The sequence below is a fragment of the Mycoplasmopsis hyopharyngis genome, from assembly GCF_045276885.1.
GTDB lineage: Bacteria > Bacillota_I > Bacilli_A > Mycoplasmatales > Metamycoplasmataceae > Mycoplasmopsis > Mycoplasmopsis hyopharyngis.
Window position 1 is genome coordinate 576,715 of record NZ_CP174164.1, and the last position, 57,671, is coordinate 634,385.

The 57,671-nt window shown below is 26.2% G+C and carries 32 protein-coding genes (2 of these 32 only partly in view); 4 read left to right on the forward strand and 28 right to left on the reverse strand.

Annotated elements, in window-relative coordinates; genetic code table 4:
• Together ACJA25_RS02370 and ACJA25_RS02375 are read right to left on the reverse strand one after the other, a co-directional pair.
• Positions 1-410, reverse strand: partial view of a HinT-interacting membrane complex lipoprotein P60 gene (locus tag ACJA25_RS02370; RefSeq protein WP_406615002.1) — the 5' end (the start) only. It extends 901 nt beyond the left edge of the window; the window shows 410 of its 1,311 coding nt (coding positions 1-410); the start codon lies at positions 408-410; its stop codon lies off the left edge, out of view.
• An 8-nt stretch (positions 411-418) separates the two neighbouring features.
• A complete protein-coding gene (locus ACJA25_RS02375) occupies positions 419-2,644 on the reverse strand; it encodes a HinT-interacting membrane complex protein P80 (protein WP_406615004.1) in 2,226 nt (741 codons plus the stop codon).
• Positions 2,645-2,819: 175 nt separating this feature from the next.
• Between ACJA25_RS02375 and ACJA25_RS02380 the strand changes: the two genes are divergently transcribed.
• Complete coding sequence (locus ACJA25_RS02380; RefSeq protein ID WP_406615006.1) at positions 2,820-4,973, forward strand: Tex-like N-terminal domain-containing protein; 2,154 nt, start codon at positions 2,820-2,822, stop codon at positions 4,971-4,973.
• A 43-nt stretch (positions 4,974-5,016) separates the two neighbouring features.
• Here the strand turns inward: ACJA25_RS02380 and ACJA25_RS02385 are convergent, their stop codons facing one another.
• Complete coding sequence (locus tag ACJA25_RS02385; RefSeq protein ID WP_406615008.1) at positions 5,017-8,817, reverse strand: discoidin domain-containing protein; 3,801 nt, start codon at positions 8,815-8,817, stop codon at positions 5,017-5,019.
• Positions 8,818-9,061: 244 nt separating this feature from the next.
• On the opposite strand from ACJA25_RS02385, the gene ACJA25_RS02390 reads away from it, so the two are divergent.
• Genes ACJA25_RS02390 through ACJA25_RS02400 form a run of 3 tightly spaced genes read left to right on the forward strand, consistent with a single transcriptional unit; the run spans position 9,062 to position 13,233 of the window.
• Complete coding sequence (locus ACJA25_RS02390) at positions 9,062-9,448, forward strand: type III restriction endonuclease subunit M (RefSeq protein ID WP_406615010.1); 387 nt, start codon at positions 9,062-9,064, stop codon at positions 9,446-9,448.
• Positions 9,449-9,464: 16 nt separating this feature from the next.
• Positions 9,465-10,784: a site-specific DNA-methyltransferase gene (locus ACJA25_RS02395; RefSeq protein ID WP_406616189.1), complete on the forward strand. Its 1,320-nt coding sequence runs from the start codon at positions 9,465-9,467 to the stop codon at positions 10,782-10,784.
• Position 10,785: 1 nt separating this feature from the next.
• Entirely contained in the window at positions 10,786-13,233 is a 2,448-nt protein-coding gene (locus tag ACJA25_RS02400; protein WP_406615011.1) for a DEAD/DEAH box helicase family protein, read from the forward strand.
• Positions 13,234-13,277: 44 nt separating this feature from the next.
• Here the strand turns inward: ACJA25_RS02400 and ACJA25_RS02405 are convergent, their stop codons facing one another.
• The 25 genes from ACJA25_RS02405 to ACJA25_RS02525 all read right to left on the reverse strand — a co-directional run.
• Positions 13,278-14,654, reverse strand: coding sequence for an MSC_0618 family F1-like ATPase beta subunit (locus tag ACJA25_RS02405; protein WP_406615013.1), 1,377 nt, complete (start codon positions 14,652-14,654; stop codon positions 13,278-13,280).
• Positions 14,654-16,216, reverse strand: a complete 1,563-nt coding sequence (locus ACJA25_RS02410) for an MSC_0619 family F1-like ATPase alpha subunit (RefSeq protein ID WP_406615015.1) — start codon at positions 16,214-16,216, stop codon at positions 14,654-14,656. The genes ACJA25_RS02405 and ACJA25_RS02410 overlap by 1 nt, the downstream gene beginning before the upstream one ends.
• Before the next feature lies 1 nt (position 16,217).
• Positions 16,218-18,377, reverse strand: a complete 2,160-nt coding sequence (locus ACJA25_RS02415; RefSeq protein WP_406615017.1) for an MSC_0620 family F1-like ATPase-associated subunit — start codon at positions 18,375-18,377, stop codon at positions 16,218-16,220.
• Positions 18,378-18,379: 2 nt separating this feature from the next.
• Complete coding sequence (locus tag ACJA25_RS02420; protein WP_406615019.1) at positions 18,380-18,832, reverse strand: MSC_0621 family F1-like ATPase epsilon subunit; 453 nt, start codon at positions 18,830-18,832, stop codon at positions 18,380-18,382.
• Positions 18,832-19,740: an MSC_0622 family F1-like ATPase gamma subunit gene (locus ACJA25_RS02425; protein ID WP_406615021.1), complete on the reverse strand. Its 909-nt coding sequence runs from the start codon at positions 19,738-19,740 to the stop codon at positions 18,832-18,834. Before ACJA25_RS02425 ends, ACJA25_RS02420 begins: the two co-directional genes overlap by 1 nt.
• A complete protein-coding gene (locus tag ACJA25_RS02430; protein WP_406615023.1) occupies positions 19,740-20,240 on the reverse strand; it encodes a DUF2714 domain-containing protein in 501 nt (166 codons plus the stop codon). The genes ACJA25_RS02425 and ACJA25_RS02430 overlap by 1 nt, the downstream gene beginning before the upstream one ends.
• Entirely contained in the window at positions 20,209-21,696 is a 1,488-nt protein-coding gene (locus tag ACJA25_RS02435; RefSeq protein WP_406615025.1) for an MSC_0624 family F1-like ATPase-associated membrane protein, read from the reverse strand. Before ACJA25_RS02435 ends, ACJA25_RS02430 begins: the two co-directional genes overlap by 32 nt.
• An 82-nt stretch (positions 21,697-21,778) precedes the next feature.
• On the reverse strand, positions 21,779-24,364 hold the full coding sequence (gene mip / locus ACJA25_RS02440) for an Ig-specific serine endopeptidase MIP (protein ID WP_406615027.1): 2,586 nt from the start codon (positions 24,362-24,364) through the stop codon (positions 21,779-21,781).
• Between the two features lie 27 nt (positions 24,365-24,391).
• Complete coding sequence (locus ACJA25_RS02445; RefSeq protein WP_406615029.1) at positions 24,392-26,680, reverse strand: putative immunoglobulin-blocking virulence protein; 2,289 nt, start codon at positions 26,678-26,680, stop codon at positions 24,392-24,394.
• A gap of 375 nt (positions 26,681-27,055) precedes the next feature.
• The gene (mip, locus tag ACJA25_RS02450) at positions 27,056-29,644 is read right to left on the reverse strand and encodes an Ig-specific serine endopeptidase MIP (protein WP_406615031.1); all 2,589 of its coding nucleotides are present in this window, start codon (positions 29,642-29,644) and stop codon (positions 27,056-27,058) included.
• A 20-nt stretch (positions 29,645-29,664) separates the two neighbouring features.
• Entirely contained in the window at positions 29,665-31,989 is a 2,325-nt protein-coding gene (locus tag ACJA25_RS02455) for a putative immunoglobulin-blocking virulence protein (protein ID WP_406615033.1), read from the reverse strand.
• Between the two features lie 301 nt (positions 31,990-32,290).
• Positions 32,291-33,058: a PQ-loop domain-containing transporter gene (locus ACJA25_RS02460; RefSeq protein WP_406615035.1), complete on the reverse strand. Its 768-nt coding sequence runs from the start codon at positions 33,056-33,058 to the stop codon at positions 32,291-32,293.
• Between the two features lie 88 nt (positions 33,059-33,146).
• Positions 33,147-34,475, reverse strand: a complete 1,329-nt coding sequence (locus ACJA25_RS02465; RefSeq protein WP_406615037.1) for an ABC transporter ATP-binding protein — start codon at positions 34,473-34,475, stop codon at positions 33,147-33,149.
• The gene (locus ACJA25_RS02470) at positions 34,468-36,321 is read right to left on the reverse strand and encodes an ABC transporter ATP-binding protein (RefSeq protein ID WP_406615039.1); all 1,854 of its coding nucleotides are present in this window, start codon (positions 36,319-36,321) and stop codon (positions 34,468-34,470) included. The genes ACJA25_RS02465 and ACJA25_RS02470 overlap by 8 nt, the downstream gene beginning before the upstream one ends.
• Positions 36,322-36,330: 9 nt before the next feature.
• A complete protein-coding gene (locus ACJA25_RS02475; RefSeq protein ID WP_406615041.1) occupies positions 36,331-37,308 on the reverse strand; it encodes an ABC transporter permease in 978 nt (325 codons plus the stop codon).
• A gap of 13 nt (positions 37,309-37,321) precedes the next feature.
• On the reverse strand, positions 37,322-38,407 hold the full coding sequence (locus ACJA25_RS02480) for an ABC transporter permease (RefSeq protein WP_406615043.1): 1,086 nt from the start codon (positions 38,405-38,407) through the stop codon (positions 37,322-37,324).
• A gap of 1 nt (position 38,408) precedes the next feature.
• On the reverse strand, positions 38,409-41,207 hold the full coding sequence (locus ACJA25_RS02485; RefSeq protein ID WP_406615045.1) for an ABC transporter substrate-binding protein: 2,799 nt from the start codon (positions 41,205-41,207) through the stop codon (positions 38,409-38,411).
• 14 nt (positions 41,208-41,221) lie between these two features.
• Entirely contained in the window at positions 41,222-50,674 is a 9,453-nt protein-coding gene (locus tag ACJA25_RS02490; protein ID WP_406615047.1) for a PDxFFG protein, read from the reverse strand.
• Positions 50,675-51,037: 363 nt separating this feature from the next.
• Positions 51,038-51,505: a hypothetical protein gene (locus ACJA25_RS02495; protein WP_406615049.1), complete on the reverse strand. Its 468-nt coding sequence runs from the start codon at positions 51,503-51,505 to the stop codon at positions 51,038-51,040.
• A 16-nt stretch (positions 51,506-51,521) separates the two neighbouring features.
• Positions 51,522-51,650, reverse strand: a complete 129-nt coding sequence (locus tag ACJA25_RS02500; protein WP_406615051.1) for a hypothetical protein — start codon at positions 51,648-51,650, stop codon at positions 51,522-51,524.
• A 2-nt stretch (positions 51,651-51,652) separates the two neighbouring features.
• Entirely contained in the window at positions 51,653-53,029 is a 1,377-nt protein-coding gene (locus tag ACJA25_RS02505; protein ID WP_406615053.1) for a putative cysteine peptidase, read from the reverse strand.
• 270 nt (positions 53,030-53,299) lie between these two features.
• Positions 53,300-53,515, reverse strand: coding sequence for an MAG6790 family protein (locus ACJA25_RS02510; RefSeq protein ID WP_406615055.1), 216 nt, complete (start codon positions 53,513-53,515; stop codon positions 53,300-53,302).
• A 43-nt stretch (positions 53,516-53,558) separates the two neighbouring features.
• Positions 53,559-55,616: a nucleotide exchange factor GrpE gene (locus tag ACJA25_RS02515; RefSeq protein WP_406615057.1), complete on the reverse strand. Its 2,058-nt coding sequence runs from the start codon at positions 55,614-55,616 to the stop codon at positions 53,559-53,561.
• A 19-nt stretch (positions 55,617-55,635) separates the two neighbouring features.
• The gene (gene hrcA / locus ACJA25_RS02520) at positions 55,636-56,640 is read right to left on the reverse strand and encodes a heat-inducible transcriptional repressor HrcA (protein WP_406615059.1); all 1,005 of its coding nucleotides are present in this window, start codon (positions 56,638-56,640) and stop codon (positions 55,636-55,638) included.
• Between the two features lie 134 nt (positions 56,641-56,774).
• Positions 56,775-57,671: the 3' portion of an MSC_0882 family membrane protein gene (locus tag ACJA25_RS02525; RefSeq protein ID WP_406615061.1), read on the reverse strand. Its footprint extends 15 nt past the window's final position; only the last 897 of its 912 coding nucleotides appear in the window; the start codon falls outside the window, past its right edge; it ends in the stop codon at positions 56,775-56,777.

The following is a 57,671-nucleotide window of genomic DNA, read 5'->3' on the forward strand; positions in this document are numbered from 1 at the left end:
CTTTTTGTTGGTGTTAATTTATTTTCTTTGTATTCATAGAAAATAATACCTTCAGTTTTTCAATCTACTTCTTTTTTAAGAAAGTATTGTTTATCTGTATTGATTTTTGATTTTCAATATAGTTTGAAAATTTTAAAAGCATCTTTAAAAAGATTTGATTGCTTATCATTGATGGTTTTTTGGTACAAAGTTTGATCTTTTGATAAATCAATTTTGTAAAGTGAAGAAATAGTGTTTTCTGTTCAAAAGTTTTCTAATTCTTCTTTTCTTGCTTTATCTTTTAAAAATACAATTTGTTGTTTTTTTTCAGGACTATCAACAGTTGTTCCACATGAAGCTGAAATTGCAATAGGAGATAATAATGCAAAAGAAATCGCTGAACCTAAAATTATTTTTCTAAATTTTTTCATTTTTCCTCCTATAAATCTTCAATGTTAAATAAATCTTTAAGAATGTAATTTAAAAGAACTTCGTCCGCTGGCTTAGAATCATTAGGAATTTCTCCACCATTTTTACAAATGAATATTTTTTTAGATTTTTCATCTTCTTTAAAATTTGCGTTCATTTTGTTTTCTAACTGTTTTTTAATTCATTTTTCAACTGTGTCATTAGATTCTAAAACAGCTTTTTTAGCAATACCTGTTTTCATATTTTTAGAAACTAAACTAATGTTTGTAATTGTAACATCATCATATTTTTTCATATTTCCAACAACACTATCTGGATGGAAAATATTGTCTTTAGTCTTGATAAAAGTTTTGAATTCACCATTATCAATTAAAGTATCAACAATATTCAAGTCAGTTGATAAATTAGTGTTTAATGCTTTGATTACATTGTATGAAGGAATAGGCAATTTTGAATTTTCATTTTCTAATTTGGTTTGAAAATCAGCTTTTATATATTCTTTTAATTTGTCAACCGATTCAACTTTTGTGTATTTAATTAACTTAATACCTTTTGCTGTTAAAACAAGTTTTACATCATTCATATCTTTAACTTTGTAAATGCTTAAAAACTTATCATTAGTTGATTTGAAAAGTTCATTTATCTTATCAGCAACCATTGTTTTGTATTTATCATCATCATATTTAGGTTTTGTATCATTTTTAATCGGATTAATTGCTTCTTCAAATTTAGTAGAAAATTCAAGTGCTTTTTTCTTATTTTCTTCTGCTTGTTTTAAATCTGAATAGTTAAAAGAAGGAAAATTTGGATCTAATCCTGAATCAGTTGCTATGTTTTTTGATATTTCTTTTAGTTTTCCAAACAAATCAACTTCTTTAACATTTGCTTGATCAACATTAGTAAAAACTTTTTCTAACAAACCGATACCTAAATCTAAATTATTTTCTTTAAATAATGAAAGTCCACTAATAATTCCGGTTGAACCGTAATTAGCAGAATCGCCTAAAGAAAATGTATCAGTATCAGTTAATAGTGAGTTATAAACTTGTTTTTTTCAAGCATCACTACTATTTTCTTTAATTTTCATAAATTCATCTAATGAATTAAAGGTTTCTTTTAATCATTCATAACCTTGCTTATATTCGTAGTCAAATTTGTCATTTTTCTTATTCATCAATCAATATGAAAATAGGAATTTCGCTGCTTTTCTATCAACTTTTCATTCTTCTTTTTCTTTGGTAGGAACTATACCAGGTAAGGTAAATGAACTAACAATATAAGGTTTTTGAGTATTAAAAAATTCAGTTAGGAAAATACTTGCATCTTTTCATTCAGGAACAAAACTTTTGGTAATGAAGGTATGACTTTTTCCAAATTCTTTACCATCTGTTCCAACTTGTCTAAAGTAGTTTTTATCTCTTTGATAAAACTTGAATACTTTTTCACCTTTTGAAACAATTTTAGTTGTATTTACTTTACCAGTTTTTGGATCAATTTGGTAAATATCAGAGTTAGCAATTCTATCAATTTCAGCACTTTTATCTTCGCTTACTAATTCAAATCTTCTTAAAGCATCTTTTTTTATTTCTTTAAAAGTTTCTTTTTCAACAGCATCTTCAATGGTTTCTGCATTATCATAGTTTTTAGTTAAAAACTCTTTAAATGATGATTCTCAGGCTTTTGCACCTAATCTAGTTTTAAAACCTTTTTCCGCATCTTTTAATAAGTTTTCATGTTTTTTCTTGATTTCATCAATTGTTTTTAAAGCAATGTTTTCATTAATTGTTTCACCAGTTTTTAAAGAAAGGTTTCATAATCTTTGAAATTCTACAGAAGCTTTTTGTTCTTTTTCATACAAGAAATAAATAGCTTGTTTTGCTAATTCAGATACTTTAGTTGAGTTTAAAATTGCACCATTTTCTTTGGCTAATTTTTGTATTTGGTCTAGTGTATATGTATATGTTTTTCCGTTTGCTACATAAGTAAATACTTGTGAGTTTCCCGGTAATGCTTTATTAACTTTTACATAAGTAGAATTGACTACAAGTGGAACAGTAATAGCAGTAGCGATAGCACCAGTAAGTATAGAACCTGCAACTATAAATTTTCAACTTTGATTTTTTTTCTTTTTGTTATTGCTATTTTCTTCTTGGTTAAATTGTTGTTTTTTCATTTCTTGTTGAATGGCATTTTTTTCCATTAATCTTTCAAAAAATGACTGTTGTCTTTTTCCCATTTTTGCCTTCCTAGTACAATAAGATCATTGTTTCAAAAATAAAATTAAATAAACATAATAAACTAATTTTACTTTATTATTAATAATAAATTATAAATATATACCAAAAATAGAAAAGCAAAATCCCTTGTGGATTTGTTTTATAAAACTAAAAATTTTTGAGAAAAGAGAAATTATGGAATTAAAATCAGTTCAATTTGTTGCTAAAAAATTAAACTTACAAGAGCAACAAGTACAAGTAACATTGGATCTTTTAGCAGAAGGTGCTACTATTCCCTTTATTGCTAGATATAGAAAGAATGCGACTAATGGTTTAAATGAAGAACAAATTGCCCAAATTAATGACTTTTATGTTTATGATGTGGAATTAAACAAAAGAAAAGAAGCAATCATTAATATTTTGAAAGAAAGAGGTTTATTAACAGAAGAAATTGAAAACAAAATCAAAAGTGTTGAAACCAAATCTGAACTAGAAAACATTTATGAACCATTTAAAATTGGCAAAAAAACCAAAGCAACTGAAGCTATTGCTTTAGGATTAGAACCTTTGGCAAAAACAATTATGGAAGCAAATGATGATAAATTTAATCCTTACAAAGAAGCACAAAGATATTTAAACGATAAAGTAACCACAGTTGATTTTGCAATTGAACAAAGTAAGTTCATTATTTCTCAAATTATGTCACAAGACATTGAAACTAGAAATTATGTTAAAGAGCAATTTTTAAACTTTGGAACTATCATCACTAGTTTAAAAAAGAATGCGATTGATGAAAAAGAAAACTTTAAGCAGTATTATGAATTCAAAGAAAGAGTTAATCATATTCCAAACTATCGTATTTTAGCAATAGCACGGGGAGAAAATTTAAAAATTTTGAATTATGATATTGAAACTAATTTAAAAAAGATTACTTATGATCTTAATGCTAAATATTTCAAAATTAAAACTACAGGAACAATTATTTTAGATAGTTTAAAAGATGCTTTAGATAGATTAATCATTCCTTCAATTATTAGAGAAATTAAAACTGATTTATTTGAAAGAGCAGAAAAAGAAGCAATTAAGCTTTTTGCTGAAAATTTAGAAGCAATGCTTTTATTCCCAGCGGTTAAAAATAAAAGAATTTTAGCAATTGATCCAGCATATGTAAATGGATGTAAAATTGTTGCATTAGATGCAAGTGGAAACTTATTAGATAAGAACATAATTTTTCCAAATCCCCCTAAAAATCAGACAGAAAAAGCAAAAATCATTGTTAATAATTTATTAGATAAATACCATAGTGATATTATAGTAATTGGTAATGGAACTGCTTCAAGAGAAACTGAAAAATTTATAGCTTCTATTATTGAAGAAAGAAAACAAACCAAAAATGAAAACATTAGCTATGCAGTTGTATCTGAAATTGGTGCGTCAGTATATTCTGCTTCTGATATAGCGATTAAAGAATTTCCTGATTTAGATGTTCAAGAAAGAAGTGCGATCAACATTGGTAGAAAATATCAAGATCCACTGAATGAATTAATTAAAATTGATCCTAAATCAATTGGAGTAGGTCAATATCAACACGATGTTAATCAAAAGGAATTAAGCAAACAATTACAATATAAAGTTGATAAAGTAGTTAACTTGGTTGGAGTAGATTTAAATACTGCTACTGAAGAAATATTAAAGTATATTTCTGGTTTATCAACAACTATGGCTAAAAATATCTTACAATATCGTTTGGAAAATAAATTTTTTAAAACTCGTGAAGAATTAAAAAAGGTTAAAGGTTTAGGACAAAAAGCATATGAACAAGCTGTTGGTTTTTTAAGAATTCATAACTCAAAAAACTTTTTTGATAAAACCCAAATTCACCCTGAATCATATGAATTAGCTAAAAAAATCATTGAACACATTGAATTAGATTTAACTGACATCGATCAAAAACTTTTAGAAAAACAAAATATTCAAGAACTAGCAAAGCAATTTAACTCAAATGAATATGATGTTAAATTAATTATTGATTCTTTGAAAAATCCAGGAAAAGACATAAGAGATAGTAAAGATGGTTATATTTTAAGAAAAGATGTTTTAACAATTGAAGATTTAAAAGTAGATGAAATTTATGAAGGAAGTGTTTTAAATATCACTGATTTTGGAATTTTTGTTTATATCGGAATTAAAGAATCAGTGCTTATCCATATTTCTAATTTAAAAAGAGATAAAAATCACTATATAAAACACCCATCTGAAATTGTAAAGACTGGTCAAAACATTAAACTAAAAATTATTTCAATTGATCCTGAACACAAAAAAATTCAAGGTAAATTATTCTATGAATAATAAAAATCATATTCTTTGATAATGAGGAATATGATTTTTATTATTATTTTGAAACATTTTTTAAATGTTTGTTTTTTCTTACTAATATTATTGTTATCGAAACACCAATTACTAATAATACTGTTGTTGCTAGAATTGAACAAACAATAACAACAGTATTCTTTTTATTACTTTTTTGGTTTTGATTTTGTTGAACTTGATTTTGTTCTTTAATTTGTTCTACGTGTTCAAAAATTTCAAATTTCTTTGCTGCAATATGTTCGTTATAACTTTCAATATTATCAAGTTTAATAAACTTTGCTTCTAAAGGTTTATCGAAAACTATTTCTTTAATTTGTTTATCATTTGTTCATTGAATTTGAACATCTATTGGAATAAAATTGATACTATCTTTTGAAACTAAAACTTTTAAACTTTTAATAAAACCTGAATTGACATCTTGTCTTGGGAAATATTTGATTTTGGTAATTTTTTTGACATTTTTAAATTCAAAAAGTACATATGGATTCTTAATTGATTTATCTCATTTAGAATGTCAAATACCATTTGAATCATTTAAAGCATTTTCAATAGCATCATTTGATTTTTGCAATTCTTGTGAATTAGTACTAATTTTTAAATCATTATTTAATATTCTACTTAACTTATGATTTCTTGTTCAAATATTAAAACCCTTAGCAGAAGCATGAATATTGTCTTTATTTGAAGTTTGTGTAATTCTAATTTTTAAATGTTTAATTTGTTTGTTATTTGCAAAATAAATAAATTTATTATCCAAATTTTTTTCTCATGTAAAATCAGTGATTTCTTGTCATTTGTTAAATTGATCATCATAAGCAACAAAAACTTTACCTTTTAAAATAGTGTGTTGAATCATATAAGGAATGTATTCTAATTTACTAATATAAATTGGTTGATTAAAATGTCATTCTATAAACTTATCTTCATTTTTATCTGAATATTTTGTATGTCAAAATGTTTTTTGATCACCATCAAATAAATGCTTCATTGTTAAATTCTCTTTTTGAGTTTCTTCACTTGAAGCTAAACCAGAATATTGATTGGATTCTAAATAAATATCATCTTCAAAATTGTTTTTTTTATCTAAAATCATTTCAATAATATTTGATTCTGTCTTATTTGAAAAAGCTTTCTTTTTAAGAAAAATTTTGCTTTGTTTTGAAACTCTTAAATCTTTTTGTTCAAAATCAAATCATTCTTTTTGATCAAAAGATCATTGCAAATTATTTTTATTGCCAGATAATGTTCCTTCATATAAATTAATTTCATAATTTTCCTTTGTAATTTGTTGTTGTTCAATACTAATATTATGATTTTCTTGACTCCCCATAATTCCAACAATAATCATCAAGTTTTTAGATGCTTGTAAAATTTGATCTTTAGTTAAAGATATTTCATTTTCACTAGTTCGAATAAATGTTTTACCGCCATCAACACTAAATCTATACGTATTAGAACTATTCTTGTAAATTGGGTTGATGACTATTTTATTTGCTAAAACTCCATCAAATTCAAAGGTTGCTAAATTGTTATTGGCAATTTTTAAAAGTCCACTTGCTTGTTCTCTTGTAATATTTTGATGTTTAAAAAATTCATCATTTTCTGCTTTTAGATCTTGTATTAAATTTTCTTGTAACTTTTTATTGACTTCAAATTTTAAAATTGAATCTTGTTCATTTTTTAACAATTCCTTAATTAGTTCAAAATAAACTACTGGGAACTTCTTTAAATCATTCAAGATCTTATTTGCTAAAAGAAACTTAAGATTTGTTTGAACATTAAAATTAGGTTTCTTATACAAATTAATTAAAGAAATTCAAGCATCATAATTAAATGGATTTGCCTGTAAACTAGTTCAACAATACAATTCTAATTTTGCTAAATCATTTTGATTTGTAATTTTAGATAGTTGCATTCAAAAATGTGAAGCAAAGTATTTTTCTGGTTCTTGAATTGCTCTGTCTGACAAAATTACATAATTAACATTAATTAAAGATTTATTTTTAGGAACAAAATTTAAAGGAAGTCTTTCCTTTTTTTCCGCAACTAATCAACCGCCAACATTGTTATCGATATTTCAAACTCTATTTTTTTGTTTATCAAAAGCATAATTTAAATAAGCACCATGACCTGGTTGTCCAATAACTGATGCTGGATGACCAGTACTAGTTAGCATTGAAGTTCCATGTTTTGAAATTCCACCACAAACTTGTCCAACTTCAACTGCTATTCAAAATTTGTATTTACCATCATTTTTAATACCAAATTTAGAAAGCTTATATTTTTTATCCATTTGTGCAAATTTTTCTTTCGCTATTGGATCATCAGGATTATTTAAATTAAATTTCTTAAAAAACTTTTGATGAGCATCAGCTTGTGTATAAGCAACAAAATCATAACCACCTTTTGAATAATTTCCTGAAAAACCATTTTTTTGTCTAGCAAAATAATTAAATCAAAGTATTTCATTGTCAGAATAAAGACCATGAAATACTCATCTCATATATTCGATTGGTAAATTATCAAATATTTCTTTATTTAATTTACAATGATAAACATTGTTTTGAAGTTGTTCTTTAATTCTTTTTAAATGTTCTTTTTGTATATTTGTTCTTTCGTTTTCAGGAATTGATTGTAATTCTGCTAAATATTCTTCTTGATCTTGCTTATCATTTTCTAGTCTTAATTTTTTAAAAACTTCATAACGATAATATTTATCAGAAGAATAATTAGGTGTACCTCAATAATCACCATATCCGTAATTACTTGAGTTGTTAGTATTAACTAATGCTATAGAAATTAACATCTTTTTGAAAATTAAACTCATTTTGACATTAGTTTGTGGATCAATACTATTATCATTAAAATCATTTTTATATTTTTTATATAAATTTGCTAAATTATCTAAAACTCTTTTTCAACCTATTTGACTATCATGACTTTCTAGATTACCACCGGTCATTAAAAGTTTTATTGCTTCAGAATCTTGAAATAGTCATTTAACTACTTGTAAATATGCGTCGTTATATTCTAACAAGGTTAATAGTTCATTATAACCAATGTTTTTGATAAACATATATTTGTACAATAAATTAGCATTATTTTCATTGTATTGATCAATTGAAGTTAATTTTGTAAGTTCGCTAGCATAATATGTTAAGTCTTTTATAAAAGCAAATTTATTAGCTAAATCATAATTAAAATTTTGTTTATGAAAAATTGCTCTAGCAAAATTAATGTGATTATTAGAATTAGCTAAACCTTTGATAGAATCAATTTTTATTTTAATAAACTTTTTACCCTTTATATTTAAAGAAATAAATTTTGCTTGTTTTTCATAAGTATATATTTCAGAATCAATTTGTAAATCTTGTCATATAGCATTTTCTAACTGATTTGATTCTGAAAAATAAAATGATATTTTTGCACCTGTCGATTTATTTTGTGTACTATCCATTCCGTAATAAGAACTAAATTTATCATAGTCATATTTTCTTAAATCAAAAACTAGCTCACAACCTGCATGAACACCAATTCCTTTATTAAAAGTTGTAATTTGTCCATTTATATTTAAAGACATTAAATTACCTTTATATTGCTTATCTCTAAACATAGCACCAGGATGATTTGCTTTATATGTGATTTCATTTGTTTCAAAATCGCTAATATGTTTAAACAAATTTTCATCCGGTTTTTGATTAGTTGCATCCTCAATATTGTTAAGATTATTTGCGCTTTTTAAAATTGCAGAAACCCCTATTATAGGAAAAGTAATTAATGGAGTTAATGCTAATAAATTAAGATTTTTATTGAATTTTTTCATAGATATATTCTATCTATTTTACAATTTCAATTATTAAAATTTATTTTTGTGTTTTAGCCTATAAAAAAGCAAAATACAAAAAATTAACATATCAATTTTACTCATTTTAAACTATTTTATATATGAAATTTATTCGTAATATATTTTAAAAAAGTCTAGCATCTTTAGTTATTAAGACAACTACCACTAGCAATAACTTATGAATAATAAATAAATTAGTTTTATTTTACTAATATAATTAAGTATGAAAAATATAAGGAGAAAAATGAAAGACTTAAATAACTATTTAAAAGATATTGATGAAATGTCAAAAAGTTTATTGAACCAAGATCAAAAAAAATTAATAAAAGACATATTAATCAATACACATAATACTAACAAAGAAAATCTTGATGCAATATTCCAACTATTAATTCAAAGAGTAAAAGTAGGCTTTACTTTTGATGCAGCACCAAGCTTAGATACAACATCAGTTGCCTTACTTAAAAAAGATGAAAAATTATCTTTTATGAATAACCCGTTGAATAAACAAGATCAAAATGTTTTAATCATTGGAGAAAATTATGATGCTCTTAAGAATTTAATAGTAATAGAGAGAGAGAGAGAGAGAGAGAGACGAGTTTGAATCTAATTACGATCTAATTTATATTGATCCTCCTTATAATACTGAATCAGCAGGTTCAGATGGAAATAATTTTTCCGAAAAAGATAAAGTGTCAGCTTCTAAATTTATTTACCGTGATAAATTTAGTCGTAATGGCTGGCTAAATATGATGAATGAAAGATTAAAGTTAGCACACCAACTTTTAAAAGATGATGGTGTAATTTTTGTATCAATCGATGACACCGAACAAGCATATTTAAAAATATTAATGGATGAAATTTTTGGTGAAGAGAATTTTATTACTACATTTATTATAGATAAGACTGCTCAAGGAGCAAATCAAAGTAAAACATTTAAACTTCAACACGAATATTTATTATGTTATTGTAAAAACAATCAGAAAGTAGCATTAAATTATGAAATAAAAGTTGAATGAGATGAAAAGAAATATAAATATACAGATAATCAAGGATATTATGCTATTACAAATGCTTTTGATTCCATTAATTCACCATTAGCTAAAAATAAAAATAGAGGATATACAATTTATTTTAATGAATTAACTAAAGATGTAATCATTAGAGATGAGTATGATAAAAACAAAGAAGCATTTTGTAATTATGACAAAATTTTAATTCAAAATGGTTATACACCAATAAGACCAGAAATTAGAAACAATATACAATACCCATGAAATTGAGAAAAAGAACGATTTTTGATGGAATATAAAACAGAATTAGAATTTGTAAAAAATCAAAAAGGAAAACTTCATGTTTATCATAAAAATAGATTTAATGGATTTGTTAAAGATACTTCATTAAAAACCTTTGATACTAGAAAATACGGTAACAAAATATTAAACGATATTCTTGAAAAGAAAACCTTTAATTATCCTAAGTCAATACAATTGATTAAATGATTATTAACAAAACATAAAAATAAAAATGCAAGAGTTCTTGATTTTTTTGCTGGTTCTGGTACAACAGGACATGCTGTTTTAGATTTAAACAAAGAAGATGGTGGTAATAGAACCTATACTATTGTAACTAATAATGAAAATAATATAGGTATAGATGCTTGCTATGAAAGACTATATAGAATAAATAATGGCGAGGGGACCAAAAAAGAAAAAGATTTTAAATGAATAGAAGAAAATGAATCTTATAAACAAAACTTGGATGTTTTTAAAATAGAATATTTCAATACTGAAATTTTTACTGGTGAAAATAATAAAATAAAAAATACTTTTATTCAAGAATTAAAAGATTTCAATATTTCAAAACCCGATGATTATTACACAAAAAATAATAAAGAGCTGCTTTTAAATTTAACCTCTTTAAAACCACAAGAAGAGGATAACTAATATGGAATTAACACAAACACAAAAAAGAGCGGTTGAAGAATTAGTTAATGAATATGTACAATCTGATCATCAAAATAAAAAAACAATTATTGATTTTCAAGCCCCTACTGGAAGTGGTAAAACATTTATAATTGCAAATACAATAAATAGAATTATTCAAGAAAATAATTCATCTAAAAATGATAAATTAGTTTTTATAATAGCAACATTATCATCTGCTGATTTACCTATACAAATGGAACAAAATTTAATTGAATATAAAACGCAAATAAACGGTTTATTTTCAATCGAAAGAAAAGAATCTCCTTCTGTAAAACAAATAAAAAATAAAGATACGACTTATAATTTAGATCCTAAAGAAAATAAAGTAATTATATTAGGTCAATCATCTTTTGGTAAGGGAAGAATTTTCACAGAACAAGGACTATTTGAAGGGTTTTTAGATCAAGTCAAAAATCAAAATTATAAACTGATATATATTCGAGATGAAGCACATCATGGTGGTAATGTTGAAAAAAGTATTAAGTTTCAAGATTATCAAGAAAATAATCAAAAAATTAATTCATTAAAAAATGAAAGTAGATTTGAATACCAAATACAAAAAGCTGCACATTTTATTATAAAAATGACAGCAACTCCAAAGGGAAAAAATAAATTAATCTTTATAAGTGAAGAAGAATTAGCAAATGATTCAACTAAATTATTAAAAAATAAGCACATTTATAATAAAGGTATTGCAAATTCTAAAGAAGAAGAAGAAATAGATGATCTTATTCTTTTGGAAAAGGCTTGTCAAACATTTAAAGAAATACAAAAAGAATACAAAAATAATGATGAAGAATTAAAAAATATTAGACCTGCAATGCTTATCCAAGTTGATAATGCTCCGGATAAAAATAAAAATCCAATAGAATATGAAAATTTTGAAAATCATATAGAACAAATAATACAAACACTAAACAAACATAGTTTTAATTGAGTCAAATATTTTTCAAATGAAAAAATAGATTCTTCTTCTTTAATAAATAATGAAGGTAATAACAAAATATCTTTAAAAGAAATATCTAAAAATGATGCTAATTGTGATGTTATTCTTTTTAAAATAGGACCAGCTACTGGTTGAAATATTCCTAGAGCTTGTATGTTAGTACAACTAAGAAATGTTTCATCAAAAAGCTTAACAATTCAAACATTAGGTAGAATTAAAAGATTTCCAAATCCTTCATATCCAAAAAACTTAATATCTTGAGACTCTATAAGCGACAATTATTATGTTTATTCTAATATTATTTCTGAGGACACATTTAGACAAACTTTGGTATTAAAAGATGAATTTAAAAATGAACAATTTCCTAGTGGAACAATAAATGAAATAGCAGTTAAAAAATTATTAAACAAAGAAAAATATATCGACAGAATTTTAGAAAGCTTAGATAAAAATCAAATAATAAATATATTCAAAGAATATAAAGAAAAAAATAAACAAAAATTAATTGGTGAAGAAGCAGATAAAAAAATAGAAAATAAAATAAGAGTGTATACATGAATTTCTAACTCATTAGAATTAGAGCTATTCATAGAAAAAATAAAACAAGCAAATAAATTGCTATTAATTAATGGTGTTGAAGAAGCAATAAATTCTTTTTATGAGCAAACTTTTGCTAATGATATTAATAATGAGATAAGCATTAATATGTATTGATACATTTTAATTAAAAACTACTTTGATCAATTCAAACAAATTTATGCTGATTGTATGCAAAAAAGTATTGAAAATGAAGAAGTGTATGAAATACATAAAAATGTTAAATTACCTGAATTAAATGAAATCTTACTTCATAAAAAGACAAATAATGTTTTAGAACTAGATGAATGTAGAAATTATGCTTACAAAAATCCTAAAAATGAAGTTCATTGATTTGATTCAAAAGCAGAATTTAATTTCATTTGTTCTATCAAACAATTCCTTAGCGATAACAAAAACATAAAAGTGTATTCTAAAAATCCTGTATTTCATGGATTAAAATTACAGTATTTTAATGCTGATTTTGAAATTAAAAATTCTTTTCCTGATTTTATTTTCAAAATTGAAACTGATAAAAATATTCATATAGTTTATATAGAAGTAAAAAGTCTTAGAAATGATTATGACCCTAAAAAAACTAAAAAACTATTAGAAAGTTATAAAAAGTATATTGAAAGTAATAAGAATAATAAAAAGAAACAAATTGAAGGTCTAGTCAAAAATTTAGAATATTCATTTTTAATATGTTATGAAGACAATTGGGATTTTTATTTTTTAGGTGCAAGTGAAATAAAAGAACTTAATGATAAAACTAATCAAAGTGAGCATAATAGTTTTGAAGAATTAATAGCGCATAAAAATAAATATATAACCAAAATTAAAACACTTTTTGATTACTTTAATGATGGACTTATTGACCTATAAAATAGTTGAATAATAAAAAAACCAAGGGCGCTTCCTTGATTTTTTTATAAACCTAATTCTTCATCAGTTGGAATTTGTAATGCTGAACCTACATATGAAAAGATTTCAGGACTTTGTTTAATATATTTTCCTTCAATAATTCTAACAACACTTTCAACAGTTTCATTTAAAGGAACATACTGACCAGGGTTTTTAGTAAAGTGTTCAGTCATAAAGAAGTTTTGGGTAAAGAAGTTTTCAAGTTGTAATGCTTTTTTAACAATGATTTTGCTTTCTTCATCAAGTTCATCAAAACCAAGAATAAGAATAACATCTTCTAAATCTTTATATGCTTTCAAGATTTTTCTAGCATCAATAATTGCATTAAAGTGTTTTTTACCAATAACATTTTCATCAACTGAGTTTGATGAACTAGCTAGAGGATCAAATGCTGGGAAAATATTTTTAGCAGTTTGTTCACGCGAAAGAACTAAATTACCATCAAGGTGATTAAAGACAGCAACTGCAGATGGGTCACTTAAATCATCCATTGGTAAAAATACTGTTTGAAATGAAGTAATTGAACCATTAGCGTTTTTAAATAATCTATCTTCAACATTAGCAACATCACTTTCTAATGTTGATTGGTAACCACCAACAGAAGGTTTTTTACCTAAAGAAGCACTAACTTCATTTTCCGCTTGAACAAAACGGTAAATATTATCAACAAATAATAAAACGTCTTCTTTTTCGTAGTCTCTTAAATATTCAGCAGCAGTTATTCCAATAGGAACAATTGACATTCTTGCACCAGCAGATTCGTTCATTTTTGAAATATACATAGTTGAATTAGCCATCAAATTAGATTGTTTTAATTCGTTGTAAAGTTCGATAGCTTCTCTTGAACGTTCCCCTGAACCAATGAAGATATTAGAAGTTTTTTTGTATTTACTATTGATGTTAAAAATAATTTCCTTCATCAAAACTGTTTTACCAACACCGGCTCCACCAAAAATTCCTAATTTTAATCCTTTAACAATAGGGATAAAAAAGTCAATAGCTTTAATTCCAGTTTCAATTAATTCAACACTACTATTAAGTTGTCTTTCGGTATTAATGATTGAATTCATTTCAATATAAACTGGTTTGCTTGAAGTATTGTTTAGTGATTGACCTCAAAAGTTGTAAATATTGTTTTTTGAACCATGTCCAACTGGAACCATAAAACTTTTTTTAGTATTAACAATCGGATCACTTAAAGCAATTTGTTGAGAAGTATAAATAATTACGGCTCTTATTGTAGTTTCATTGATGATATTTTTTACAAGTAAAAAAGTTTTTCCTTCATGAGTGGTTAAAAGTTGATTAATAAGTGGAAGTTCATTTTTTTCAAATTTGACTTCAATAATATCACTTAATATATTTGTAATTTTACCGTTCATTATTTATCTCCTAACTTTCTTGCTGTATTATCTAAAAATTCAATTGGGAATCCTAAAAAGTCATAATCTGTTTCAACTTCTCAATGTAAATTAGCGTAAATTGAATATTGTTTTAAAGCAAATGCAAAATAATTTCTCATTAAATTGTCATCATAATTTACACTATTTTTAATTACTTCAAATTGTTTTTTACCTTCTGGACAATTAGTAATAAATTCGTCAATGAACATTAGTGCTTTTTGTTCATCTTTGATTCCTTTTAATAATGATCAACTAATTAATTTAGACATCATTAACACAAAATCATATGAATATAATGAAAAACCTCTTTGTGAAAATAACTTGTCAATCATTTTACCTTTATACATTAAATTGGTAATTTCTTTGTTTAACTCATAGTCTAACATTGATAATTTCAAGTGTCTTTTGTATTTTCTATAAGTTTTTCCAATTTCTGCTGCGATTTTAGTAATGGTTCTATTTTGAACGCTTGAACCAGTTCTAGATACTGATAAATCAATATTAATAGCAGGTAAAATACCTTGTGAAAATAGTTTTGAACTAGTTACTATTTGACCATCAGTAATAGAAATTACGTTAGAAGCAATTAAACTAGTAATATCGTTATCAACAGTTTGAATAATAGGCAAAGCAGTAATAGTTTTTTTATTGATAAATGAACCAGCACGTTCTAATAATTGTGAGTGAGCAAAGAACATATCTCCTGGCATTGCTTCTTTACCAACAGGCTTATTACTTAATAAAGCAATTTCTCTAAAAATGTTTGCGTGTTTAGTTAAATCATCAAATACTACCAAAACATCATATTCAGCAGAAATGTTTTCTGCGTGTGTCATTCCTACATAAGGTGCTAAATATTGTTCATAAGCACTAGTAGCAGGAGCATCAATAATAATAGTGTTTTCTAAAGCCCCATAATGTTTTAAAGTATTGTAAATTTTAGAAATGTTTTCTCTCTTTTGTCCAATTGCCACATAAACACATTTAGTACCTTTTTTAGTTTGGTTAATAATAGTGTTTAAAGCAATGTGGGTTTTACCAGTTTGACGGTCGCCAATAATTAATTCTCTTTGACCTTTACCAATTGGTATTAATAAATCAACACAAGTAATACCAGTATAAAGCTGTTCATTTAATGTTTTAACACTCATTAAATCATGTGCTAATTTAAACATTGGTGAAGAAACAGAAGAAGGAGTTTTTTCAATAACCATTTTGGTAGGCAAAATTGCATTACCATAAACATCTATAACTTTTCCTAAATGATGAGCATTAGTAAATACTTCATTAGTTTCGTTAGAAACTATTATTTCATCTCCAATAGACATTTTCTTACCTGCTTCATTTGAAAGTAAGAATGCTCCATTTTGACTAGCGCTTATCAAAAGTAATTTTACATTTGAGTCTTTTTTAGAAGTAAAAACTTGTTGTTGTTTATATTCAAATTCACCAGCAACTTCAACAATATAGTCAAAAATGGCAACAATTTTAGGCATTTTTGTTATTAATGTTCTAGTTACTGTATTCTTAATTGTATTCATACTATATGATTCCTTTCATTCCAATCAACGCTAAAATTAATCCCATAATTGTTACAATTGATGAAATCACGGTGGTTGTGATAAAGATTATTTTGTTATTTTTGTTTTGGTTTTTCTTGTATTTTAAGAAAAATAACAAGGTATTAATAATGTTTGCTATAAGTCCTAGTGAAAAGAATATTCATCCTAAAACTTGTTGTGCTGTTCTTTTACTTTCTTTGTATTCAGAAATAACATTAATAGCTTCATTATATTTTTCAATTAAAAGCTTTGCTTCTTTTGAACCTTCTGGTTTTTCCTTTGGTTCTATTAAATATCTTAATAATTCAAAATGATTGCTTACTTCTTTAATGTGTGAAACATATTTGTCAAATCAATTTGAAAAGTTATATGTTTTAGTTCATTCTCTTGATACTGATTTTAAACGTAAAATACTTAGATTTAAACTTTCAAAAAGTCTATCAACTACAATGGTATCTAAATCATGTGTTTTAAAGTTTTTTTGTACTGCTTCTTTATTAGTTTTATAAGCAGCAATTCCTCTTAATTCACTTTCAACAACTTGATATGCATTAATTATTGAGTTTCAATAATTTGCTCCATTAATTGTTGAACCAGTTAATGCTTGTAAAAGTTGTTCAATAATTAAAAAGTTAGGTGAATCAAATTGTGGATGGTCTTCTAACGAATCACTTTCAATACTGTAAGAATATTTTTTAAGAATTTTTTCTCATTTTTCTTCGAAATCTTTGTCTCTAGCAACACTAGTAGCTAAATTAACCATTCCAAAAAGTGAAAGTTGCAATTCATCATTACCTAATTGTGAATAAGTAATTTTTTCATCCAATCCCATTGCTTCATAGAATTTAATAAATTTTTTTCTAATTGCTTCAATTTGTTTTTCTAGCAATAAATTTCTTTTAACTGCCTGTTCATCATCTTCTTTTTCAATTTTTGCAAAGTATTTTCTTGATAAAGAAGGTTTTGATAAGTCAGTAATTCTAACAGTAGCACTCAATGTTCCTGATGAAAACTCTAAATTATCAACTGTATATTTGAAACGAGTATTAATAGGGTTTTTGAAAAAGAACATCTTTTCTCTTTCTTCTTTTGGTAAAGAATCAAAAGAAGATTTTATGCTAGTAAAAGAATGATTAACATATTTATATGAGGTAATAGGTATTAAAGAAAGCAATGATTCTGGAATTACCTTTGGATCAACTGTAATAGGATTAATTGGATCTTTATTTGGTACAAGTGGTGGTTTAGGTAATGTAGGTGGCAAAGTTTGAGGCTTTTGTTGAGTTTCTTCTTCAATTTTTGATTCCTCATTTTGTTTTAAATCGAATTCAATAAATCTTGGTTCAATTTTGCTTTTTAAATATTCTTCTCAAGAACTTACACCTTTTGGTAAGGTTACTGAATAACCATTAACTGAATTACCACCTTGTGAAAATTGATCTTGTTTTAAAAAGATATCTTTTCCTAACTTAGGTAATTCTGCTTCATCAAAAACAATGTCAATAATTTGTTTTTCTAAATCTGCTTGATATTTATTAATAATCTTTGTAAAATCTTCATTAGAAATAAAGTTATCTTCAGTTCCTTCTTGACTAACTTTATCTCCTCTTTCTGTTTTCATAAATTTAGAATAATCTAAATCAACAGAATTTCCAATTTTAACATCTGAAAAGACTTTATCATTAAATTTTACAGTTGCTAACTTATATTTTTTTTCTTGTGAAAGAATATAAGGGAAGGTAACTGGAAAACCATATGTAGCAAATTCTTTAATTACCTTATCTTTATTTTTTTCAAAATAATTTTGTAAAACATCAAAATAAATTTTTCTTTCGAGTTTCTTTAAATAATTTTCAGGTTTATCTTCAATTTTTTCTATTTTTTGTAATTCTTCCTTAATGAAAGCAATTACTTTTTCAATTGAAGTTTTTATAGCAGTTTCAACCATTGTTTTTGCTTTATCTTTGAAAGAATCAAACAAAGGACTAATGGTTTTTGGTTTTGGTTTGTCACCAGAATTATTAGGAGGTTGAGGATCATCAGCTTTTTGATGAACTTTAGCGCTAGAAAAGATGATAGAAGAAACACTTATAGTTGCAATACTAGAACCTAAAAAAAGAAATTTTTTAAGCTTTTTCATAATTATTCTTCCTCTCTTAATCTTAATAAGTTTTTCATATATAAAAAGTATTTTTCACGTTTAAGTTCTTTTAATTCTAAAAATCTATCAAAGGTAATTCCTAGTAATTGAGCTGCTTCTAATGATGAAATCTTCTTATTAATTTCTTTAAGTTGTTTTAGATATGGATTTTTAACTTTAATTTGTTTATAAAAAACTTTTTTAGAAATTGTATCAATAGTAATTTCATTGTCTTCTACTGAAGCATTAACGTTTTCTCCAAAAAAGTATCTAAATGTATTAGTTTCTATATCTTTGATTCTAAAAACTAAAACATCATAAGAAATAATGGTTTTTTTATCAATGAATACCCAATCTTCATCCGCATCACTAAAGTTAGCATATAATAAAGCATTTTTAATTGATATTTGTTTATCAAGAAGAAAATTAATTTTAATTGTAAAACCTTTTGACATTAATTTCCCCCTCTTTTAAGAACCTCTTCATTGTTTTTGGTTAATAAAACAATTTCTTCAATTTCAATTTCTCTACGAATTCTTAGTGCTTTTTTATTTAATTTATTAATTTCTTCATCCAGTTCATTAATTATTTTATTAGTTGAAACCAAACCTACTTTGGCAGTATAAAATGATGATTCAACTAATAAAGATTCAATGGAATTTTGTAAGAAAATGTTAATTTGGTTTTCTATAAATTTTTCGATGTCAGGAAATATTTTGTATTTTTCAATAGGTAATTTTTCAACAACTTTTTCTTTACCTGCTAATCTATGAATATCAAAATCAGAAATAGGTAAAACAGTAAAATTACCACTGTTATTTTTGTTTGAATTAATAACAAAGTGAACTGCTTGATAATTGTCTTCAATGTATAAAATTTTGATCAATTCTGAAAGTTTTCAAGACAATTTGTTATTTTTTTCTTCTGGAGTTACTTCTTTTAAAATGTTTAAATTATTGTTTTGACAAAATTGTTTTGCTCTTTCACCAATAACTATAAAGTCAGCATTAGTTTTTTTAATTTTTTCCAAAATATTTCTTTCATAACGAGAATATGAATCGGTCGCATATTTTTGTTCCTCTGTTAAATAAATTCATAATTCTTTAGGTTTTCAAAATATTTTTGAAAGTCTTTTTCATTTTCTAAAAATGCTTGTTTCTCTAAGAATTAATGCATTTTTGACATCGTATTTGCTTTTTAAAGAAAAGATTAAATTTTGATTTCTTAAAGCATTTTCAATAAAGAAATTTAGCTTCTTGTTTTGTTTCATAATCTCAATTAAGAGAATATTTTTATCACTATTAACTTTTGATTCAATTTTTTTAAGATTTTCTAATTTAGTTTCAACTTTTTTGAGATCCATTAATCACCTCTATACAAAACATGTTTTTGATCGAATAAGATCTTTAGTGTATTGGTATTTGGAGAAACATAAATTATCACTTTTGGAAAAACTTCAACATAAATATTTGCTTTAAGCAAACTAAAAATCAAATTGTTGTAGTTAGCTAAAAATAAGTTTAAACCTGGATTTTTTGATTCTTTTAAAATTATCGCTTCATTGTTAGCAGATTCAACAGAAACAATTGTTGGTACTAATGCATCTGAACTGAACTTTAAATTTACGTTAAAATGAATAATAAAATACTTTAGAATAATGTCAAATTTTTTCTCAAATGCTTCTTTTCATAAACTTTCAAATTCTTTAAATTCTGGTGATTCAAAACCTAAATTACTTTCTAACAATGAAGAAGCAACTAATTTTTCATAATCTACAAAAATGTTTGAATTAACTGCTTCTTGATACATTGAGAAAAAGCTAAATTCATTTCTAATTTGCTTCTTGTTTGTTTTTGTTTTCATTTTTTTCCTCTCTTAATTCAGGACTATTGTTAATTGTTGAAATTCTTCTCATTACTAAAAATATTGAAACTAGTGAATAGCTAACAAATATTGTTATAAAGGAAATGATTACTATTGTCATCAATTGCATTAATGATAATTTTGAATTTATGACATAAAATATTTTGTTATCTTCAGATAATAATACTTGATTAAAGCCAAATAGTAAAATAACAGAAATAATTAATACAATGTTAATTAATAAAAATAATGAGGTTATAAAATTGTATGTTTTGGTTTTCTTAAAATAGAAATAAAACATCAATAAAGCAACGATTGTGGTAAAGAATAAATTGATGATATTAACTTTTGGTTCTTCATTAACAAAATTAGAAATTAAAAATAATATTCAAATAATTCATTGGAAAAATGATAAATACAATGTTCTAACTAAATTACTTCTAGTTTTAAATTGTTTTAAATATAAAAAGACTACATATAAAGCAAAAATACCACAATTAAATATTCCGAATAGCACAAATCAATAATTTACTATGTGCTCATCATTTAAAATGTTTTGATCTGGTATTTTTATTCCAAATAATTGAAAGAATCAAATAATAGTTATACCTAAAAATATCATATATAAGAAAACTTTGTCTTTGAAATATTCAAGATTGTATTGTTTATTTGCTATAGATCAAATAGCATATATTTTAGTACCTAAAATTAAGGTTCCAAATGCTATAAACAGTAATAGTACAGCAATTAAATTACCAAAGCTTTTTGTTTTAAATAAATCTAAAACGGACGTATAAAATGAATTAAATGATAACATAGTGTGATATTCTCCACCCGAATTAACTCATTTTAAGAAAATACTAATAGTTATTATTAATAATAAAGTTCTAGAAGCAATATCAACATATAAAGGTCATGTTTTCCCATAAACAATTGGTTCAACTTTTCTTTTGGTGAAAAATAAAAATAGGATATATGAAACATCAAGTGCTCAAAGTGGAACTAATAAATAGATTAAATTAATGACTTTAATTGAAAAGATTGTAAAAAAACTTAAAAATAAGACAAAAGCAATAATGCTCATAGCTCAGTATAGTGAAAACCAAATTGCATATAGCCTTATATTTTCTTTGGTTTTGTTAATACATAAATATGCTTTAAATAAACTATAGAAATAAACAAAACCTAAGACACAGATTCGAAAAATAAATACTCAATTCATTTGTTCAAATCTAAAAATTTCAAACATTAAAAAGTTATATAAACTTCCTATATGTTTTTTATCAAATAAAGATTGTTTGCTTGTAATTAATAGGGTTAAAAATGATATAAAAAAGAAGGATAATAATAAAGTTTTATAAATGATCGTGATTCTATTTCTTTTCTTTTCATCAGTCAGCGTCTGATTGTCATCAAAAATCTTATTAGAATCTAGTATTGAAGAATTATGTTGCATAATCTCCTTTCTTGGAATCTGAAACAATAAAAAAGATAAGTCGAATAAAAACAAATTTTCTTACTTATCTTATTCATTTTTATTAATTTGAAAATTTAAATTCAACAGGAATATGTTGTTCATCAAATCCGCTTGGGAATAATGCTGATTTTTGACCGTTATATTTTTTAGCCATTTCTTGACGATATGAATTCTTTTGTTCTTTACCACCGCCATAAATTAAGTCATATTGTGGTAAGTTGTAAGAACCAAATAACCCTTGGTAGTTATAACCTTCTGATCTTAAAGCAGCAATTAGACTAGTTTTAGCAGTGTCATTTGACACATGAACAACTCCAACTACTTCATTCTTTTTAGTTCTAACACTAGAACCTGATGAACCTCCTGCAGGTGCATAAAATCTCGCCAAATATTCTAAACCAAAATTAATATATTCTTTCCCTTCAGCAGAACTATAAAGTTTTTCACCAGCTCTATGTGCTGCTAAAAATCCATCAGTAACACCTGGTTTGTTTGTAAATGAACGATAACCAATTTGATATGATAAAAAGTTTCCTCTTGCTAATTGTTCTTTCTTTTCTTCTGATTCGGCAGGTGTTCCTTCTTGTGCTGATAATTGTTCATAATAACGATAGTCAGAATTTATTCATAATGAAAAGTTATTTCTAGCCACAGCACGTTGGTCATCATCAATATATTGTTTCAAGAAATAATCTTCAGCAGCAGAAGGATAACCTAAAATGTACAAACTATCAATTGCTTTGATTTTATCATGGTCCTCTTTTGAACCTAAAATTAATGGTCTATCAATTTGATTATAATCACTTAAAAATGATTTACTTTTAAACTTGATATGTTTATCAGTTCTAGTTTCGTAATTATTGGTAATAGCTTTAGCTAAATCTTCAGCACTCATTCCACTATATTTAGATGTTATAGCATTTCCATTTGACATAACACTTAATTGTGATCTATCTACTTGTTCAAAATCAATTTCTATTACTGCAAAATCAATAAATTCTTCAGTATCTTGATATTTAGTTTTTTGTTCACCCGCTAGAAAATCTGAAGGTTTAGTATTCATATAATCTAAAGCATCAAATACTTTGGTAATTGCTGCACTTGAATTACTAAAATTAAATCTAGTAAAGTTATTATCTAAATCTGCTAATCTAAATTTACTTTTAACCCCAACACCTTGATTCATTCTTAAGATTGAGAACTTATCAGTGTTATTTTTTAATGCTTTGGCAACATGTGAATTGGTACCAAAATAGAATTTAGTTGCACCACCTGGTTTAACTATGTAGTCCATTATTCACATTGTTCCTGAAACAGAATTAAAGGTTTTTCCTTCAGCAGCTTTTAATCTATAAGCTTCGATGTTATCGCGCTCATACTTGATAAAATCTTCTTTTCCTTTTTTCTGAATTTCTTGTTTAATTCTTTCGGTTTCCGCTTTGGCTTCTTCAATTCTTTTTTGAACCGCTTCTTTTACAGATTCGTGAGAACTTTCTAATTCTCTTTGTAAATCTCAAAGTTTGTATTTAAGCTTTTCATCTTCTTTTTTCTTTAAATTATCTCTATGTTCTTGAAGATCTTTTTCTTCTCATTTTTCAATAATCTTAATATTCTTTTCTGCAATTTGAATATATTCTGAAAAGTCTTCTTTATTAGTGAATTGAACTTGGAAAGTTTGTTCAGCAACATCACGATAAGTTTCATTTGGTAAGGTTCTTGCTAAACCATTGGTTTTAAACACATCTAAACCACCCATTGAATCAACTCATGAAGGTCTTTTTCCCATTTCAGCACGGTCATTTAATTTAAGACCTTCAACTTGACCATTAGTGCCATAAACTGGTAAAGTAAATCCTTTAAGAGCAGCATCTTCATAACTATCAAAACCTAATTCTTTGGCTTTAACATCAAATTCAGCCCTTTTTTCAGCACTAACATCCTTTAATTCAGGTCTAGCTTTTTCTATTGAAGCATTATCTTTTAAATAATTTTTTAATTGACTCATATATTTAGAATTGTCTTGTTTAAAACGATCTTCATGAGACATTTTAATATATGATGCTCAATCACTTTGTAATCCAGCTGTAGGATCATAAGAAATTTTTCCACTGTGATGTGAACCCTGATTAGTTTTAAAACCTGAAACTTTAAAGGTTTTTAATTCAGTTTTTTTGGTTGATCTATTTTCAAATAAAACAGTAATTTCACATTCACCTTTTTTATTTGAAGGTTCCATTCCTGTTTGTTCATCTTTTTCTAAAACAACATTGATGATTGTGGCAGATATTTTACCTTCATGTTCTTTGTTGATAATTAAACTAGAAGAATCTAAAAACTTTTCATGTAATTCAGTAGGTAGAATTTCACTTCTTTTTTTATGCGATAATCCACCAGTAAATTCCAATTTTGCTAATGTTTCAATATTTTGGGTTGAACTAACAAGATTTTTGAAATCATCATCAGATATCGGAACAATAGGTACAACAGGTTTTACAGGTTCACCATTAATAGGATCTTTTTTAATTGGATCTGTGATATTTTTAGGTGGAACACATTTAGCAGAAGCAGCAAATGTCAATGCTAAAAATGAAGAAATAATAGAACTTGTTCCTAAAATAGGTAACAATATTTTTTTAACCTTTTTCATTTTTCTCCTTTTTTTGTTTATACCTAATTAGGTATATTGAATATTATTGGCTGTTTCTACTTTGTAACCAGCACTTTCCAATTGTGATTTTAGAGCAACAGCTCCAGCAGGAACTTGTATAGTTTTTGAATATTTTAAAGTGTCATTTAATTGGAAGAAATGACCCAAATTAGTTAATGCGCTTCCTGATAATTGATCTGAAGAAGTAATTCTGATCTTAGTTGTATTAGCACCATTACTAAAAGTAATTTTAGTTCTTGGTGGACCAGGTTCTCCTATGGTCATATTTTCAAATCCTGCAGAATTTAATTCTGCTCCTGAAATTTCAAAATAATCTTTATCATTAAATAATTTTAAATTTCTAATCTTACGTGGTTTGTTTGATGGTTTATTAATGTCATTAAATACTAAACCTCTTAATGATTTAATTTTAGGTACTCTACTAAAATCAAGTCCAGTTGGATAACTGTTATCGCCTTCATTATGATCTGGTTTTAATCCTGGTCCTAAACCACCTTGGAAAAATGGTTCATTATTTCTTACGAAGTAAACCATTCTTAAACCAAGATTAATTTGAGTAAAGTCATTTTCTGTTTCATAATTTTCAGCATCAAAAGCTAATGTGTTGAAAGTAATTCTAGTTGCTATTGGAACATTTTTAGGATATTCAAAACTTACATTGTAATCCACTGTGTTCATTCATTCGACATTTTTAAATGCTAGTGGGTTGTAAGATCATTCTTCTAATAATGAATTTCCTAATGTGTATAATGACAATTCTTTAATTTTTTTGTCTTTTAAAGCAATTAAACAAGATGTATTAGCAGCATTAGCGGAAAAGAATAATTCCAATTGAGGTAAATTATCCGGCAATGCTTTCAAAATATCTTTAAATTGTTGACCGGCATCTGTTGAACCCATATTTTTAATACGGTATGAAGTAATTTCAACATTGTTAGCTTTAAGTTCTTCAATTAACTTTTTAGTTTTTTGGTATCCATTTGGATTAGCAGCATCAATTTCCACTACTATTCCTTCATTTCTTTCACCTTGTTTAGGTTCAGTTCTAGTCAATTTACTAATTTTGATTCCATCACCATTACCAACACCATATTTTTGGAACTCTGAACTATTGGTAATATCAGTTTTGTTTCAACCTTCGTATGTTCCTTCTAAAATGCTTCCTGAGTTTCTTCCATAATAACTGTTGTATCCAAATACCCTTCTCTTAGCATTATCTCTAGCTAAACGACTTGTAACTGTATTAAAGTCAGAAGGTGGACTAAATGAATTAGAATCAATTTCTCCATTTTCATTTATATATGAATTTCTAGGATCGATTGTAAGGCCTTTAGCAAGATAATCTTCAGCACCTTTAGCTAATTTTGTAAATTTACTTTGATCTAAGTTTCCAATTAATCAAATATATCTTTGAGTATCACTATTAAATTTCTTTGTAGGAAATTCACTTTTAGCTGGCTCTTTTAAGAAATTAACAACATTAGGTGAATCAAGTAATCTTTTATAACGGTGTAATAAATTTTCTCAATTATATCTATCGTTCGCTGTACCTAATGCTAATTGCTCTGCTTTATTCAAATCTGCCATTTCATCAATTACATGTTTCATTCTATGGTCGTCAAACAAACCTACACTATCTCCACTCTTTAATGCTTTTTCAAGAGTTTTCTTTCTAAGTTCTTCGGTTACTTTGATGCTATGTAATTCATTAACTATAATATTTTGATATGGATTAGGATTAGTGATTCCATTTGCTTTATCAGATTCAAATGTTTCTCTTTCAGGTTGAGGTGTAATTTCTGCTTCAACTTCAACACCATTGATAAATATTTTTGTTCATATTCTACCGGGTGTTGGTTTTGGAGATACAGCTGGAGGTTCTGGTGTTGTTTTAGGTGGTTGAGGTTTGGGTTCTTCTTTTGGAGGTACTGGTGTTGGTATAGGAGTAGGAATAGGATCTGGTTCTACTTTGGGAATTGGATTTGGTTTTGGTTTTTCTTCTGGTGGATTAACAATAACAACTGGTGGTTTTGGTTTAGGTTTGGGTTCTACTATTGGAGTATTAGGAATTTCACGAATATTATTATCTCTTGTAGAACTCTCTGTATTGTTTAAGTCCAAGTTGTTTTTGTTTATCAATTTAGAATCAGTAGTTTTATTTATAGCTAAATCTCTGCTGTAATTTGTGTCAGCAGTTGTTGAGTAAATAAAACTTCCTATTCCAATAGAAGCTGCTGCACCAACTAAAACTGATAAGAATAAAACCTTATTTTTTCTTTTCTTAAATAATTTCATTACTTTCACCTCATAAATATTTCGCATAATTTTCTATGCGTATATATATATATATATATATATATATATACTATTTAAAATTAAATGCTTATTTTTAGTGTAAATTACATTTTTTCCTTATTTTCCTCACCATTTAGTTAAATAAAGCAAAAAAACTGATAAATTTTTGTTGTTTTTAAGAATTTTTTTTAAAAATAAATGGTTTTTTAATTAAATTTTTCCCTTTTATAATATATTAATCATTGTTTTTTAACAAATTTGTCTAATTATTTTACTTTTTTCCTTTTTGTGTTATTTTATAGACTAATATGGAAAAAAGTGCTCTAATTTTTAACACAAATAAAAACATCTCGTTCAAAACGAAATAAGATGTTTCTATTGATTTTTAAATTTAAACTCTTCTGGGATTTTATCATCAGCAAATCCATTAGGGAATAATTGTGATTTTTCAAAAGCATATTTTTGTAATAAAACTTGTCTAAATGAATTCTTTTGGTTTTTACCACCACCGTAAATTAAATCGTATTGTGGTAAATTGTATTGTCCAAATAAACCTTTATAATCATAACCTTCTGATCTTAAAGCAGCTATTAAACTAGTTTTAGCCATTAAGTTGGCAGCGTGAATTACACCAACAATTTCATTATTTTGGTTTCTAACACTAGAACCTGAAGCACCACCAGCAGGAGTATAAAATCTAGCCATATATTCAAGACCATAGGTTAAGTATCTTTTTCCTTCTGTATAATAAAGCTCTTTCCCAACTCTATGACTGGCTAAGAAACCATCAGTAATACCTGGTTTATCAATAAATGAACGATAACCAATTTGGTAAGATAAGAAATTACCACGTTTTAATTCATCTTCAGCATATGTAGAAGGTTGTCCTTCTTTCGGAGTTAATTGATTATAGTATTTATATTCAGAATTTATTCAAAGTGAAAAGTTTTGCTTTACAACTTTTAATTGGTCATCATCAATGTATCTTTGTAAAAAGAAGTCATCAGTAGAAATAGGATAACCCAAAATGTAAAGTTGATCTAACTCACTAAATTTCTTTTTATCTTCTTCAGTTGAAGTGGTTAATGGTCTATTAATTTTTTCAAAATCATTTAAATATGATTTATTTCTAAATTTAACTTTTTTGTCTGAATTTTCATAGTCATTAGTGATGGTTTTGATAAGTTCTTGTTGAGATTTGCCATTTACAAATTGAGAAGAAACATCCTTTCCAGCTGATGTAGCACTAATATTTGTATTATTGTATTTTGAAAAGTCAATTTCAATAACGGCAAAATCTAAAAAGTCTTCATTTTCTTTAAATTTTTCTTTTTGTTCTCCCGCTAAATAATCACTAGGTTTGTCAGTCATAAAATCTGTAGCATCGAATATTTTTGTAATACCTTCAGCATTATTAAAACTAAATCTGGTGAAGTTAGGATCTAATTCACTTAATTTAAATGTGGTTTTAATACCAACATTTTGATTTAATCTTAAAATTGAAAATGATTTTGTTTTATCTTTTTTTAGTGCTCTGGCAACGTGTGAATTAGTTCCAAAATAAAATTTCATAGTACCATCATTATTTTTAATGTAGTCCATTATTCACATCGTACCTGATTCAGAAACAAACTCTTTTCCGGTAGCAATTCTTGCTTTATATTCTTCAATGTATTTATCTTGAATTGCTTTTAATTGATCTTTTGTTCAAGCTTTAATTTCGTCTATTTTTTGTTTATATTCTGTTTTTATTTTTTCAATTTCTTTTTGTTTAGCCTCTTTAATGCTATCATGAGTATTTTTTAATTCTTCTTCTAATCTTTCAACAATCTTATCTAATTCTTTTTGTTTTTCATTAGCTTGGCCATCTTTATATTTTTTAAATTGTTCATCTGTTCAATGGTCAATAATCTTTTTATTATTTTCCATATCAGAAATTTCTTTTTCATAATCTTGTTTATTTATAAAACTAATTTGGAAAGTTTGTAAAGCAATATCACGATAAGTTTCATTTGGTAAAGTTCTTGCTAAACCAGTAGTTTTATTGATATCTCTACCTAAAGCATCAACCCATGAAGGACCTTTACCTATTTCTGATCTATCACTTAGTTTTAGACCTTCAACCTGACCATCGGCGCTATAAACTGGTAAAGTGAAACCTTTAATAGCAGCATTTTCATATGTATCGAAACCTACTTTAGCTGCTTCTTGATCAAATTTATTTCTTTGTTCATCAGTTATACCTTTTAATTCGGGTCTAACTTTTTCAATAGTTGCTCAGCCTTCAGTTTGTCTTTTTAACAAGGTCATATATTTGTTATTATCTGCTTGAAAACGTTGTTTTTGATTTCAAGAATTGTATTGTTGAAAATCCGAAGCTAGTTCCTTGGTTGGATCACTATAAATTGAACCACTATGATGAATACCTTGATTGGTTTTAAAACCAGTCATTCTAAAAGATTTAGAAATGGTTTTGCCAGTTGATCTATTGGTAAAAATAACATATAAGTCAAATTCACCTTTTTTATTTGAAGGATATTGTCCAGTGTGATCACTATCAAGATTTACATTAATTATATCTGCCTTAATTTTTCCTTTATGGGTTTCATTAGCACTTAAATTAACACTATTTGCATATTTTTCTTGAAATAAAGTAGGTAATATATCAGTTTTATTTTGTCCCATTAATTCATTAAGGTAATTAATCTTTACTAATGATTCAAGATTAGTGGTTGAATTAATTAAATTTTCAAATTCTTGGTCAGACATTTGAACTATAGGAGTTCCATCATCTGGATTTTTAATTGGATTTGTTGGTTTATCTGGGTTTTCTGGGTTTTTAGGTTCTTTTTTCTTTTTTTCAGATGGAACACATTTTGCAGATGCTAATACAATAGTACTAAAAGCAGCAATGATTGATACACTACTAATGATTGGTAAAATAAATTTTCTCTTCTGTTTCATAATAACTCCTTATTTTTTAATTAGGTAAATTGAATATCATTTGCTGTTTCAACGTTGCAACCTAAAGATTTTAATTGATCTCTTAGTTCAGGACTAGCATCTTGAGGAATTTGAATTGTTTTATTGCTTCCTAAAGTAGAATTAAAGGTAAAGAAACGACCTAAATTAAATATTGCACTAGATGATAATTTTTCTTTATCAGTAATTCTAATCTTAGTTGTTGCATCACCATTACTGAATCTTATTTTTGGTTTTTCTCTTTCACCTAAAACAAGATTTTCAAAACCGGCATTATCTAAATCCTTAGCAGAAAGTTCATAATATTCCTTATCATTAAAGAATTTAACTCTTCTAACTTTACGTGGTTTATTTGAAGATTTTTCAATATCATGAAATACTAAACCTCTTAAGGTTTTAATTTTTGGTACTCTACTAAAGTCTAGACCCATAGGATAACTATTATCACCTTCATTAAAATCAGGTGCTAATCCAGGACCAAAACTTCCTTGGAAAAATGGTTCATTATTTCTTGTGTAATATACCATTCTTAATCCATTGTTGATTCTTGTAAAATCATCATTTCCTGAATAATCTTGTTCATCAAAAGCAATAGTATCAAAGGTAATTCTAGTAGCTATTGGAACATTTTTAGGATAATCTGAACTTACATTGTAATCAATAGTATTTACTCATTCAACCTTCTTTAAGGCTCAAGGGTTAAATGATCATTCTTCTAATAATGAATTACCCATAGTGTATAATGACAATTCTTTTATTTTCTTACCTTCTAAAGCAATCAAACTAGATGTGTTTGTAGCATTAGCAGAAAAGAATAATTCCAATTGTGGTAAGCTGTCTGGTAAAACACTTAAAATATCTTTGAATTTTTGACCAGCATCAGTTGAACCCATATTCTTGATACGATATGAGGTAATCTGAACATTATCATTTTTTAATTTTTCAATTAATTCTTTAGTTTTTTGGTATCCATCTGGATTAGCTGCATCAATTTCTACCACTATACCTTTATTTAATTCGTCTTGTTTAGGAACATTTCTAGTTAATTCACTAATTTTAATTCCGTCACCATTACCAACATTGTATTTTTTGAATTCTTCAGAATTGGTAATATCTTTTTTCGTTCACCCTTCGTATTTACCTTCTTCAATATCGCCTGAACCTCTTCAGTAGTATGAATCATAGCCAAAAACTCTTCTTTTTGAATTGTCTCTTTGCATACGGCTAGTTACAGTGTTATGTGCTGCTGGAGGACTTCAAGAATTAGAATCGATTTCTCCATTTTCATTAATTCTTGAATTTCTAGGATCAATTGTAAGACCTTGTTCTAGCATTTCTTCTGAACGTTTTGCCATTTTAACAAATTTAGTTTGATCTAAATTAGCAATTAATCAAATGTATCTTTGAGTTTGACTGTTAAATTTTTTATTAGGATATTCTTTTTGTGCTTCTGGTTTTAAAAACTTTATAACATTTTCTGAATCAAGTAAATCACGATAACGGAACAAAACATTATTTCAGTTGTATCTATTATTTTCAGTACCTGTAGCTAACTTTTCTGCTAAATCTAAATCATTAACATGTTCAGTTAAATATGTGATTCTAAAGTCATCAAACAAACCTACTTTATTTCCTTCTCCACCATTTAATGCTTTTTCAATGGTTGCTTTTCTTAATTCATCAGTTACTTTAATCCGGTGTAATTTATCAACAATAATATTTTGATAAGGATTAGGATTAGCAATTTCTTTTTGTTTATCAGTATCAGAAACTTGCCGTTCTGGTTGAGGTGTAATTTCTGCTTCAACAGTAACACCATTTATAACAATTGTGGTTCATTTTCTACCCGGAATTGGTACATAAGTAGTTGTAGGTGGTTCTGGTGTGGTTTTAGGAATTTCTGGTTCCTTAGCAGGAGGAGTAGGAATAGGTTCTGGTTCAGGAATAGGCTCGGGTTTAGGTTGAGGAATAGGTTCAGGTTTTGGTTCTGGTTTAGGCTCGGGAATAGGTTTTGGTTCTGGTTTAGGTTCTTCTTTTGGCTTAGGTGGTGTAACTATAACTTTTGGTGTTTCTGGTTTAGGAACAACTACAGGTGGTTTAGGAACTTGAGGAATATTATTATCCCTAGTGGAATCAACTGTTTTAGATAAATCATTTCTATCACTAGCAATTAAGTTAGAATCACTTGCATCTAAACGCAAGTTTTTCCCATATTTAGCATCAGCAGTTGCTGAATAAATCAAAGCTCCGATTGCTATTGAACCTGCTGCAGCAGTTACAGCAGTTAATAGTAAGACTTTGTTTTTTCTTTTTTTAAATAACTTCATTATTGCTCCTCAAAAATAGATAAATTCAGGGGTTCAAAGCACAGTATTTAATTACTTAACTAGATTCCTTATTTTAGTAATTAATTTCTTACCTTATATATATACTTTTTAACTAATATATACAAGTAATTTTTATTATTAATTTTTTTTCTTTTTCCTAGTATTTTATAGAGAAAAAAGTAAAAAAATACCCTAAAAATAGGGCATTTTATGAAAATTTTTTTAGAAAAAAATAAATAAAAAATATGGAAATATAAAGGTAATATTTGAACTTTTTTACATATTTTTTTAAATATTTTAACTATAAATTGTTGTTTTCAACAATAGGTTGTTCAGTATTTTTTTGTGCTTTTTCCTTTTTCGCCATTGAAATTTGCATTCAGAATTGAGCACCATATATAGCAATTTGAATAACTTGTCATACCAAAGCATTAAGCATAAATGATTTAACACCTTGATTTGCAATTCCAAAAATTCAGTAAAGAATTCAAGCGGTATTAGCAATAATAAAAACTAAAGTTAATCATATTGACATACCTTTGAAATTCTTGGTTTCAAATGATTTCAAAATTTGAGGAGCAAAAGCAAAGGTAGTAACCATAGGTACAATTGTAGAAAGAACTCCACTGGTATTTGCATCAAAAGCAAGTCCTTTACCATTTCAATAAACACCAATAAAACCTGAAATGATAGAAGCAAAGGAAATAGTCATGGCAATACCTAAAACAACTCATTGTCCTTTTTTTCTTCATTGGGTATTTGAGTATCTATATAAAGCAAATAAATTAGCAATATACAATAATGAACATAAAGCATTAGCATATACAGCAGGAATTAATTTGGATTCAGTAAAACCTCCAAAAATTACTCAACCATTAATAGCAATAAAGAATATTCAAAATGAATAATATTTAATTTCCCCAACTTTTTTGTCTTTTAAAATTTTTACTAATTGTGGAATCCCCATTCCAACAGTAAACATTGCGGCTATCAAACCAAAAACAGAAGCCAATAATCCTGAAACTTGGTTTTCTGGTTTCATAGCAAAAAATTCAATAAATTTTTGCATAACTCTCTTATTTTATATTAAAGTAATTTTTATTTACAAAATATCTAGCATTCTATTAACAAATATTTGAATTTTTTTGTTAATAGAACTAAATATGATGCTCACATTTAATCTTTTTGAATTGTTCTAGTTCTTTATCACTAGCTAAAACAAAATGGTCATCATTTATTTTTTGTCATTTTGGTTGATAGTCTAAATCATAATTATGCATATTAGCATCATATTGATATCCTAATAAAGAACCTTTTTTAGATTCAATTGAAGGAACAGCATCTAATAATGACTTTGTATATGGATGAACTGGATTATGAATAATTTCATTTGTTTTTCCAACTTCTAATAAAGTTCCTTTATTAATAACTGCTATTCTATCTGAAATATATTCAACCATTCTTAAATCATGAGCAATAAATAAAATGGTTAAATTAAATTTTTCTTTTAATTCATTAAAAATGTTTATAACTTGAGCTTGAATTGAAACGTCAAGTGCAGAAATAGGTTCATCAGCAATTAATAATTTAGGTTTAAGAATAACTGATCTACAAATACCTAAACGTTGTTGTTGACCACCTGAAAATTCTAATGGGAATCTTCCTAAAGCAGATTCATCAAGACCGACTTGTTTTAACATATTAACAACAAGGATTTTCTTTATTTGCTTATTAGATAAAGTAAGTAATTTTTCTTTTTCTAATTTAGCGTTATCCAAATATTCTTTTAATGGAGTATAAACTTCTGCTTTTTGCTCAATTCTTTGACAAATGAGATTGTAAATCTTTTCAAATACATATTGATTTGAAATTTCAGGACCTTTATTAATTTGTTTAAAAGCAATAGCAATTTCTTGTAAAATGTCAGCATTGGCATCAGTTTTCTTAATTTCATCATTGATGTAAGAAAGTACATTTTGATCAAAGTCAATTTGAAACAAACCTTTAAGGTTTTTACTATTAGTAATTCCTTCTGAAACAACTCATTCAACATTTTTATATGGGTTCAATGAGTTGGTAGGGTCTTGAAAAATCATTTGCACTTTATTAATCATAAATTGCACTAGGTCTTTATATTTTTTAGAAAATTTAAAACCTTTATACATATTTTTAGGAATTATTTGGTTTTCGATTTGAATGTATCCAAAATCATGAGGAGTTAATCCAATGATTGCTCTACCTGTTGTAGATTTACCGGAACCAGATTCACCAACTAGTCCTAATACTTCACCTTCATAAATATTCAAATTTAAGTTCTTAATTGCATAAAATCTTCTAACACCCGAAGTATAAACAATGTCTAAATTTCTAACTTTAACTAATGGTTCATTGTTAGGTTCATAACTTAACATTTGTTCAGTACCTTCAATAATCTCACGACATTTTTTCTTACCAAATACATCATTTTCACAATAATATTTAGACATTTGCTTCTCCTTTGGTTTCTTCTTGAGATTCTTGTTGTTGAGATTCTTCAATTAATTTATCAACTTCTTGATTGTGTAAGGTACATCTATTTTGATAATAGTTAAAAATTTCTTCTTTAACATATCATTGTTTACCATATAGTTGGTTCAATTTTTGTTCATATTTATTTCAAAGTTTTTGAATAACTTTAGGTGGTTTTACTTTTGGTGAATGTTCATTTAATAATTCTGATTTAACATAGTGAGTGGGTGAAATTTGATAAAATGATGATTCTTTTTCAAAATCAATCTCTAACGCATATTCATTTCTAATTGCAAAAGCTTCTCCAACAATGTTGTTTAAGTTCGATGGAACTGCGCCTTCAATTACATGAAGTTTTTCACCAGTATTAAAATCTGGCATTGAAGCAATTAAACCTCAAGTATATGGATGCATTGGGTGAGTTAAAATTTCTTCTTTAGTACCTGCTTCAATGATTTGACCAGCATACATTATATTTATATAATCAGCAATAGAAGCAACAACTCCTAAATCATGGGTAATAAAAATAATTGAAATTTTAAAAGCGCTTTGTAATTCTCTAACAATGTCTAGAACCAATGCTTGAACAGTAGGGTCCAAAGCAGTTGTAGGTTCATCCATAATTAATAATTTTGGTTTTAAAGAAACAATAGCTGCTAAAGCAATTCTTTGAATCATTCCTCCAGAAAGTTCATGTGGGTATAAAGTCATAACTTTTTCTGGATTATTAATTTTAGTTAATTGTAAATATTTAATAGCTTCTTGTTTTGCTTCTTTACGATTTTTAACTATTTTGTTAATTAACATACCTTCAATAATTTGCTCTCCAACTTTCATGGTTGGATCCAAAATTGACATTGGGTTTTGAAAAACTGCTGAAACAATTCTTCCTCTTAGTTTAGAATTTTCTCAATCTTTTAAAGTAAAATGTTGAACTTCCATTCCATACAATTTAACAGTTCCTGATTCGAAAATTGCATTACTTCCAGTTAAACCATATAAAAGTGAGGTAATAACTGATTTACCTGAACCAGATTCACCAATAATAGCATGAATACATCCTTCATAGGTTTTAAAACTTGGCCCTCTTAAAACAATGCTTTTTTCTTTAGGATTAGCAGGATTAGCGAAAGATAAATAAACATCATTTACTTCCGCTACAACTTTTCTAGGTTTGTTAAAAATATATTCAACTTGAGCATTGTCGATATATTTTTGAAATTCAGCAAATCTATTTTCTTTTTCATTTTTCTTAATTCTTAATCAAGAAGGTAAAATCATAGTGAAAAAGTACTTAGTACGGTTATATAAATTGATACATGATTTAGTAAAAACTTTTCAAAAGCTTGGTTTAGATAAACCAGTCATAATTCTAATGCTTTTTGGTTCTGGTTTAATTTTATATTCTAGATATTTTCTAAATAATCTAGAATAACCCGAATCATCTAAACTAACTTCATTTTCAAATATTTTTAGCTCTTCTGGAATAACAATGGTTTCTTGAGTTGAAATTTGATTTTCAATATTAGTATTTAAAACATCTTTAATTAAAGTTTGACTATCTTTTTCAACTTCATTTTCATTTGTTTGCACTTTTAATTGTTCTTGTGTTGTTAATTCTGTCTTAATTTCTTTTTTAGCTTCTTTGATAGTTTTTTTGTTCTTTAATGCTAAATTAATTGGTTTTTCTACTTCTTTTACAAAAATATCTTCAGTTATTTGGTTGTTAATTTTAAAACTTAAATCTTGTTGTTCAGTCTCTTTATTCAAAGTGTTTTTAATATTAGTTTTACTAGTTTTAGGTTTTTTATTTGACTTTTCCATTTTAAGATCCTATCTTTGTCTTAATAAACTTTCTTGAATTGCTGAAGACATTAATTGTATTGAAGTAGTAACAATAATTAACATAGTAGAAGGAATTAAAACATAACGTGGTGAAGTTGAGAAAATTTTAGAACCATCAGTAATCAAGTTTCCTAAAGTTGATTTATTAGGAATTGATAACCCAATAAAAGCTAAAGAAGTTTCTGAAAGAATTACCCCTGGAATATGGAAAACAATTTCGGTAATTAATAAAGGTAAAACTACAGGTAAGTAATTTAATAAAACTCTATAAGTAGGAGTACCCAAAATTCTTGAAGCAGAAACTCATTCATAATTTTTTGCTCTCAATACTTGGGAACGCATCTGGTTAGCAATACCCGTTCAAGAAGTAAAAGTTAAAGCAAACACAATTACTCAAAATGTAGGATTTAAAACAATTGTAATAACAATTAAAACAATAATTGAAGGAATATTAGAAATAATTTTAATAATAAAAGTCATTATCTTATCAAACATACGGTAATGTCCCATAAGTATTCCAAAAAATAATCCTAAAGTAACCTGAATTAAGGTTGCTACAACTGCTAAAGTAATTGAATATCTTAATCCTCATCATAATCTAGCAAAAATATCTCTACCTAAACGATCAGTTCCAAAAATATGACCATTTTCAAAAAAGGTTTTTAGAATATCACTAGAAAGTTTTTCTGGATTTTGAGTAAAAAAAGGAATAAATAAAGCCAAAAGAATTAATGTTGCTAAAGCAACAAAACCAAAAATTCCTCCTTTATTTCTACTATATCTATAAAAGAATTCTTTTCATGGTTTTTGTTGATTGTGCATATATGAGGTTTCACGATATTTAATTACATCACCAATCAACTTATATTTTTGATAATTAAGTGGTTGAATAAATCTTTTAGGAGCTAATTCTTGTTCTTCTCTTTGAAGTTGCTGTTCAAATTCTTCATATTTTGTATTAGACATAAATTAACCTCCTTTATTTTCTTTTTCTTACCCGAGGATCGATGAGTTCATATAGAACATCTCTCAAGGTATAAGATAAGATAGTGATAAGTGAAAATAGTGAAACCATAAATAAGATGATATTGTAATCTTTTGAAGTAATGGCTTGTAATAATAAACCACCAGAACCTGTAATTACAAAAATTTGTTCAACAAACATTGAACCAATGAAGCTACCAAAGATAACTACAGGGAAAAATGTTGCGATTGGAAATAAAGAAGGTTTTAAAGCATGTTTTCAAACAAAACGAGTTTTAGATAAACCTTTTAAATAACAAAATTTAGCGTGTTGTGAATTTAATTCACGATTAAGTTCTGCTCTTATATATTTAATATAAACAATAATTGAACCTAGACTTAATGCCAGACCTGGTAAAACATAGGTAGCAATATTCTTTTCATTAAAAATATATGGTAAATTCATTTCTCTACCAATCAAAAGTAGCAATAATGCAAAAACTAATGAAGGAATAGATGAAAAGATAGAAACAAAAACTGTAGCAATATGGTCAGGTAGTTTATCAGGATTCATTCCTACATAAACTCCAATTGGAATTCCGATTCCTAAAGTTAGAAGCACTGAAAAAATTCCAATGTAAAAACTTTTTAAAAATCTCACTCAAATAAAGTCATTGATTTTAGCGCCAGGGAAAACTGAAAAAGAAATTCCAAAATCTCCCCTAATAAAGTTTTTTAAATAAACTCCATATCTTTGTCATATTGGTAAATCTAAACCATAAAGAGCTTCAATTGCTTTTTTCTGTGCGTCTGGTAAATTAGCTGAAACTGTCATTGAACCCGGAACTGAATTAATTAAGAAAAAAGTAGCGGTAATAACAATTCAAGCAACTACTAGGAATTCTAAAATCATTTTTGATGATTTAACAATCCCTTTAACATATCCTCTTTGGATATTAAAAATTCTTTTATATCAAGGAAGTTTAAATTTGATTTTGTTTTCAAAGTCTACATATGAGTTGTGAAAATTAATTTTTTTATTTTTTTCTAATTCAGATATTTGTTCATTATCCAAAATTTGAAAATCATTATATTTTTGCATCTTAGAACTCCATCTTTGTAGGTAAGGTTTTAATTGGTGGTTTTTTAACATCATATGCATATTGCAATGAGTATGTAAATAATGATGATACTCCACCTACTCTTGATATTTCTCAATATGTATCAACTTCCATTAATGGGACTACTGGAGCTCCATCACGAACGATTTTTTCTAAAGCAGCAATTACTGCTACAACTCTTTTTTCTGTAAATTTAGCTTGTTTTTCTTCTTCGGTAAATTGACCTGCAAAAAAGGCAGAATATCTTTCAGTAAATTTGTTTAAATCTTCTTCTTTTTTAATTAATGAAAGCTCAATAATTTTGTTTCAAATTTCTTGATCAATTCTTAATCTTTCACGGGTTTGATTTGCTAATTGAGGATTTTTATAAGCAATGGTATTGTCATCATTTCTAGTTATACCAATTGCTTTAAAGTATTTATCATAAGTTCAAGAACCAGCAGGGTTATTTCTAAAACCTGAAGATTTTTGGTCATTTTTATTAATTTCATCTGGTTTTAAAAAGACTCTAACATATGAATATGAATCGGTTCCGAAGGTATCAAAATTACGATAAATGATATCAAATTCACCTTTGGTTCTTGAATCTTCATAAACATTTTCAGGTAATCCTTTGATTTCTAAATCAATAAAATCACCGAAAGCTTTTTTAAAAGCATCTTTTAAACCAATTCCAGCATTTAATTGTTCATCAGTAGAATTGTGAATGTATTTTAATTTAATCTTTTTGATTTTTGGATTATTCTTTTTGAAATTTGCTAGATATTTTTTAGCAATTTCAGGTAAATAAGTCTTGTCTGTACGATCAACATGTTCAAACTTAAAAGCCTTTGATAAGTGATCAATGTGTGAATAGTTTTGAATTGGAATTAATTTTTTATCATCAACTTTGGTATACATATCATCGTGATCAAAACCTAATTCAGTAGCATCTCCAAAACTTGATGAACTTTGACCAAAAGCAGTTCAAGTATTAACTGGGAATGATGAGTTTCATCCAACAATATCTAACATTGCATTTCTATCAATCGCGTAATAAATTGCATTTCTTAAATCATTGTCATTTAATGGGCTATTACCATTAGTTTCTTTGTCAAGGTTAAAGGCTAAAGCAATGGTACCAAATCCTGATGATTTGTTCATATTTTTTCTATATTCTAAATTTGATCAATAATCAATTTGAGAAATTGCAGGTATTCTAGTAGCAGCAATATAACCATCGTCATACAATGCTGAATTTAAATTGGTATCAGAACTAAAATACAATTTAATTTTGTTTGAAATGGTTCTATCATGTGAATAGTACTTCTTGTCTTTGCTCAAAAGCATATAACCTTGGGGTCCAAAAACTAAATCACTAATAGTAAAAGGTCCATTGGTTAAAAAAGTACTTCTATCTAAACCAAAGTTATTAATTCCTCCAATTGATTCAACAAATCTTCTATTAATAGGTACAAATGTTCCGGTTATATCATGATATGCATTACTTAATGAAGTAGGTTCATATGATTCATATTCAATTCTTAATGCATATTCATCACGAGCAAAAGTTAATCTCTTAGAATATAAACTTATATCAATATTTTTAATAGTTTCATGAGGATTGATTTCGGTTTCATTAAGCATTGAAAGTTGTTGATTATAGCTTAGTTTTTTAAATTCTGGTTTACCTTGTGCTAAAGCAACTTCATATTTTTTCTTAAAATCAGATGCTTGTTGAATCAATTCTGCTAAATCTCATTTTTGATATGGATCACTAAAAGTATATTTTCTAATTTTAGTTGCTATTCTTTTAGGAACGTTAGTTAATTGACTTTCAGTGTATTTTTCAAGATTGTATTCTGGGTTAGGAAGCATAATTTCAGTAACTTCTTTACTAAAGTCAAAATTTGGTGAATAAGGGATGGAACTAATAATTTCTTCATTACTATAGTTAAAGTATAGTCTTCCTGAATATAGTCCAAATTCTAATGCTGCTTGTTTAATTGCTTCTACTTCTTTTTCATCACCCGGAATTTGTGATGGTCATAAAGCAGCAAAAGGTTTATTAGAATTGCTTGCTTGAGTTGCTTCATAAACTCATTTACCATCTTTGGTTTTAATTAATTTTGGATAACCAAAAGGATTTTTGTATGCTTGTTTGAATTTTTTAACATAGTTTTGTTGAGCTTCAACCATTTTTGAAGTTGATTTAATCTTTTTTTGTAATAAGTCAGTTTGTTTTTGACTTCCGGTATTAAAATCAACAATGTAATGCATTGCATCAATATAATCTTCCGCAGTTACAGCATCACCATTTGATCATCTACTTAAACCATTATTTAAGTTTAAAGTTAGTGATAAAAATTTATTACTTGCAGTTCTAATTGCATGAATTTGATTAAATTGACCATTAGGTCCAACCAAAGAACCAGTGGTAGCACCAAATTGATCTAATGAATAAAATTGACCTGAAGGTTGAGTAATAGAATCGGCATGAAATTTTAAAAAGTCATCCATAGAATTAGAATTATCATCGCCACCATAAATTCCCATTTTAATTTCAGGTAATGAATAAAGTCTTTTTAAACTTTCATTAGGACCTGATTTTAATGGAGATTCAACTAAAGAAGGCAAAATCTTATTAACTGATAAGTATTTGATGTAATTTAGAGAGTTTAAAGGAGCAGTAGCTAAACCTAAATCATAATCAATTTTAGAATTCTTACATGAAACTAATGCAAAAGGACTAGCAACAATTGGCAACATCATTGTAGTCAACAATATTTTTTTAATTTTCATATTTGTCTCCTTAATTAATAAACGTTAAATTGATTTTGAATTCTTAAAATAGTTTTGCCATTTTTTTCTCTAGTTACAGTAGTAGGCGCTTGTGAATAGGTTTTACCATTTTCAGATACTGATTCAGTTTTGCCTAAAAACATTTCGCAAACATAAGTTCCTTTTTCATCAGCAGCAAAATATAACTCAAATTCTTGACCAGGTTTTAATAAAGCATTAGAATATTTAGAAGCAATTACATAATCACTAACGTATGAATCAAATCCTTTGTTAATACCTGTGGTATTTCCTTTTGAATCAGTTCATACATATTCTTCATCTGCTAAATAATGTCTTTTGCTTTTTGCTGGGTCTTTAGCATTTTCTTCATTGTCTAAATTTTGTTCAGTGTAATAAAACATATTGTTACTGTTTTTAATATTTAATGGAATGGTTTTGATTTCACCAGTTTTGGTATTTTTAAACGCTAAGTATTTAATAACATTGTTTTTATTTAAATGTTTTGGTATATAACCATAAAAAGCAATAGCATCTTTATCTTTATCTCTTCAAATTCCACTTAAAGTTCTTTTACCAACACCTTGTGATTGAATGTAATATTGTCAATATGCTCTAGCTCTAGTATTAACTTTTTTACCAGTTAAATCAGTAATTCTAATTGAATCATCAACTTTATCTTTTCCTTCATTGTCGTACAATTCAAAACCTAAGAATTCACGATATCATCTATCTTTAAATCAACCATTATTATGAGTTTGAAGTTTTCCAAAATATGAGTTTCTAAAGTTAAAGTTGTCTTTAAAATCTTCTTTGTCAGCTAATGATTCAGCATTGATTTTAATTCCATAACTATTAGCAATGTTTTGTTTTTCTTCATCTTCTAATGAATTAGCAAATAATAAAGCAGCAAACACAGAAGCTCTAGAATCTTTGTTATCTTCATCTTTAAATTTAATTAATGCTTTTAATCACTTTTTAGTATCCAAAGCATCAACAACATATTCTAAACCTGTAGTAGCTTCTGAAATTCCACTTAAATATGAAGGCATATTTCCAAAATTAGTTTTTGATGGAGAATATGTAATTTGTAAGTTATCACGATTAATTACTTCAGCAAAGTTATATGTATAATCAGTAAAGAATTCATTAAAACGTCTTTCATTTTTTGAATTAAAGTAAGATAAAGCATCAGCAGAAGGAGCAATCTTTTTAAAGTTTCCATTAACTATAGTTAATAAAATATTAATCAAGCTTGCTCTCTTGTTCAAAATACATGCTAGCATTTGTTCAGTTTGAAGTGAAATTTTATTATCGATAACTAAATAATCCACACCTGTTAAATTAGCTGCTGTAATTCCTGAAGTAGTTGCAAAATCTTTAATAGTTTTAATCAATTGAGTTAAACCAAATTCAAATTTAGTTTCATCCGGTGAAAAGACATTGAATTTGTCAGTTTTATATTTACCAAAACCAATTTTTTGATCAAAGATTCAAGCAAGATTTTGATTTGTTTCAATATCAAGCAACTTGAATGATTTGGTAAAGGTTGCTAAAGGACTATTAGCATAACGTTTCATAATTTCGTTAGCAATGTCTTGATCTGAACCATTTTCAACTAAGTTAGTTAATGCGTTTTTTGTTTCTAGATCAATTAAGTTGTCTTGTTTTAAAGCAACTTTTAACCCTCTTCTAAAAGCATTAATATTAAATTTGGTTTTTACATAAGCTAAATCTCAATCAACAGTTTTAGTACTTTGGTTTAATTTTGCTCTAGTTAAATCAATAGAATTAAATTTCATTCAATCCTTTACTGAAGTAAAGTAAATGTTATCTCCATAGTTTTTGGTTGCTCCAATAGTATAGTAAATTGAATTAAATAATGATTCGGTAGTTTTCTTGCTTAAAAGTGATGAGTTTAAATACATTTTAGTAGTATTTTTCATATCAAAAAATTCTTTTAATTGTGGGTTTTCAAATTGACCAACAATTTTGTCATTAGCGCCATAAGCAATTCATAAGTTGTTTTGCAAATTATTTCCAACTAATTTAAAACCAATTTTATTAAGTGGTAAAAGAATTTTTTGGACATTAAATTCAGATAATGATGAACCTAAGTCTTCAAATAAAATATTGTTATCGAATGCTAAATCTAAATTAACATTAGCAACATATGATTCACTTGAATTTATATAAGTTTCAAAACCTGAAGCAGTAGCTAATTTAGAACCATTTGATCCACCTAAAATTATCAACTCTAATAATTCTTGATGTAAAGTCGGTTTAGCAGACAAGTTAACAAAATAGTTATCCTTATCAAATTTATCTGGCAATGGTTGACCATAAGGTTCACCATTTTCATAGTAAATAGTTGGTTTTGCTAAATGTTCAGCGGTCATAGTTGCTTTAGTAAAATCACGATTATTTACATAATCTTTATATCAATCAATAGTAGGTTTGTAATCTTTGTCAGTTCTATTTAATTCACCTAATTTAGCAAAATTAATTGACATTTTAGGATCAATAGTTAAAGCAGTTGCAGAATTATCTCAACCATTAATTAAGAATTTTTTAACAATTAAAGTTTCGATGTTATTTTGAATATCTTTAATTTGTTCAAGGATATATTTAACTGCTTGTTCACCATATCCTTCTTTATAGTAAATATCTTCATTTAATGGAACACTAATAATTGGGTTTTTGTTATTGTCATTAATAAAGATTTGTTTTACAATGAATTTTCCTTTAATTCCCTTGGTTTTATCTTCGGCAACATATTCAAAATCAGCAATAGCTTTTGAAACATCTAAGGTTCCATCCGCTTTAACTTTTATGTCAATTTCTTTACCTGAGCCATCTTTTAAAATTCCTTTTAAAAGTTCTAAAGAACCTTCTTGGAAAACATATCTTTTCTTACTGTTATCTCAAACCATATATTTAGCTTGTCCAGAAACAGATGGGTTTAATGTACCAGAAAAAGTATCTAATGTATTAGTTAATCAAAGGTCGAATAGAGAAACTTTATTCCCTTTATCATTTAATTCTTTTCTTCTTTCTTCTAAGGCTTTTTTCATTCCTTCAAAGTCTTGAATGAAACGACGTTTTTTGTTTTTGATTGCTGCAATTGCGTTTGAATCATTAATTTCAGTACCTCAAATGTCTGAAGTTTTTTCTTCAATGTAATCAATTATTTCACCTTGGTCATTAAATACAGGGTATTTAAACGCTGGATATTCTCCATTTTTATCAGCATTTATATAATTACCATTTAAATAGGTTCTAGTAGTTAAAAGTAAATTGGTTCTTGCTTTTAAATATAAATCTAACGATTCTCTATTATAGTAGTTAGTAATACCTGGTGTAGCACCTGGGGTTAAAGCAGAAACGAATAATGATTTATTGTCTGGATTTTTATCCCCAAGATTTTGTGCACCATTTAATGTCATATGGTGACCATATTCATGCGCAGCAACAAATTTTAGAAAATCAATAGCAATACCTTTAAATTCTGGATTTGTAGCTTTTAAAATTGCTCATAAACCGACACGTGAATCTTTGGTAAAACCAAGGTATTTTCCATTTTTAACTTCGTAAGTTATTTCTCCAGTTTCATCATTAATTACTTGCTCAAGGTGCGGACCTTCTAATCATTCAGCAGCATAAGGAACTTTTTCTAAAACTTCATCTACTAAATTTTCATAACCATCAGTATAAATAGCATAACCTTTTTGTAAGTTACCTTGTTCGTCTTTGATGTCTCCTTCTTCTCTTAGAATTCTAGGAACAAGAACTTTTTTATAACCAAGAACACTTAATAAATCAGTAACTTTTGAAACTACTTTTCTATTTGCCTTAGCATCTACCGCAAATTTAGCATAATTTTCTGTTGCATTTTTACCAAATTGAGTTCATTCTTCTCCAAAGAATGCTTTTTCTCTCATAGTAAATACTAATTTTCTTTTATCTTTAGCAAAACTTGAAACAAAAACTTTCTTAATTAATTGATCGATGCTCTCTTCAGAAGAATCTTTTTTGATAATACCTAATTTTAAAAGTTTTTCTCTTAATTCAATTTTAGTTTTAGCAATTACTAAATCTTCTTCTTTTGTGATTTCAACATAGTTTTGATTTGAAGATAAAAAGGTTTCTCTATCTTTCATCAATGCTTTTGAAATTACAATTTCTTTTGATAAAGCAATTGCTTTATTTAAACCATTATGAATTGCTTCATTTTTCGAACTATAAGTATCAAAGTTAAATTTAACTATTTCTGAAAAAATAGAATAATTCAAGAAGTAAGATTCTAAGTTCTTAATTTCATCATCAAAATCAGATTTAGCTTTTTCTAAATCAAGTTTATATTTAACTCTAAGAGTTTTGTTTTGTTCAGATTCGATAATAAGTAATTTTTGCGCTTCTGTTACAAAATCAGTAGAATTTTTTTGACAATCTGCAAGTTTTTTTTCATATTCTACTTTTTTAGTTTTTAAAGTACTAATTTCAGCACTTAGTGCTTTGTGTTCAGCTGAACCACTACTTAATGTATTTAAAGTTTCTTCTTTTGTTTTAATTTGTTTTTCGGTTTCTTCAATAGTTTCTTTGAATTTTTCTAACAATAGTTTTGAAACTAATGAATAACTATCATAATAAGAAATAGTTTCATTTAACTTAAATTGGTTATCAAAAGTAGTTTCAAACATATTTTTGTAAGCAAGTAAAGCTTCATTGAATCCAGGAACTGATTGAATATATTTACGTCCAGGATCAAACTTACTAAATTTGCTTTGATTTTGTTTAAATTCAGCTATCTTTTTGTTTCTTGCAGTTTCTTCATTATTAATGGTTTTGATAACTTCATTTAGTTCAGCAACCATTTTAGAAATTTTTGCATCATTTCTTAAATCAGGAGTTAAATTAGCATAAACTCTAACCATAAAGTTTTGATAAATATTTTCCATTTCTTGTGCTAATTTTGCTCTTTGTGGATTAACTAATGCTTGAGCTTTTTGTAAGTATTCTGTAATTTCCGCAACACCTGCTAAGTCTTTATCTGCTTGCTCAATAATACTTAATAATGATTCGTCTAGTCTTTGAATTTCTTCATCAATTACTTTTAAAGCATCTTCATAAAGGCTTAAGAATTTAACTCTGTTTTCATCAGTTAGTTCTTTTACTTTTAACTTATCAACAATTTTAGTTATAACTTCTTTTCTTGCTTGTAAATTTGCTAATGAATCTTCAACTTCATAGATTCCTTTTGCTCTATTTACAAATTTTGATACAACTGCATCATATTCAGATTCTAAAGAAGCAACTTCATGTTTTTCCTCTAATTTTTTGATTTCACCACGTAAGTTTTTAATTGAACCAGTTATTGAAGTTAAAGAACTTTGTAATCCATATGCTTGTTGATAAAGTGGTGATTCAATAACTAACTCTTCATTTCTATCAATAATATTTGTTAATAATTCAACAAATTTACCTTGACCTTCATTTTCATTGAATTTAATTACTGATGGGTAGTTGGTATCTAATTCTTTTGCTGCAAGTTCTGCTGCTTCTTTTGCTTTATTGATTTCATCAACTAATTTTTCATATTCTTTTGCTTTATCAAACATTGAATTATCTGAAACAATAACCGCACCTTGTTCAACAGCTGTTTGAATTTCAGCTAGTATTGCTTGTAATTCATTTTCTTTTGTTTTCTTTTGTTCAACTTTTTGTTTGATGTCAGAATCATTTTGAACATTTTCGTATTTTGTAATATTTTGCTCAACATTTGGAGAATTTAATAAATTGGTATTTTCTTGTTCTAATTTAGTTTTTACAGTTTCAATTTTGGTTTTATTTGATTCAACAAAAGTTGCTAATTGTTCATATAACGCTTTAATTTGAGCATTTGAAGAATTCTCGGTTACTTTTTGATTAACCTCTGTTTTTATTTGTTCAATTTCTGTTGAAGTTGTTTCTAATTTTGTTTTTAATTTGGTAAATTTTTCTTTAATTTCTTTGGTTTTAGCAAGATAATTTTCTAATGCACCTAATGCTATTTCATCATCAATTATGTGAATTTCACTTAGAATATCATCAACAGAAGAATAAGCACTTTCTAAATCTTTTTTAAGAAGTTGTGCTTCTTCACTTACTTTTTGGTTCTTTTCTTTTAATTTATTTAGTTGTGAAATTTGGTATTCGTAAAAAGTTTTTTCTTCATTAGAAATTGTTGAAGTAACTAATTTAGTGTTAGCCTCTTCTATTTTTGAATCAATTTCCACATTTTGTTCTTTAATACTTTTTAACTGTTTTTTAATTTCAACAGAATAAGTTTCCATTATTGGTAAATGAGTATCAACAGCAAAAGTTTTTATATTATTAAAATCAACATCGTATTTTGCTTTTTTTGCTTCAAATATTTCTTTTTTAAGTTTTTCTATTTCAGTAATCTTGTTATTTTTTTCTTGAACTTTAGTAATTAAATCTTTTGATTTTTGAATTTTATCTTCTGAAAGGCCAACTAGTGGTTTAACTTCTGGTAATTTATTTTCGTCTTCAAGTTGTTTTAAAATATATGATTGTTTTTTATGTTCATATTCTTTTCTCTTGTTTTGAACTTCGGTAATTTTTGATTTAATTTCAAGTTCTAATGCTTTTGTATATTCAGCAACATATTGTTCATAATATGAAGCTAATTTTTCATCATTAATATTTACCATTTTTAGTAAATAGAAAAGTTTAAATTGAACTAGTCTAATTTCATAATCTTTTTTTATTGCTTCAATAGTTTGTTCATAATATTGATCTTCTTTGCTTTTGTGTGCTTCAGATAGTGCTAAAGATTCGGTTAATTGTTCATTGAATTTTTTAATTTTTACAACATCTTCATAAGGTACAAAATTTGGATCACTTGATAATAAAATTCATTGATGTTTCTTGCTATCAATTTGATCTATCAACGGCTTAATGTATGTATGATAAACTTCTCAACTTGTTGGTCAATTTGGATGTTCTTCTTTTGCTTTTCTAAGTTTTTCTTCTAATTCAACAATTTCATTTGCTAATGCTTGGTGAGTAGTAACAAAATTTTTGATTTTGTTGTAATATTCATCTCATTTTGTTTTAACTTTATTTAAATAAGTATGTAAGTTTTCAAAGTTTGTTTTACAAAATTCTTCTCATTCTTTAGTTGAATATAAAGGAGAATATTTAGAAGCTATTCCAGGCATTTTAAAACTTTTGATAAATAAATCGCCTTCTTCATAACTTGAGGTTTCTTTATCATAGAAATAAAATGCGTGATATAGGCTGTTAAAAATTTTACCTGTGTATTCATTTTTCAATGATTTGGTTTCTTCATCTATTTCATCGATTTTTGTAACAATAGCTTGTTTTTCTTGACTTAGTGTTTTAACTTGGTCAATTAATTCTTGATATTGCATTTTAACTTTAGCATTAGGATGTGCTTTATTGTAATCATTTACTAATGATTTAAAATGTGGTGAGTATACATAGAATTCATTGTCTTGACTATTTGAAGTTAATTTTTCATTTAAGAAGCTATTTAAATTGTAAAAATCTCTTCAATTCAAATAGTTGTTTGAAGCAGTATTTTTTAATGATTCATTAGTAATTATTTGGTTTGATAAAAATGCTAAATCTTGATTGTAAATAACAATAGTGTCTTTTAAAACATCTATCGCAGCAATAGTTGAAGGTAATTTTAATTCACCAAAAACTTGAATATATTTATTTTGATATCCTTTTGCTAAATCAAACATTCTAATAGCAAATTCTTCTTGTTTGTTTATATCAGGATTAGTTTCTAATTTTTCTGCTTGTAATTGTAAGTATTCTTCATTTTTAATATTTACAAAGTTTTCAAATACTTTTAAATTATTTTCAAAACTCTTGGTTTTTTCTTCTAATTTAGTTTTGTTTTTTGGATAAGAATCTTCTAAAGCTTTTAGGTCATTTTGAAATTCTTTTAATTCTGCTTCAAGTTTTGTGATTTCTTGTGTTTGTTCAGGAGTTGGTGAAGTAATTGCTTTTAACTCATTAATTCTTTGTTCAGTTTTTGCAATACTTTCTGTAAGTTCTTTTTTATTGCTAGTGTAATCAAGTTCTAAAGTTTCTTTTTCTTGGTTTAAACCTTTAATTTTTTCTTTAATAGTTGCAATACCTTGATTAATTCTTACAGATTCTTTGCTATAAACTTCTTTGACGTAGTTTAATGATTGTGCTAAACTAAAGCAATTTGGTAAACTAATTGAAGTTTCAGTGATAAAGTCTTTAATTTGAATTTTGGTAAAAGCATCATATAAGTTATATGAAGTTCCATCAGTAAAAGTAATTTTTAAATAACGGTCAATAATATTAATTTCATTTGCTGCATTAGTTTCGAATGAAACGTTAGAAATGTATTTTTCTTGTAAAGTATCTACGTCAACATTTTTTAATATTTCATATTTGTCATATTTACTATTTTCTTTAATTTTGTTTTTAAGGTTTTCTTCCGCTTCTTTTCTGTCCTTACCATTGATGATTAATGAATAGAAATTTTTGTCTAATAATCTGTTTTTTTCATATTCTCTAAGTGTGTGTTTTTCTAATTGTTGAGTTCATTTTGTATTTGGTAAAGCATAAACCTTACTTCCTATTAAAGTTCTAATATCAACTATATTTCTAAAAGTAAATTCATTAGAAGTTTGAACCGACATATTAGCAGCAGCATTATAACCAGGAGTGTTTTGTAAAAGTTTGTTAACTTCAGTGCTTGTAAGTAATTTTTTATTCAATTTGTATAACAAAGCATCAGAAGAGTTACCTCTTCCACTTAATTCTGAATATACTGCTAAAGTACCAAAGAATGCATCTGGATAAAATTTAATGGTCATATATTCTTTGTTTTGATCAGAGTGAGAACCAAGAGTAATGCTATTACCTTTCATTTCCACACCTTTAACAATTGAAAACTCTTTTAAAGTAACAATTTCTGGACCTCATGACACATTAAACATAAATCAATCGGTAAAAGTTTTGAAATCTTTAGCGGTTACAGCTTCTAGATATTCGTTAAAAAAGTCAAATGAACCATATTTAATATTTAAAGTTGGAAATCTTTTATTTATATTGTAAAAATGTTGAATGTATTGTTCAACAGACATAGTTTTTTCAAGTTTTTCTTCTTTAAATTTAACAGTATCTTTTTCTAAATCTACTTGAGCCAAAATTCGGTTCTTATCACTAGTTACAAAATAAGTTTTTGCATCTTTGGTTTGAACAAATTTATTTTGTAAATAAAAAGGATCGGTTTGATTTTTTCTTCCTAATTTATCTGGTGATTTCTTTGAATAAGCATACAATGAACCTAACGTAATAGAAGTAGCAATAGCTAAAGCACCAAAAGATATAGCATATTTTGGTCAAACTTTAGTCTTAAAGTTGAATTTCGGTTTTTGTTTTTTCTCTTTCATAACTTCTCCTGAAAATCTTTAAATTAAACAAAACAAAGTAGGTTGGTAATTTTGCCTACTTTGTTTTACTAAAAATTTTCTAAAATAGTAAATAGTAATAATTAACATGTATAAGCAAAATTAAAAAAGATCTATTGTCTTATTCTTATCAATAGAAATATTATTCATATTTTTGCGTGATCATTGGTTAATTATTTTTGTTGTTAACATAACTTATTTATTATATATTAATAATTAATATACAAAAAACAAAAATATTAGCGGTTTTTGTTGTTATTTTTTTTTAAAATTTTAAGCAAATTTACTAAATATATTGAATAAAAAAATCTCTTTCAAAATAGAAAGAGACAAAATTTTTTCAAATTAATTATTATTTATTGTTTCATTTTCCATTAAACTTTTTTGTTTATTTTTCTTTTCTTTAACAAACAAGACAATACCAATAATTAAAAATGTTGATGAATAAACTAATCCAATTGAATAAGCAATTAACATCAAAATTTTAATAACAATATGTTCTTTAAGAAAAACATAATCACCATAAAATGAATGAGCTAAAAATAATATTAGTGACATAATGACAAAGAAACTTAAATCTAATTTTCAAATTTTAGTTATTGATTTTTCTTTTCTTTGACTTATGATAAATAATGATTTGAATCAAATAAAAATAAAAAAAAGAATTGAATTTGAAACAAAGAATAGATAAAATACTACATCTTTATCAAATCTTTTAACCAAGATACCTTTGTTTAATATTACAAAAGCAATTAAAGAAAAAATAAATAATGAAATTGAAGACAATATGGTTTTTATATTCTTATTAATCATAAATTCTCCTTAATTGTTAAAAGTTAAATTTTGCTTTTGTGAACATTCAATCAATAAAAATAGTACCAATATTAGTTATAAACGCTAAAACAACAAATACAACAAGTAAAGCAATAAATAATAAAATTCATTTTCATCTTTTCATAATTACATTTCCTTATTTAAATCTATTTTAGCTTCCAATTGATCTGCTGAAACAAATCCATTTTTAAAATAGAAATATTTTTTTAATTCTTTTTGTTTTTTTGTTGATTTATCATCTATGTAATACATATATCCTCAATTTCTTATATGCTTAGCATCAATCACAACTTGCGAATAAATGTTTGTGCTAGATGGTCATCCATAGTGTACTAAATACTTATCTTTTTTTAAACCATTTTTATTTTCATTGTATCATTTTCCATAAGCAACAACTGCATGATATGCTGATTCAACATCATTTTTTAATGAAGAAACATAACCACCCATTATAACAGGTTTGTCATTGTATAAAGGAATTCAAGGTCTATTAAATGCATAAGTATGATATCAATAATTAGTTATCATCGGATTTTTAAATATTGATTTTCATGCTTTTGTATATCAAGAAGGATGAATTATATTTATTGTTTTATCAGCTCCTCTTCATAAATCAGCAGCTAATTTTCTTGAAAATAGTGGAGAAATTGGTAAATTTTTATTTTTTAAAAAATTTAAATTTTTTTCTATTTCATACTCTATTTCTTTTTCATAATATTCATATTTATTTTTGTTAGGGTTATAAATTGTTGAATATTCATCCATCATTTGCGATGAAAAAAAGTTGGAATTTTTAAATAATTGATAATATTGAAAAAGTAAAGAAAGAGCAACATATTCGCATAAGCCTTTGTCTCCTGCCTTTTCTTTAAAAATACTTCTAATTGAGATTGGGATATTCTCTTCAAATTCTTCATCTTCATTAGATGTATCTACATCTGTATAACCAAATAGCGCAAAATTCGATTTAAATCATCATGAATATGATATTTCATATTGTGCATTTAAGAAGAATTCTTCATTGTTTTCTAAATTATTAATATTAGAAGTTATTTCTAATTGTTTATATGTATTCAATTCTTCATTTATTTTATGTTTTGACCATAAGTCAAAATTTTCAAAATTTAATTTATTTTTCTTTATAGAAAAATTATGACTTAATAAATTGCTAGGTTTTAAACTAAAATTATCATTTTTTTCTTTCAAAATCTCTTTGTTATTATTTCAATTAGGATTAAATTCTAAAACATTTAGATCTTCTAGTGATATTTTCATAAACCCTCTATTTTTAAAATAAATATGTAAAGTGTTTTCTTTTATACTGTATTGGTCTACAAAAAATTTTCTATTTTTAAAATATGAATTTGCTTCTTTTTCAACAAAAGTTAAAAATTCATCTATATAAATTTTATTTTTGGTATGTTCAAAATTAAAACTTGCACTAACATATGATAATGATGTAATAGAAATTATAGGGATGGTAATAAATAATATTTTATTCATTTTTGTTATCCTTTTTATTAACTATAAAATTATATAAGATATAAAACTAACAAAAAGTTAAACTTTTTTCCATAACCCTTCCGATATTAAATAAAATGAACTGCTTTTTTCTGAAAATTAAAGATAAATAGACAAAGTGACTATTAATTTAATTTAAAAAATAATCAGATTAAAGGATTTTGAACATTTTTGTTATCTTATAATCAAAAATACTGCTTTTAATAAAAAGATCCAAAATTACACTTAAATTTTGGATCTAATTTTTGTTTGTTAAACTATTTTAACTAATTCTTCTTTTGACTTATTTTTTCCTTTTAAAGAATCTCTTTCAACATGAATAATTTGGATTTTTTCATTCCCACGTGTGTGTTCATCTTGCTTTTGTTTTCTTCTAAAACCTAAAATAGCAGCTTCTAAATCTTCTAAATTATTTGCCTCAGCAATAACTTCTTGACTTGATACTAATTTTGCTTTATACTTGTACATAAAACTCCTTAAATATGGTTAATTAAATTATATGGACTTTTTTCTATAAGTGTTGTTTTAATTTTTTATTCTTTGCATTTTCTTTAGCTTTTTTAGCTAAATCTTCAGAAGAAACATTTGAAGATTTAGTTTTAGGTGGATTTTGCTTCTTAATTTTATCAGCAGCAGGTTCTACTTTTGTAGTTGGTTTTTCATCATCTAGTAAAATTTCAGCAGTTTTTAAAAGCGATTGTTTCTTTTTTAATTCTGCTTGTTTTTCTAATGAATCCATTTTTTTGCTTTTAGCAGCTATTTTTTTATTGCTGCTTTTAATGTCTTTGGCTAAGACTACTTTTTTGCCACCGGTTTTTGTTGTTTTTTGCTTATTTTTAGGTTGATTTGACAATTTACTTTCTTTTTCTAGAAAGTCTTGAATGTCCTTTTTTTCTTGTTCAGTTTCAAAATCACCCATCTCTAATTCTAATTCTTGTTTTGAATCTGATTCCTGTACAACTTCTTTTTCTTCTTCAGTTTCTTCTTGTAATTCTTGGCTTTGTTGTTCTACTGAAGTTGGTTCTTCATCATTAGGGATTTCCATATCTTGGGTGTCATCATATTTATTATCTAAATTGAACTCAATATCAACGATTGGTTGTTCATCTGTGTCTTCTGATAAATTTTGCTCAATAGTAAAATTTTCTGTTTCTGAAACAAAAGTTTCTTTTTTCTCTGTTTCTTCTTTTGGTTGAGTTTGTTCTTGGCTTGGTTGGTTCTTTAAAGTTTCATTTGGATCTGAAAATAAAACCGATTCTGGTTTATTTGAAACTGGTTGTTCTTTTTTAGTTTCTTGTTGTACTTTTTGCTCATTTTGTTGATTAGCAAAAGTAGTATTAGTTTCTTGAACATTTGAAGTTAATTTTGTTTCTTCTTCATAAACAACTTTATTTTGTTTATTCTTTTTTTCTAATTTCTGTTGTTTTTTAAGAAGTTTTAATCTTTTCTTTTCTTCTTTTTTAGCACGTCTTTTTTCTCTTCATGTCATTGGTTTTGCTTTTGGTGCTTCAACAATTAAATCTGAAAGATTATTACTTTGATTAATTACTTCATTTTGCCCATTTATTGGGCCGCTACTGGGATTTTCTTCCTTTGAACTAGTAGTTGGCTCTTCTTTTTTTTCAACTGGATTTGTTGCATTAGGTTTTTCTTCTACTTTGGCTTTATCATTTAACACTGTTACAACTAATGCTGGTTTGATAACTCTATCGTATAAAGAAAAACCAACTGAGTGAACCATTTTGATGGTGTGATCTTTCATTGTAGGATCTTGAACTTGTTCTAAAATTTGTTGAGTGTTAGGATTAAATTCTTCACCAATATTTGGATAAATTAAATTAATATTTCAATCTTGGAAAACACCTTCTAATTGTTTGATAATCATTTCAAAACCAACAATGAAGTTTTTAACAACAGCATTGTCATTTTTCTTTCCACCTTGAATTGCCATTTTTAAACTAGCATAAGGTGAAAGAAAATCTTCCATAAATTTTTGTAAAGCATACATTTTGGTTTCTTTTTTTTGTTCTTCAGCAAGTTTTGCTAATCTTAATTTTTCTTCTTTTAATTCTGAATCAGCTTTTTGCTTTGCTTCTAGAATTTTATTTTGGAAAGTGTTATTCATCAAGGAAATTTCTTGATTGTGTTTATTATTTTTTTCTAATAAGGTTTGGTTTTCCTTTTTGGCATTTTCTAATTCTTTTTTCAATTTTTCAATTTGTTCTAATGCTAATTGATATTCACCAGTTTCGTGTTTATGAATAATAATGTTATATTCAATATTTTTTCCCCTAAAAGGTTCATATTCTTCGGTTTCATTAGCTTTAAAATTTAATACAAAACTTGAAGCATACTTGGTGTTGATTAACAATTTATCGAAACCAGGTAAAAATTCATCTGCTCCTAGAGTAATAGTTTTATTTACAATTCCAGGCTCCTTCATTTTAATACCGTCAACTGAAACCTTAACTGTTGCAGTGATTTTGTCGCCTTTTTTAAACATTATAGAATTGTTAGTATTTTGAGCCATTTCATTTGCTGTATTATTTTGTGTATTTTTATTTGTCATGTTATCTTCCTTGTTTTATTTATTTTTTATTCGCCATCAAGTCTTCTAACATTTGGATAGCTAATAAACCTTTTTCGTAATTCATTCTTGTAGAACCTACAACACTTATTTCTTTAATCTTATTGTTAAATTGAATTTTTTTAGATATAAAGGCTGTGTTGTCTGGTCTAATTGCGATCTTAATATTTTGATCATCATCTATATTTGCTTCTATGGTTTTTCAAATAGATTTATTTTCTATTAAATCTAAAACCTTAGGTAAATCATTTCTAGAAATATCATTAGCTAAAATGATATTGTTTTTTCCATAAACTTCATTTTCTTCAACTAACTTAAATTCAAAAATATCATTCACAAAAGATTCAATTAGTGATTCACAATTTTTAATTACCCTAGATAGTATAGGAATTAAGTTTTTAACCTTATCAGTTAATTTAAATAAAGGTGTATCAACTAACCTTTCTTTAAAAATTCTAATTGCAATTCGCAAATCTTCTAGCGAATTTTTATCATCTTGTAAGGTAAGCATTTTTGATTGAACTTCACCATAAGAGGTTACCAAGATGATTGTAGCTTCTCTTTCTGATAAAGGAACCAATTGAATTGATTTTAGTGTTGAATCAATATTATTTTTGGTAGTTATTAATGTTAAACCTGTAATTTCAGAAATGTTATTCGCAGCTTCATTAATTGTTGTATCAACCGAAATTCTTCGTTTAGCAAATAAGTCCTTTAATTTTTCTTTAATTTCATTAACATCATATGAAATTAATTTTTCACTATAAAATTGAAAGCCTAATGATGAAGGGATTCTTCCACTTGAAGTATGAACTTTTTCTAAAAAGCCATATTTAGATTCCAATTCATTCATTATGTATCTAACTTTGGCTGATGAAGCATTTAAATTGTAGTATTTAATTAGATATTCTGAACCTATTGGAATGCCTTCTTCTATGTATAATTCGATAATCTTTTTTAGATATTCTTTTTTTTCATCATTGAGTTCTATGAGTTCTAAATTCATTGCTTTAAAATTATACATTATATAAACATTTTTAATGTTTAATTAGCAATTAACTTTCTAAAGTTAAAAAGATAATTTTTATGAATTAGCCTATAAAATAGGTAAAAATAAAAAAGTTAGACCTAAATCTAACTTTAAATTGAAACTGATTTTTTTCTTCTCAAAATGCCTTTTCAAATTGCGATCAATATTAAGGCTAATGGCAATAATATGGTTAAGATTACAACTACTAAATAAATTTTCATTCACATTTTGTTGCGGTCTTTTTTAGAAGTCTCAATTTGGTTATGTAATTCAACTGATTTTTCACCTAAAAAATCATCCAAATCTGCTAATCTTTTTTTATCGATAAGCTTCATTGTAACAAAAGCAGCTATCAATGAACCCATAATTAATACATTAATAATAGTAAATCAATTTACGTTTCCAAAAGCCTTAGTTAATCAAGATTTTCAATCTAAATTAATGGCAATAACACTTACTATTTTTGTCTCTTTATCAATCCCAAAAGTTCATGTCCCAGAAACAAATAAACCATAAACAATTAATGTAAATAAACCATAATATGTTAAGACAAAAACTAACATTCAAGTTAAATTAACACCTTTTAAAACTATTCTGCGATATGCTAAATGGAAAGTATTAGAAGAAGTATAATCACCTACTTGAACCGCATCACGATATCTTTGAATTGTATGATTCCAGGTAGAATTTTCAATTAAATTTTTAATACAAGCAAAAAAAGAAACAATAGCAACTAGACCAAAAAGAACTAAGTAGCCCACATTTTCTCTTGTAAATAGCATAGGCAATATATTAGTATAAACTACTGTAAAAGAAATTATTGATACAAGCATTAAAAACAATCAAATTATTGCTAAAGTTAGCTTTAAAGTTTTTTCTGCACGAATTACTTTATATACTCTAGGTGATAATTGATTTTTAGGATCTCTATAAACTTTATTATCAAAACTGCTAAAAGAAGCGATTTGATTATTTTGAACAATTTCTAAAGTTGCACTATTCCTAAT